General features: G+C 70.4%; 50 protein-coding genes, 1 tRNA gene and 1 riboswitch (2 of these 52 running past the window's edge). Of the genes, 22 read left to right on the forward strand and 29 right to left on the reverse strand.

The window, feature by feature from the left end; all coding sequences use genetic code 11:
• The 10 genes from BLT23_RS26610 to BLT23_RS26655 form a co-directional block, all read right to left on the reverse strand.
• On the reverse strand, window positions 1-396 hold the 5' portion of the coding sequence (locus BLT23_RS26610) for a peptide ABC transporter substrate-binding protein (protein WP_090053520.1). Its footprint begins 1,227 nt before the window's first position; the window shows 396 of its 1,623 coding nt (coding positions 1-396); the start codon lies at window positions 394-396; the stop codon falls past the left edge of the window.
• 178 nt (window positions 397-574) lie between these two features.
• On the reverse strand, window positions 575-1,516 hold the full coding sequence (locus BLT23_RS26615) for a Ppx/GppA phosphatase family protein (RefSeq protein ID WP_090053523.1): 942 nt from the start codon (window positions 1,514-1,516) through the stop codon (window positions 575-577).
• A gap of 84 nt (window positions 1,517-1,600) precedes the next feature.
• Window positions 1,601-2,449 carry a HEAT repeat domain-containing protein gene (locus BLT23_RS26620; RefSeq protein ID WP_090053526.1) on the reverse strand — a complete coding sequence of 283 codons (849 nt, stop codon included), beginning with the start codon at window positions 2,447-2,449 and terminating at the stop codon, window positions 1,601-1,603.
• Between the two features lie 56 nt (window positions 2,450-2,505).
• Window positions 2,506-2,775 (reverse strand): DUF397 domain-containing protein, encoded by a 270-nt coding sequence (locus BLT23_RS26625; RefSeq protein WP_090053859.1) that lies wholly within the window; start codon window positions 2,773-2,775, stop codon window positions 2,506-2,508.
• Between the two features lie 13 nt (window positions 2,776-2,788).
• Window positions 2,789-3,619 (reverse strand): helix-turn-helix domain-containing protein, encoded by an 831-nt coding sequence (locus tag BLT23_RS26630; RefSeq protein ID WP_090053529.1) that lies wholly within the window; start codon window positions 3,617-3,619, stop codon window positions 2,789-2,791.
• Window positions 3,620-3,722: 103 nt separating this feature from the next.
• Complete coding sequence (locus BLT23_RS26635) at window positions 3,723-5,078, reverse strand: lytic transglycosylase domain-containing protein (protein WP_090053532.1); 1,356 nt, start codon at window positions 5,076-5,078, stop codon at window positions 3,723-3,725.
• 152 nt (window positions 5,079-5,230) lie between these two features.
• On the reverse strand, window positions 5,231-5,743 hold the full coding sequence (locus BLT23_RS26640; RefSeq protein ID WP_090053536.1) for a DUF501 domain-containing protein: 513 nt from the start codon (window positions 5,741-5,743) through the stop codon (window positions 5,231-5,233).
• The gene (locus BLT23_RS26645; protein ID WP_245744184.1) at window positions 5,719-6,213 is read right to left on the reverse strand and encodes an FtsB family cell division protein; all 495 of its coding nucleotides are present in this window, start codon (window positions 6,211-6,213) and stop codon (window positions 5,719-5,721) included. The genes BLT23_RS26640 and BLT23_RS26645 overlap by 25 nt, the downstream gene beginning before the upstream one ends.
• 3 nt (window positions 6,214-6,216) lie before the next feature.
• The gene (eno, locus tag BLT23_RS26650) at window positions 6,217-7,503 is read right to left on the reverse strand and encodes a phosphopyruvate hydratase (RefSeq protein ID WP_090053542.1); all 1,287 of its coding nucleotides are present in this window, start codon (window positions 7,501-7,503) and stop codon (window positions 6,217-6,219) included.
• Window positions 7,504-7,677: 174 nt separating this feature from the next.
• Entirely contained in the window at window positions 7,678-8,898 is a 1,221-nt protein-coding gene (locus BLT23_RS26655; RefSeq protein ID WP_090053546.1) for a cytochrome P450, read from the reverse strand.
• Window positions 8,899-8,913: 15 nt separating this feature from the next.
• Here BLT23_RS26655 and BLT23_RS26660 point away from each other — a divergent pair, with 15 nt between their 5' ends.
• Window positions 8,914-9,615, forward strand: a complete 702-nt coding sequence (locus BLT23_RS26660; protein ID WP_090053551.1) for an alpha/beta fold hydrolase — start codon at window positions 8,914-8,916, stop codon at window positions 9,613-9,615.
• Here BLT23_RS26660 and BLT23_RS26665 read toward each other — a convergent pair.
• Complete coding sequence (locus BLT23_RS26665; RefSeq protein WP_090053861.1) at window positions 9,600-10,340, reverse strand: SDR family NAD(P)-dependent oxidoreductase; 741 nt, start codon at window positions 10,338-10,340, stop codon at window positions 9,600-9,602. The genes BLT23_RS26660 and BLT23_RS26665 overlap by 16 nt on opposite strands.
• Window positions 10,341-10,390: 50 nt before the next feature.
• Window positions 10,391-11,926 (reverse strand): AfsR/SARP family transcriptional regulator, encoded by a 1,536-nt coding sequence (locus BLT23_RS26670; protein ID WP_090053554.1) that lies wholly within the window; start codon window positions 11,924-11,926, stop codon window positions 10,391-10,393.
• Window positions 11,927-12,021: 95 nt separating this feature from the next.
• Between BLT23_RS26670 and BLT23_RS26675 the strand changes: the two genes are divergently transcribed.
• The 6 genes from BLT23_RS26675 to BLT23_RS26700 all read left to right on the forward strand — a co-directional run bounded on the left by BLT23_RS26675 (window position 12,022) and on the right by BLT23_RS26700 (window position 17,528).
• Entirely contained in the window at window positions 12,022-12,657 is a 636-nt protein-coding gene (locus BLT23_RS26675; protein ID WP_245744186.1) for a type IV toxin-antitoxin system AbiEi family antitoxin, read from the forward strand.
• Window positions 12,650-13,411, forward strand: coding sequence for a nucleotidyl transferase AbiEii/AbiGii toxin family protein (locus BLT23_RS26680; RefSeq protein WP_090053557.1), 762 nt, complete (start codon window positions 12,650-12,652; stop codon window positions 13,409-13,411). The genes BLT23_RS26675 and BLT23_RS26680 overlap by 8 nt, the downstream gene beginning before the upstream one ends.
• A gap of 118 nt (window positions 13,412-13,529) precedes the next feature.
• Window positions 13,530-13,910 carry a tetratricopeptide repeat protein gene (locus tag BLT23_RS26685; RefSeq protein WP_090053561.1) on the forward strand — a complete coding sequence of 127 codons (381 nt, stop codon included), beginning with the start codon at window positions 13,530-13,532 and terminating at the stop codon, window positions 13,908-13,910.
• Window positions 13,911-14,114: 204 nt separating this feature from the next.
• A complete protein-coding gene (locus tag BLT23_RS26690; RefSeq protein WP_090053563.1) occupies window positions 14,115-15,341 on the forward strand; it encodes a chymotrypsin family serine protease in 1,227 nt (408 codons plus the stop codon).
• Between the two features lie 82 nt (window positions 15,342-15,423).
• Window positions 15,424-16,635: a chymotrypsin family serine protease gene (locus BLT23_RS26695; protein ID WP_090053565.1), complete on the forward strand. Its 1,212-nt coding sequence runs from the start codon at window positions 15,424-15,426 to the stop codon at window positions 16,633-16,635.
• 74 nt (window positions 16,636-16,709) lie between these two features.
• Window positions 16,710-17,528 carry a lysozyme family protein gene (locus BLT23_RS26700; protein ID WP_090053568.1) on the forward strand — a complete coding sequence of 273 codons (819 nt, stop codon included), beginning with the start codon at window positions 16,710-16,712 and terminating at the stop codon, window positions 17,526-17,528.
• Between the two features lie 49 nt (window positions 17,529-17,577).
• Here the strand turns inward: BLT23_RS26700 and BLT23_RS26705 are convergent, their stop codons facing one another.
• The 5 genes from BLT23_RS26705 to BLT23_RS26725 form a co-directional block, all read right to left on the reverse strand.
• A complete protein-coding gene (locus tag BLT23_RS26705; RefSeq protein WP_218133897.1) occupies window positions 17,578-20,751 on the reverse strand; it encodes a S41 family peptidase in 3,174 nt (1,057 codons plus the stop codon).
• Between the two features lie 28 nt (window positions 20,752-20,779).
• A complete protein-coding gene (locus BLT23_RS26710) occupies window positions 20,780-21,697 on the reverse strand; it encodes a nucleoside triphosphate pyrophosphohydrolase (protein ID WP_090053865.1) in 918 nt (305 codons plus the stop codon).
• On the reverse strand, window positions 21,697-22,644 hold the full coding sequence (locus BLT23_RS26715; protein ID WP_143036052.1) for a SurA N-terminal domain-containing protein: 948 nt from the start codon (window positions 22,642-22,644) through the stop codon (window positions 21,697-21,699). The genes BLT23_RS26710 and BLT23_RS26715 overlap by 1 nt, the downstream gene beginning before the upstream one ends.
• A 14-nt stretch (window positions 22,645-22,658) precedes the next feature.
• Window positions 22,659-26,228 (reverse strand): transcription-repair coupling factor, encoded by a 3,570-nt coding sequence (mfd, locus tag BLT23_RS26720; protein WP_176946933.1) that lies wholly within the window; start codon window positions 26,226-26,228, stop codon window positions 22,659-22,661.
• Window positions 26,229-26,356: 128 nt separating this feature from the next.
• Entirely contained in the window at window positions 26,357-27,085 is a 729-nt protein-coding gene (locus tag BLT23_RS26725) for a maleylpyruvate isomerase family mycothiol-dependent enzyme (RefSeq protein WP_090053577.1), read from the reverse strand.
• Window positions 27,086-27,184: 99 nt separating this feature from the next.
• On the opposite strand from BLT23_RS26725, the gene BLT23_RS26730 reads away from it, so the two are divergent.
• Window positions 27,185-28,294 (forward strand): PQQ-dependent sugar dehydrogenase, encoded by a 1,110-nt coding sequence (locus BLT23_RS26730; protein WP_090053580.1) that lies wholly within the window; start codon window positions 27,185-27,187, stop codon window positions 28,292-28,294.
• Between the two features lie 94 nt (window positions 28,295-28,388).
• Here the strand turns inward: BLT23_RS26730 and BLT23_RS26735 are convergent, their stop codons facing one another.
• On the reverse strand, window positions 28,389-28,991 hold the full coding sequence (locus BLT23_RS26735; protein ID WP_090053582.1) for a TetR/AcrR family transcriptional regulator: 603 nt from the start codon (window positions 28,989-28,991) through the stop codon (window positions 28,389-28,391).
• Window positions 28,992-29,073: 82 nt separating this feature from the next.
• On the opposite strand from BLT23_RS26735, the gene BLT23_RS26740 reads away from it, so the two are divergent.
• The 8 genes from BLT23_RS26740 to pth all read left to right on the forward strand — a co-directional run bounded on the left by BLT23_RS26740 (window position 29,074) and on the right by pth (window position 36,720).
• Window positions 29,074-30,216 carry an alpha/beta fold hydrolase gene (locus tag BLT23_RS26740; protein WP_090053586.1) on the forward strand — a complete coding sequence of 381 codons (1,143 nt, stop codon included), beginning with the start codon at window positions 29,074-29,076 and terminating at the stop codon, window positions 30,214-30,216.
• A gap of 88 nt (window positions 30,217-30,304) precedes the next feature.
• Window positions 30,305-30,375 (forward strand) — tRNA-Gln (locus BLT23_RS26745).
• A 27-nt stretch (window positions 30,376-30,402) separates the two neighbouring features.
• Window positions 30,403-32,097: a GGDEF domain-containing protein gene (locus tag BLT23_RS26750; protein ID WP_245744187.1), complete on the forward strand. Its 1,695-nt coding sequence runs from the start codon at window positions 30,403-30,405 to the stop codon at window positions 32,095-32,097.
• A gap of 47 nt (window positions 32,098-32,144) precedes the next feature.
• Window positions 32,145-33,617, forward strand: coding sequence for a bifunctional UDP-N-acetylglucosamine diphosphorylase/glucosamine-1-phosphate N-acetyltransferase GlmU (gene glmU / locus BLT23_RS26755; protein WP_090053589.1), 1,473 nt, complete (start codon window positions 32,145-32,147; stop codon window positions 33,615-33,617).
• 14 nt (window positions 33,618-33,631) lie between these two features.
• Window positions 33,632-34,603, forward strand: coding sequence for a ribose-phosphate diphosphokinase (locus BLT23_RS26760; protein WP_176946943.1), 972 nt, complete (start codon window positions 33,632-33,634; stop codon window positions 34,601-34,603).
• Between the two features lie 389 nt (window positions 34,604-34,992).
• On the forward strand, window positions 34,993-35,598 hold the full coding sequence (locus tag BLT23_RS26765) for a 50S ribosomal protein L25/general stress protein Ctc (RefSeq protein WP_090053596.1): 606 nt from the start codon (window positions 34,993-34,995) through the stop codon (window positions 35,596-35,598).
• A 62-nt stretch (window positions 35,599-35,660) separates the two neighbouring features.
• A complete protein-coding gene (locus BLT23_RS26770) occupies window positions 35,661-36,167 on the forward strand; it encodes a DivIVA domain-containing protein (RefSeq protein ID WP_245744189.1) in 507 nt (168 codons plus the stop codon).
• Window positions 36,157-36,720 (forward strand): aminoacyl-tRNA hydrolase, encoded by a 564-nt coding sequence (gene pth, locus BLT23_RS26775; RefSeq protein WP_090053599.1) that lies wholly within the window; start codon window positions 36,157-36,159, stop codon window positions 36,718-36,720. The genes BLT23_RS26770 and pth overlap by 11 nt, the downstream gene beginning before the upstream one ends.
• A gap of 417 nt (window positions 36,721-37,137) precedes the next feature.
• Here the strand turns inward: pth and BLT23_RS26780 are convergent, their stop codons facing one another.
• Entirely contained in the window at window positions 37,138-38,751 is a 1,614-nt protein-coding gene (locus BLT23_RS26780) for a fatty acyl-AMP ligase (protein WP_090053602.1), read from the reverse strand.
• A 45-nt stretch (window positions 38,752-38,796) separates the two neighbouring features.
• On the opposite strand from BLT23_RS26780, the gene BLT23_RS42305 reads away from it, so the two are divergent.
• Window positions 38,797-40,152: a DivIVA domain-containing protein gene (locus tag BLT23_RS42305; protein WP_425434414.1), complete on the forward strand. Its 1,356-nt coding sequence runs from the start codon at window positions 38,797-38,799 to the stop codon at window positions 40,150-40,152.
• Window positions 40,153-40,242: 90 nt separating this feature from the next.
• On the opposite strand, the gene BLT23_RS26800 is transcribed toward BLT23_RS42305, so the two are convergent.
• The 9 genes from BLT23_RS26800 to metG form a co-directional block, all read right to left on the reverse strand.
• Window positions 40,243-42,009 (reverse strand): ABC-F family ATP-binding cassette domain-containing protein, encoded by a 1,767-nt coding sequence (locus BLT23_RS26800; RefSeq protein ID WP_090053605.1) that lies wholly within the window; start codon window positions 42,007-42,009, stop codon window positions 40,243-40,245.
• A gap of 127 nt (window positions 42,010-42,136) precedes the next feature.
• Window positions 42,137-43,099, reverse strand: a complete 963-nt coding sequence (locus tag BLT23_RS26805) for a 4-(cytidine 5'-diphospho)-2-C-methyl-D-erythritol kinase (protein WP_090053607.1) — start codon at window positions 43,097-43,099, stop codon at window positions 42,137-42,139.
• 55 nt (window positions 43,100-43,154) lie between these two features.
• Window positions 43,155-43,955, reverse strand: coding sequence for a MetQ/NlpA family ABC transporter substrate-binding protein (locus BLT23_RS26810; protein WP_090053610.1), 801 nt, complete (start codon window positions 43,953-43,955; stop codon window positions 43,155-43,157).
• Window positions 43,956-43,983: 28 nt separating this feature from the next.
• Window positions 43,984-44,640, reverse strand: coding sequence for a methionine ABC transporter permease (locus BLT23_RS26815; RefSeq protein WP_342713699.1), 657 nt, complete (start codon window positions 44,638-44,640; stop codon window positions 43,984-43,986).
• 23 nt (window positions 44,641-44,663) lie between these two features.
• On the reverse strand, window positions 44,664-45,662 hold the full coding sequence (locus BLT23_RS26820) for a methionine ABC transporter ATP-binding protein (RefSeq protein ID WP_090053615.1): 999 nt from the start codon (window positions 45,660-45,662) through the stop codon (window positions 44,664-44,666).
• Between the two features lie 224 nt (window positions 45,663-45,886).
• Window positions 45,887-45,980: riboswitch (SAM riboswitch) on the reverse strand.
• A gap of 88 nt (window positions 45,981-46,068) precedes the next feature.
• Complete coding sequence (gene rsmA, locus BLT23_RS26825; RefSeq protein ID WP_090053877.1) at window positions 46,069-46,890, reverse strand: 16S rRNA (adenine(1518)-N(6)/adenine(1519)-N(6))-dimethyltransferase RsmA; 822 nt, start codon at window positions 46,888-46,890, stop codon at window positions 46,069-46,071.
• Window positions 46,891-47,040: 150 nt separating this feature from the next.
• Window positions 47,041-48,453 carry a resuscitation-promoting factor gene (locus BLT23_RS26830; protein WP_090053617.1) on the reverse strand — a complete coding sequence of 471 codons (1,413 nt, stop codon included), beginning with the start codon at window positions 48,451-48,453 and terminating at the stop codon, window positions 47,041-47,043.
• Between the two features lie 300 nt (window positions 48,454-48,753).
• Complete coding sequence (locus BLT23_RS26835; protein ID WP_090053620.1) at window positions 48,754-49,575, reverse strand: TatD family hydrolase; 822 nt, start codon at window positions 49,573-49,575, stop codon at window positions 48,754-48,756.
• 16 nt (window positions 49,576-49,591) lie between these two features.
• Window positions 49,592-51,385 (reverse strand): methionine--tRNA ligase, encoded by a 1,794-nt coding sequence (gene metG / locus BLT23_RS26840; protein WP_090053622.1) that lies wholly within the window; start codon window positions 51,383-51,385, stop codon window positions 49,592-49,594.
• 20 nt (window positions 51,386-51,405) lie between these two features.
• On the opposite strand from metG, the gene BLT23_RS26845 reads away from it, so the two are divergent.
• The 3 genes from BLT23_RS26845 to BLT23_RS26855 are packed head-to-tail and all read left to right on the forward strand — an operon-like array spanning window position 51,406 to window position 53,684.
• Window positions 51,406-51,990 carry a PadR family transcriptional regulator gene (locus tag BLT23_RS26845; protein ID WP_342713700.1) on the forward strand — a complete coding sequence of 195 codons (585 nt, stop codon included), beginning with the start codon at window positions 51,406-51,408 and terminating at the stop codon, window positions 51,988-51,990.
• A gap of 58 nt (window positions 51,991-52,048) precedes the next feature.
• Entirely contained in the window at window positions 52,049-52,981 is a 933-nt protein-coding gene (locus BLT23_RS26850) for an ATP-binding cassette domain-containing protein (RefSeq protein WP_090053881.1), read from the forward strand.
• The gene (locus tag BLT23_RS26855; protein ID WP_090053625.1) at window positions 52,971-53,684 is read left to right on the forward strand and encodes an ABC transporter permease; all 714 of its coding nucleotides are present in this window, start codon (window positions 52,971-52,973) and stop codon (window positions 53,682-53,684) included. Before BLT23_RS26850 ends, BLT23_RS26855 begins: the two co-directional genes overlap by 11 nt.
• A gap of 59 nt (window positions 53,685-53,743) precedes the next feature.
• Here BLT23_RS26855 and rsmI read toward each other — a convergent pair whose 3' ends face one another.
• Complete coding sequence (rsmI, locus tag BLT23_RS26860) at window positions 53,744-54,589, reverse strand: 16S rRNA (cytidine(1402)-2'-O)-methyltransferase (RefSeq protein ID WP_090053884.1); 846 nt, start codon at window positions 54,587-54,589, stop codon at window positions 53,744-53,746.
• Window positions 54,590-54,613: 24 nt separating this feature from the next.
• Between rsmI and BLT23_RS26865 the strand changes: the two genes are divergently transcribed.
• Both BLT23_RS26865 and BLT23_RS26870 read left to right on the forward strand, forming a co-directional pair.
• Complete coding sequence (locus BLT23_RS26865) at window positions 54,614-56,155, forward strand: dolichyl-phosphate-mannose--protein mannosyltransferase (RefSeq protein WP_245744191.1); 1,542 nt, start codon at window positions 54,614-54,616, stop codon at window positions 56,153-56,155.
• Between the two features lie 81 nt (window positions 56,156-56,236).
• Window positions 56,237-57,671, forward strand: partial view of an acyltransferase family protein gene (locus tag BLT23_RS26870; protein ID WP_090053632.1) — the 5' portion only. Its footprint extends 695 nt past the window's final position; the window shows 1,435 of its 2,130 coding nt (coding positions 1-1,435); it begins with the start codon at window positions 56,237-56,239; the stop codon falls past the right edge of the window.

The raw sequence follows: 57,671 nt of genomic DNA on the forward strand, positions 1-57,671 counted from the left end.
CGGCGCGTACGCGGCGTAGTTCCAGGCGTCGACGAAGTTCTTCGCCTTGACCTCGGTGCCGTCGTGGAACTTCCAGCCCTGCTTGATCTTGATGTCGTAGACCTTGGCGTCACTCGACGTGATCGACTCGGCCATCAAGTTGTAGGGCGCGCCGTCTTCCGCCTTGTAGCCGACCAGACGCGAGAACAGGGCGTCGGTGACCTTGCCACCGCCCGCCTCGGTCGTGTTGGCCGGGAAGAGCGTGCTCTTCGGCTCGGTGCCGTAGATCGACACCGTGCCGTCCGGGTTCTCCTTGCCGTCGCCGTCGGAGGAGCTGCCTCCACCGCCGCCGCACGCGCTGAGCGTCATGGCCAGCGTGATGGGCAAAGCCACCCACGCAACCCGTGATCGCGACATCAGTCTCTCCCGCCTTTCCCCGGCGCCGCTCGCAGGATATTGCGAGCGCACACCTCCCCGGGAGGTCTCGTCCACCTCCCAAAACGTGAGAGGACGTTAACCGGGGTGTCCAGGAGTACGCGCATCGAAAGCGGTCACAAAAGAGTCACGATCAGCTCAAGTGGACCTTAATTGGCACTCAGACCAGCGAAAACGCGATGCCGTCGAGGATGTCGTGCTCACTGCACACGAGCGTGCGAATACCCGCGCGATTCTCGAGCTCCTCGGCAATCGCACGCAGTACCACCACTCCACCGCAGATCACGTCCACTCGGCCGGGGTGCATGGGCCCCAACGAGGCACGATCATCATGCGTCATGGAAAGGATACTGTCGGTGATGTGACGAACATTGTCAAGTGTGATGCGGCTGAGGTGAATATCGTCGCTGTTGTACACCTCCAGCCCCTGGACCAGGGCTGACAATGTCGTGACCGTTCCGGCGACCCCGATCCACGTCTTTGCCTTCTCCACCGGAACGGTGGTGAAAGCCTCTTTGACCGCTTGTCGCGCAAACGCTTCCGCGTGTTCGATCTCATCCCTTTTCGGGGGGTCGGAGTGCAGGAACCGCTCCGTCAACCGGACGCAGCCGATGTCCACCGACCGTCCCGCCTCGACCTCCGTGCCGGTGCCGAGGACGAACTCCGTCGAACCACCACCCAGATCGGTGACGAGGAAGGGTCCCTCGTCCGGGTCAAGATCGGAGACGGCGCCGAGGTAGGACAGCCGCGCCTCCTCGTCCCCCGAGATGACCTCCGCGGGCGCCCCGAGGATCTCCTCGGTCATGCCGAAGAAGTCGTCCCGGTTGCTCGCGTCCCGCGTGGCGCTGGTGGCCACCATCCGTGCCCGCTCGACGCCCTTGCGTTGCATCGTGCGCGCGTAGTCGAGGAGGGCCTGGCGCGTGCGCTCGATCGCGTCGGGATGCAGCCGACCCGTCGCGTCGACCCCCTGACCGAGCCGGACGATCTGCATCTCGCGGTGAACGTCCCGCAACCAGACGGTGCCGTCGTCACGCTGGGTGACGTCGGCGACCAGCAGCCGGATCGAGTTGGTCCCGCAGTCGATGGCCGCAACGCGCGACATGAGGTGCTCCTCGGTGGTTCCGATGTTCTCCGGCAAGCATCGCGCACCCGGAGAACTCGGCGGACGCACCCCTGACCGCTCGGATCAGGACGCCTGCCGCACCTCTTCGGGGATGACCGTGCCCCTGGCGCGACGTTCCTCGAGGTCATCCGCGATGTGCACGGTCGCCGCGTCCGACGTCGAGCGAACGACCGCGAGTCCCTCCTGCCAGGCGCTTGTGTCCCCGGCGAGCCGCAACAGGTGCACCAGGGCACGTCGGCGGACAGATCGGCTCGGGTCCCGCAACGCCGCCAGGTACACCCCCACCACCGGGAGGTCCAGCTCCCCCATCAGCTGGACGGCTTGGAAGCGGACACCCGGACACGGATCGCGCAGCGCGGCCTGCTCGACCAGCTCCACGGTCCCAGCCGCGACGTCCGGAAGGGCACCCAGCTCGTGCACGGCACGAGCTCGTTCGGCACCGTCCGGCGACCCGAGCACGACGTCGACGAGGACGTGTTCCGGTCGTGGTGGAGTGACCCGCAGACTGACGCCTTCCGCCATCAACCAGTTCAGATACCACTCGGTGAAGTCCCGTTCCTGCCTGACCTCCGTCCGGACCTCCCCCACCAAGTCCACGAGCCGGCCCGTGAACGAACCGGTCAGCAGCAGGACCGTCACGTCCGCGCCGCCGTGGTACGCGACCCGCAGCCCCGGGAACGTCCCCTCCGGCAGCTCGATGCTCATCACATTCCCCGGCAGTTCCACCGTCCGCCAGGTGCTGAGCTCGCACAACCCGTGGCCGGGTCCGAGACCCCCATCACCCACCAGGAGGAGGAAGTCCCTGTACCCGTCCGGCAGGCTGACCCCGTTGGCTCGTTCGAACACCTCGATCCGAGCCGCCGAGAGGGGCTTGCCCAGGCGACGACCACGCAACGTGCGGCTGTGCGCCACGATGTGGAGGAGAGGCTCGGGGAAGCGTTCGGCCAGAGTCCTGCCGACTTCCTCGATCAGCCGGGAAGCGATGACTTGACCTGCTGGAGAAGGGCGGACCAGGCCGCCTCCGACACCGGCAGGTGGGTGGCGGGAGCCTTGCTGTCACGGATGCCGACGCTGCGTCCGACTTCGACACACTCGCTGCCCGACGCGCTGTGACTGCTCTTCTGCCAGCCCACCTCAACGCAGTCACTGGCGGAAGGGCTGTGGCTGCTCTTTCGCCAGCTCACCTCGACACAGTCACTCGCCTCAGGGCTGTAGCTGCTCTTGCGCCAGGTCGACATCCAGAACTCCCCCTCAGGCAAGCATGGCCGTGATCAGCCTCCTGGATTCTTCCGCACCCAACGCATCTCGATCCAACCACTTCAGCACTTCGGCGTAACTGGCAAGAGAGTCTTTGTCCTCCAAGAAGAGACCGGCGGTCTGACTCTCGACGAACACGACCGGTTCGTACTGGTTGAAGGTGAGCCGCGTGAACGAGCCAGACATGCCCGCGTGCGCGCCGATGGCGGTCGGCACCACCCGGAGGGTGATGTAGTTGCGTGTCGACATCTGGTGGAGGTGGGTCAGCTGCGCCCGCATGACCTCCGGCCCGCCGACCGGCAGCCGCAGTGCCTGCTCGTGCACGAAGAACACGAACTCGCGGCCGGGCTGGAAGCTCGCCTGGCGGTCGAGCTTCGCGCGCACCAGCGCGTCGATGTCGGCGGGCTTGATCTTGGCGGACTTCTCGGCGGCGGCGCGGATGTAGCCCGCGATCTGGAGGTGGCCGGGGACGAGGTTCATCGACCACACCGTGATCTTGCTGGCGAGCCGTTCCTGGCTGATCAGGGAGTGCACCTGGTCGGGTACGCCGTCCTCGGGGAACAGCAGCCAGCCCTTCTCCCTCGACTCGCGGTACAGGGTCAGCAGGTGCTCGACGTCGGTGTGCGGGGCGCGGCAGTAGGACAGCAGGCGCACGACGTCGAGCTCGCTGACGCCGCCCTTGCCCTGCACCACGTCCGAGACCTTGGCCTCCTGCCAGTCCAGCACTTGGGCGAGTCTGCGCTGGGTCATGCCGCTCTGCTCGATGGCGTCACGCACGCCATTGCCGAACTCCCGGCCCACCACGCTTGAGTTGCGCTTCGGCATGGAAGCGAACGCTAGGAGACGAACTCCCCATCACCCCAACGTTTTGGGCCGAATAGGCCCGAACGAAGTACGGGTTGGAGCCGCTCCAACGCGACACGCCGGGCTAGCTGGGCGTGGTCGTTACCAGGCTCTGGGAAGTCTGCGGGGCGCTGCTCTCCTCGCGGACGCTGCTCGCGGCGCTCGACGACTGGGCCGATGACTGGGCCGGAGCGGACGACTGGGCCGGGGCGGAGGACTGCGACGACGTCAGGGAGGTCGTCTCGGAGCGGGGCGTGGTCGAGGGCTCGGTCTGCGGCGGCACCGACGAAGTGGTCGTCGTGGTCGTGGACGACGAAGGCGGCGTGGTGGTCGTCGGGCACTCGGACGACGGGGTGGTCGACGACGGCGGCGTCGAGGACGTGGAGGTCGTCGTCGACGTGGTGGTGGAAGTGGTGGTGGTCGTCGTCGGCGTCGGGCAGTTCGGCGTGGACGGCGTCGTCGTGGTGGTGGTCGTCGAGGACGGGTTCGACGTGGTCGACGGGGTGCCGGGGTCGGGGTTGCCGGGCTGGGTGCCGGGGTTGCCCGGGGTGGGGTTCTGCTGGTTGTTGCCGTTGTCCGGGAGCAGCGGGAGTAATGGCAGCGCGTTGACGTTGTCCGTGTACTGCCGGGCCCAGTTCAGGACCGTCTGGACGTACGACGTCGAACGGTTGTAGCGGAAGACGGCCGCGGCGCGGTCGTTCTGCTTGGTCAGGTCGCCGCCGCCCGCGCACAGGTAGCGGCCCGCGCCCAGGGCGGCGTCGTAGACGTTGTTCGGGTTGACGGCGCCGTCCTCGTTGCCGTCGGCGCCGAAGCTCGCCCAGGTGCCCGGGATGAACTGCATCGGGCCGACCGCGCGGTCCCAGGCGGTGTCGCCGTCGAGGCGGCCTCCGTCGGTGTCGCGGATGGCGGCCATGCCGGGGGCGCCGTTGAGGACCGGGCCGAGGATCTTGGGGGTGGCGTCGCCGACGGCGTTCACGCGGCCGTTGTTCGCGTGGTTCGACTCGACCTTGCCGATGCCCGCGAGCAGGGCCCAGTCGAGGTTGCAGCCGGGGACGAGCTCGGCCATCTTGTCCTCGGCGCGCAGGTACGCCTCCAGCACGACGCCGGGGATGCCGTAGTCGCCGGGGAAGTCGTCGATCACGCCGGGTTCGGTGTCGAGGTCGAGGTCGCCGTCCTCGAGGTCGGCGAGCAGGGCCGCGCTCAGCTCCTCCGACAGCGGCAGGCGGCCGGCCGCACCGAGCTCCGCCGGGTCTCTGACCAGGGCGCCGAAGACGTCGGCGGGGCCGAGTGTGACAGCGATGTCGTTGTGCTTCGAGAGGTTGACCCAGTCGACCAGCTTCGTGCCGACGACCAGCGACGGCGCGAGCATCGCAGCCAGCGCGGCGACGGCGAACCCCTTTTTCTTCGGGGACATCACCGCGGGGCCGCGCAGTTTGGCCATAGCCACGAATTCTCACCTCTCGTGCGTCATCGCGGCGCGCCGTCTCGCGTTACGGCGGACACCCCACGTGCCGACCCGTTCCACCCTGCCCCACTACAGGGGACCAGGTGTACCCAAGACGGGGTGAAGCGTGCGTTCGGTTGCTTTGACCGTTAACCGGCCGCCGTCTCGGCGCAGTCGCCTGCGGGCCACAACTCCTGCGCCTTCAAGAGTGCCAGGGCTTCGTCTCCCATGGGGTTGACCCCGGGGCCCTTCGCGAGGGCATGGGCGACGTGCACGTGGAGGCACTTGACCCTGCCCGGCATGCCGCCCGCGGTGACCTGAGTGCCGAGAGACTCGATGGCGTCGCGTTCGGCGAGGTAGGACTCGTGGGCGCGCAGGTAGGCGGCGGCCAGCTCCTCGTCAGTGGCCAGGCGCTCGGTCTGCTCCTTCATCAGCCCGCCGCTCTCCAGCGTGCTGACCAGCGAGTTCAGCTTCGGGCAGGTCAGGTAGTACAGCGTCGGGAACGGCGTCCCGTCGGGCAGCCGCGGGTCCGTCTGCACGACGTTCGGGTGCCCGCTGGGGCACCGCGAGGCGATCGCACGGGTCCCGCGCGGCGTGCGGCCGAGCTGCTGCGTGACCGTTTCCAGGTCCTCAGCACTTACTTGTGCGTCACCGATTCCCACAGTTCCTCGTACCACGATCCCTGGGCCGCGGGCTTGCCGGACGGCCTCTCCGATTCGGTGTTGCGAGCCTCGTCGCCCGGCAGCTGCACGATGTAGGGCGTCTCGCCGGGCCGCACCCAGTGCAGCCGCTTGCGCGCCTCGATCTCCACGTAGCCGGGGTCCTGCAGCTGCGCCTTGCGCTGTTCCAGCGCGGCGACGGTCTCGCGCAGCTTCTGCTGCTCGGCTCCCACGTCGCGCAGCTCGTCGCGTTGTGAGAGGTAGGTCCGCAGCGGGACCGCGATGCTCAGCGCCAGTGCGCACAGCACCATCGCGAACATCGCGGCCCGCCGCGTCCCGGTCATGCCGAACGCGCCACCCGTGCCGTCGCCCTTGCGGGACGGCGCCTTGGGACGCGGTGGCTTGCGAGCGCGCGCGGGCCGCGCCTCCCGTTCGGTACGGGGGCGGCGAGGACGACGCGCGCGCTCGGCCACGACTCAGCCCTCCGGCGTGTAGCGCGGGAACGCGAGCTCACCCGCGTAGCGCGCCGCGTCACCGAGGCTCTCCTCGATGCGCAGGAGCTGGTTGTACTTCGCGGTGCGCTCGCCGCGGGCGGGGGCACCGGTCTTGATCTGGCCGGCGCCGGTCGCGACGGCCAGGTCGGCGATGGTCGTGTCCTCGGTCTCGCCCGAGCGGTGCGACATCATCGACTTGTAGCCGTAGGAGGTGGCCAGCGAGACCGCGTCGAGCGTCTCGGACAGCGTGCCGATCTGGTTGACCTTCACCAGCAGCGCGTTGGCGGCGCGGCGGGAGATGCCCTCCTCCAGGCGCTCCGGGTTGGTGACGAACAGGTCGTCGCCGACGATCTGGACCTTCTCGCCCAGCTCGGCGGTCATCTGCACCCAGCCGTCCCAGTCGTCCTCGGACAGCGGGTCCTCGATGGACACGAGCGGGTAGTCGCGGACCAGCTCGGCGTAGTAGCCGATCATCTGCTCGGCGGACCGCTTCGACTTCTCGAACGTGTAGGCGCCGTCGCCGAAGAACTCGGTCGCGGCCACGTCGAGCGCGAGCGCGACGTCACGGCCGGGGCGGTAGCCCGCCTTCTCGATGGCCTCCAGGATGAGGTCGAGCGCGTCGCGGTTGCTCGACAGCGACGGCGCGAACCCGCCCTCGTCGCCCAGGCCGGTCGCGAGGCCCTTGCTCTTCAGCACGGACTTGAGCGAGTGGTAGACCTCGGTGCCCCAGCGCAGGCCCTCGCGGAAGGTCTCGGCGCCGATCGGCGCGACCATGAACTCCTGGATGTCCACGTCGGTGTCGGCGTGCGCGCCACCGTTGAGGATGTTCAGCATCGGCACGGGCAGCACGTGCGCGTTCGGGCCGCCGACGTACCGGAAGAGCTCCAGGCCCGAGCTGGTCGCCGCGGCCTTCGCCACCGCGAGGCTGACGCCGAGGATGGCGTTCGCGCCCAGGCGGCCCTTGTCGGGGGTGCCGTCGAGGTCGACGAGCTTCTGGTCGACGACGCGCTGCTCGACGGCCTCGATGCCGACCAGCTCCGGGCCGATCTCGTCCAGCACCGCGGTGACCGCGCGCTCGACGCCCTTGCCCAGGTACCGCTTGGCGTCGCCGTCGCGCAGCTCCACCGCCTCGTGCTCACCGGTGGACGCACCCGACGGAACGGCCGCGCGCTCCAGCGTGCCGTCGTCCAGCGCCACCTCGACCTCGACGGTGGGGTTGCCGCGAGAGTCAAGGATCTCGCGTGCTCCGACCTGCTCGATGACCGCCACTTGCGCTCCCTGTTTCTGCTGCGTCTCGTCGTCGTGACGAGCCTACTTGTCCCAGGTGACCGGGCGGGCTCGACACCTCCGGATCGGTTGCGGATCACGGTGGAGCACCGGTGCCGGTCGTCTGAATCGTGCCAGACGACCCGGCCGCTGCCCAGGCCCCTCCTCGACGCGGGCTCAGGCGAGGCGGACCGGCAGGTGCTTCACGCCGTTCTGGAAGTTCGACCGCAGGCGCACGACCTCGCCGTCCGGTTCCAGCACCCCCGGCAGGTCGAGCACGGCCTCGAAGACCGCCCTCAGCTGCGTGCGGGCCAGGTGCGCGCCGAGGCAGAAGTGCGGCCCGTGCCCGAAGCTCAGGTGGTCGGCCTCCCTGCGGCCGACGTCGAACCGGTGCGGGTCGGTGTAGACGCGCTCGTCGCGGTTGGCCGACGAGAACCACACGACGACCTTCTCCCCCGCCGCGATCGGGACGCCGGACAACGTCGTGTCCTGCACGGCCGTGCGGCGGAAGTGCATGACGGGCGTCCACCACCGCAGCATCTCCTCGACGGCGGTGGGCAGCAGCGACCGGTCCGCGCGCAGCCGCGCGTACTGGTCGGGGTGCTCCAGCAGCGCGATCATGCCGCCGGGGATGCCGTTGCGCAGCGTCTCGTTGCCCGCCACCGAGAACAGCCAGAACAGGTTCTCGAACTCCTCCAGCGAGATGTCCTCCCGCATGAGGTTGCTCAGCACGTCGTCCGACGGGTGCTCGCGCTTGTACGAGCCCAACGCGTGCGCGTAGGCGTAGAGGTCGGGCATTCCGTCCCGTGCGCGCGGGTCGCGGCCGTCGTCGGGACGCAGCTCCAGCGCTTCGAGGGCCATGTCGGTCATGCCGTCCGTCGAACTGGACGACAGCGCGTACTCCGCGTCCTCGAAGCCGATCACGCGGTTGCTCCAGTCGTAGAGCAGCGCACGGTCCTGCCTCGGCACGCCGAAGACGTCGGCCAGCGTGAGCAACGGCAGGTCGGCCACGTCGGCGGCGAAGTCGCCGGACAGGTTCGCGACGATCCGGCGGGCGTTGGCGGGGATGCCGTCCTCCAGCCTCGCCACGGCTCGCGGCGTGAACGCCTGCGTCAACATGCGGCGCAACCGGGTGTGCTCGGGCGGGTCCTGGTTGAGCATCATGCGCTGCACGTAGGCGAGGTCCACCGGCTGCGGGTCGCGGATCTGGGTGGCGCCCCGGTGGGACGAGAAGACGCCGGGTGAGCGCAGCACCGTCCGCACCTCGGCGTGCCGGAAGACCGCCCAGAAGTCACCGATGCGCACGACGTCGTTTTCGCGCAGCCGGGTGAGTGCGTCGTGCGGGACGTGCGATGTATACGTGTCCGGGTCGACGATCAGCTCGGCATCGGTCCTCATGGAACGGATTCTGGCGTGCTTCATGTCGAACGGGGCGGGAACGGGCCGTTGCTGGTGCTGCTGCACGGGCTGGGCGCGACCGGCGAGGTGTGGGAGGACGTCGTCCGCGACTGGCACGGGAGCTGGCTCGTGCCGGATCTGCCCGGTCACGGGCGCAGCGGCCGGATCGACCGCTACTCGTTCGGCTCGCTCGCGGCGGCCGTGGCGGAGGTCGTCCCGCGTGAGCCGGTCACGGTCGTGGGGCACTCGCTCGGCGGGGTCGTCGCGCTGACGCTCGCCAGCGGGTGGTTCGGCGTGGACGTGACGCGGTGCGTCGGTGTCGGGATCAAGGTGCGGTGGACCGACGAGGAGCTGGCGAAGGCCGCCTCGCTCGCGGCCCGTCCCGCGAAGGTCCTCGCCACCGAGGAGGAGGCCGCCGAGCGGGCGTCCAGGATGGCGGGCGTGCCGGTGCGGCACGGCGTGTCCGAGGTGGACGGCGGCTGGGCGCCGTCGCTGGACGTGCGGGCGTTCGGCGTCGGGCGGCCCGACCTGCCGGGCCTGGTCATGGCGGCGAAGGCGGAGGTCGTGCTGGCCGCGGGCGAGAACGACCCGATGTGCCCGCGCGAGCACCTGGAGGAGCTGGTGCCCGAGCCGGTGGTGTTCCCCGGCGTCGGGCACAACGCGCACGTCGAGTCGCCGTCGTCGGTCGGCCTGCTGCTGGGTCAGCCCGCGAGGTAGCCGCCGTCGGCCGCGAGCACGACGCCGTTGACGTAGCTCGACCGGCCGGACGCCAGGAACAGCACGACGTCCGCGATCTCCTCCGGCTCGCCCACGCGGTTCAGCGGGACGGTCTCGCTGATCTTCTCGAACACCTCGCCCGCCTGCGTGACGGCGGTCTCGGTGCGGATCGGGCCGGGCGCGACGGAGTTGACGCGCACACCCCGTGCGCCGAACTCCACGGCCCACGACCGGGTCAGGGCGTCGAGCGCGGCCTTGGAGGCGCTGTAGACGCTGGTGGTCGGGTTGCCGACGTCCGCGCCGATCGACGAGACGTTGACGATCGCGCCTCTGCCCCTGGCGAGCATCCCCGGGACGAGCGCGGCCGTGAGGAAGTAGGCGCCCCGCACGTTGACGTCGAAGACCTGCCGGTAGGTCTCCTCGGACTGCTCGGGGGTCGGCGAGAACGGGAAGATGCCCGCGTTGTTGACGAGGACGTCGACCTCGCCGACCTCCTCGGCCAGCGCGCGGACGTCGCCTAGGTCGCCGATGTCCGCGACGGTGAAGTGGCCGGTGCCTCCCGCCTGTTCGATGAGCCGGACCGTCTCCTTGCCGAGGTCGGCGCGGCGGCCGGTGACGTGCACGGTGGCGCCCTCCTCGGCGAGCCTGACCGCGATGGCGCGGCCGATGCCCGAGGTGGCTCCTGTGACGAGTGCCTTCTGGTTCGCGAGAGTGCTGGTCGACATGCCGTCCACGCTGCCGCCGCCGCGTGGTCGGCCCGTGAAATCCGGATGAATCAGCTGGTGGGAGCCAGTGTGCGCAGCCCGTAGAACAGCTGCACGTACCGCGGGATCCGGTACCGGCCCAGCTCCAGCGGCTCGATCAGGTGGACGTCCGCGAGCGACTCCAGCAGCACCTCGACCGTCCCGATCTCGCCACCGGACAGCTCCACGGCCTCGCACAGGTCGATCACGTCGGCGCCCTTGCGGGCGAAGCACGCGAGCAGGTGCCGTTCGTCCTCGGTGAGCCGGGCGTCGGCCTTGATCATCGGCGCCAGCACCGCCTTGCAGTCGGACGGGATCGCCTCGCCCAGGACGCTCTCCCGGTGCATCTGCCGCAGCAGCATCGAGGCGGTCCACCGCGGCCGGGCGGCGAGCTTGCCGCCGAGGACGCGGACCGGCACGGGCAGGTGCGAGACCCGCGCGAGGACGTGCGCCACCGCCTCCTCGTCGTCAGGACCGACCGGGACGATCCCGCGGAACAGCGCGCCGGCCTCGGCGGGAGCGAGCCCCGCGATCGTCGACCAGGTCACGCCGGGCAGCTCGTTCCACCTGCGCACGCTCGTGATGATCATGGCGGGGCCCGGCACGTGCAGGTCCCTGATCGAAGCCGGGTCGCGCAGGTCGTCGACGATGACCAGGATGCGCTTGCCGCGCGCCTTCTGCCGCCACAGCGCGGCCTTGTCCCCCACCGGGTTCTCGACGCCGACCGCCCGCAGCAGCTCGTGCGCGACGTCGTTCCCGCGCACGAAGACCTGCCCGTCCGGGAACCGGTCCTTCACGAGGTGCCCGATCCGGACGGCCAGGGCGGTCTTGCCGCTGCCGTGCATCCCGGCGATGCCGACCGTGCCCGGCAGCACCGCGAGCGCCCGCGCGATCTCCTGCGCACGCCCGGTGAAGTCGGCGACGTCCGGCGGGAGCTGCTCCGGCCTGCGCGGCAGGTCGAGGTCACCCCGGAGGATCCGCGCGTGCACCTCGCGCAGCTCGGGCCCTGGTTCGAGCCCCAGCTCCTCGTTCAGCAGGGCACGTGCCCGGTGGAAGTGGTCCAGCGCCTCCGCCTGCCTGCCGTCCCGGTACAGAGCCGACATCAGCAACGCCCGCGGCCGTTCCCGCAACGGATGCGCCGCGACGTGCTTCTGCAGCTCCAGGACGTCCAGCTCCCGTTCGAGCCACTCCTCCCGCACCCGCAGCCGCTGCTCGGCGAGCCGGACCCGGTGCGCCTCGAAGTAGGCCCCTTGGAGCCCCTCCAAGGGCTCGCCGCAGCAGTCGTCGACCAGCTCGGCTCCGCGCACCGTGTAACCGCCGTCCCTGGACCGGAGATCCAGCTCCGGCAGCACCTTGCGGATCTTGTACATGTACGTCCGCAACGCCGTCACCGCCCCCGGCGCCGGGACGTCCCACACCATGCCGGCCAGCTGCTCGTTGCTCAGCCGGACACCGTTGTTCAGCAGCAACGCCGCCAGCACGGCCCGCTGCCGGCGCGGCCCCAGGTCGATCTCGTCGTCGTCGCGCCAGGCTCGTACCGGACCCATCAGCGAGAAGCGCAGGCTCATGCATCAGGACAACGCCCGCGCCGATGCCCGGCTTCCCGGGCACTCCACCTCGAAACGAGTATTATGAACGTAGGCTCAGAGCCTACGGAGGTCATATGAGTGACCGGGTCACGATCCCCACCGAGCTCGCCAGGAGACAGAACAAGGTGCTCCGCCCCAGGGACGCGGCGGACGTGTACGCCCATCCCCGCGCAGAGTTCGGGCGACTTCTCGACCAAGCGGTGCTCAGCCGCCTCCGCCCCGGCTACTACGCGCTCGCCCCGCTGGAACGACTCGGCGACTCGCGATGGCGACCCGATCTCGCGGCGGCCGCCCTCGGCATCGCCCAGGCCGACTACGGCCGGGACGCGGTGGCTCTCATGAGCGTCAGCGCCGCACGCAGACTCGGCGCCCTCCCCCGCGCCATCGGCACCGCGGTCGTGGCGGTGCCGAGACAACGGCCGGTCCTGGACACCGCTGTCGGCCAGGTCGTTTTCGTGAAGCGCGACGTGCGGCGCCTGGATCTCGAAAGCGTCGAAACGGAGCTCACGACGGGGTGGATGACCACTGCGGAACAGACGGCTCTCGACGTGGCGGCACGGCCCGAACTCGGCGGCATCGGACCGTCCGATGCCGAATCCGTCCTCAGAGCCCTGGCACGCAAGATCCAGTGGACGGTCGTCGAGGAACTCGCCCGCGACCAGCACAGGCCAGGTGCACTGGCACGACTGAAGAAGGCCGCGGATGCTTGACCAAGACGAACTCATGGCGGTCGCCGACTCGTTCGGCGTCGCGGAAGACCAGGTCCGGCGAGACCACCTGATCAGCCACGTCCTGGCGCACCTCGCCGAGACCACGCCGGACGTGCTCTTCGTCGGCGGGACCGCGCTGGCGAGAACACACCTCGCGGACCCGGCGGACGGAGGTCGCTTGTCGGAGGACATCGACCTGTGGACAGCCGGCCGTCTCGCGGTCGCCACCACGCTCGACGCGAGGCTTCCACGACTGCTCCGACGCGAGTTCCCGGGAACCTCTTGGGACCCTTCCCTGCTGGTCACGCGGTCCGTGGTCGAACCCGGCGTGCTCGTCACCGGGACAGGTCTCATGGTCCGGATGCAACTGCTGGACCACGAAGACTGGGCCCGGTGGCCGTACGAGGTCGCGAAAATCGAGATGAGGTACTCGGACCTGCCGTCAGAGGTCGAGCTCAGGGTCCCGACGCTGTGCGCGTTCGCCGCCATGAAGACCCTCGCGTGGTCCGACAGACATGCCGCCAGGGATCTCTACGACCTCGCACGGCTGGCTCGGCTCGGCGCGCTGACCGAAGACGCCGCGGACCTGGTCCACGACGCGACAGGCGTGTCGGTCCAGCGGTACGAGTTCACCTCGTTGCCCACGAGCTTGAACTGGCAGTCGCAGCTGTCACACCAGACCCGCGATCTTCCCGACCCGCAGTGGTGCCTGGACGTGGTGCGGGACTCGTACGCCGCGGTTCTCGGCTGGTGATCCGCCGTACGGCCCGCGTCCGAACAGGACTCCGGTTCGCCGCTTTCGTCCACTCCTTCGAGTTCTGTCGCCCGGACGGCAGTCGAAGAACCCCGGACCGGTGGGTACCGTTGATCCAATGACGGACGGCACCTTCGAGGCGTTCAGGAAGGCGGAGGCGTTGCTCGCCCAGCGCCGCCCCCTCGACGCCCTGCGCGAGCTGAGGCCGGTGCTGGACGAGGCGGGGGACGCACCCTCCGTGCAGCTGCTCGCCGGCCGGGCGTACCTCGGGTCCGCGCAGCTGAACCGGGCTGAGCAGGCGTTCCGGAAGGTGCTCGACCTCGACCCGAGCGACCACTACGCGCGGTTCGCGCTCGGCAGGACGCTGCAGCGGCTCGCCCGGCTGCCGGAGGCGCTGGCCCAGCTGCGGATGGCCGTCGCGATGAACCCGTCGCCGGAGTACCAGGAGGCCCTCGGCGAGGTCCGCGCCCGCATGGCCGTCGAGCGGGACCGCCACTGAGGTCCACTGTGGACTGTCCGCACGTTGACCCGAATGGACGCCTGTTCAACGGTGCGTGAGCGACTAAGTTCTCTGTGAGGCCACCGGGGGGACGCGACGAGCGTTCTGACGGGCGCCGGATCTGGGGGGATCCAACCGTGAAGCGCGGCGTGAGCTGCCCTCGTTTCGGTGTGCCTTCACCGCCGCGACAGAGGGGTTCCCGCAGTGAAGAAGATCAGGCTTTCGGTCCTGGCGGCCATCACCGCCACGACGGCGTCGCTGGTGATGGCCTCGCCGGCGCTCGCACAGGCCGACTCCGGTCCGTCCGCCCTCACGCCTGAGGTCAAGGCGCTGATGGCGACCCAGGACAAGCTCCACAAGATCGCCCAACGGGTGGAGAGAGACAACGGCTTCAGCGGTTTCTACGTGGACGCGGGCAGCAAGACGCTCAACGTCTACTGGAAGGGCAAGGCTCCGGCCAAGCTCAACGCCGCCGCGGCCGTCGCCAAGGCGCAGGGCCTCACCGTGAAGGTCCACTCCGCCAAGTACTCCGAGGCCGAGCTGAAGGCCGAGGCCGCGCGCCTGGTCAAGTCCGGTTCGGTGCACAGCGTCGCCGCCAAGTACGACGGCAGCGGCCTCGCCGTCAAGCAGTCCGGCACGGAGGTCGCGGCGAGGGCCGCGGTGCAGAGCTCCGTCGCCGTCGAGGTGCAGGCGGGCGGCTTCGAGCTCGCCGCGACCCGCCTCTTCGACGCCGCCCCGTACAAGGGCGGCGGGTACATCGAGAACTACGCCAACGGCATCGTGCAGGGCGCCTGCACCTCCGGTTTCGCCGTGACCGACAACGCCACGGGCGCCGACAAGCTCCTCACCGCGGCGCACTGCGGCAACGTCGGCAGCTACTTCACGACCGGCTCCGGCAGCATCATCGGCGCGGTCCAGAGCCGCTCGATCTCCTCGGACAGCGAGGTCCTCCCCGCCAGCGGCCAGCCGCGCCTGTGGATCGGCGAGTCGATCCAGAGCGAGATCACCCAGCCGTCGGCCTTCCAGTACGGCCTCGACGTGATCGGCTCGTCCGCGACCTACGCCGGTGACTGGCTGTGCGACTCGGGTTCGTACTCCGGCACGATCTGCGAGATCCGCGCCGTGCAGACCGGCCTGTCCGTCTGCCTGTCCGGGTTCGGCTGCGTGGAGAACTCCGTCGAGGCCGTGCACCAGGGCGGCTACAGCGCGGGCGGCAACGGCGACAGCGGCGGCCCGGTCTTCTCCGCCCACCCCGGCGACAAGCTGGTGGCCCGCGGCACCCTGACCGCCATCTCGACCCACCCCGAAGACCTGCGCCAGTGCAGCGGCGTGCCGGCGCAGAACGGCCGCCAGTGCTCACGACGCATCGTGTTCCCGGACATCATGCGCCAGCTGGCCGACCACAACGTCCACGTCAAGATCGTTTCCTGACACCACGACGACGGGCGGGCCCGAGTCCACAGAGGACCCGGGCCCGCGAGACCCCGCACACCAACGGACTCCTGGGGGAACCGTGAAGAAGAGACTCACCGCGCTGGCCACCGTCACGGCGGCACTGTTAGTGCCCGCGACACCAGCGCTCGCACAGCAGAACAACCCGATCCCGGCCGGCGTCATCGCCCTGATGGAAACGCAGAACGACCTCCACCGAATCGCCGACAAGATCGAGAAGTCCGGCGGCTTCAGCGGCTTCCACGTCGACGCTGGCACCAAGACCCTCAACGTCCACTGGAAGGGCAAGGCCCCCGCCACCGTGGACGCGGCCGCCACCGCCGCCAAGGCACAGGGCCTGACCGTCAAGGTCCACCAGGCGAAGTACTCGAAAGCAGAGCTGGACGCCGAGGCCACCCGCCTGGTCAAGACCGGCGCGTTCCAAGCAGTAGCCGCGAAGCACGACGGCAGCGGCCTCACCGTCACCGGCAAGAGCGGGGCAGCGAGGACCACCGCACAAAGCACCGTCGCCGTGCAGACGCAGTCCGGCGGCTGGGAACTGGCCGCGTCCCGCCTGTCCGACACCGCCCCGTTCAAGGGCGGCGCCTACGTCGAGAACTACGTGACCGGCCAGCCCCAGGGCGCCTGCACGACCGGCTTCGCCATGATCAGCAACGCCACCAACGCCCCCAAGCTCCTGACCGCGGCCCACTGCGGCGACCTCGGCAGCGGCTACAGCACCGGCAGCGAAGACCCCGTCGGCTACGTCGAAAGCCGTTCGGTCCCGTCTGACAGCGCCATCATCCACGTCACCGGCGCCCAGCCGAAGGTGTGGATCGGCGACTCCGTCCAGACCGAGCTGACCCAGCCCACGGCCAACCAGTACGGCCTGGACGTCATCGGCGCCACCACCACCCTCCCCGGCGACTGGCTGTGCACCTCCGGCGCCTTCTCCGGCACGATCTGCGAGATCCAGGCCGTCACCACGGGCATGACCGTCTGCTTCACCCCCACCGAGTGCGTCTACAACCTGGTGGAGGCACTCCACCGAGGCGGCTACAGCGCGGGCGGCAACGGCGACAGCGGCGGCCCGGTCTTCTCAGCGCACCCCGGCGACCAACTGATGGCCCGCGGCACCCTGACCGCCATCTCGACGAACCCGGCCGACGTCCGCCAGTGCAGCGGCGTCCCGGCGGGCAACGGCCGCCAGTGCTCCCAGCGCATCGTCTTCCCGGACATCACCACCCAGACCGCCCAGCACGGCGTCCGCGTCATGACGACGCAGGCCCAGTAACGCCAAACCGCCCCTGACCGGCACTTTCACCCGAACCACCCGTCCACTTGGAGCAAGCACGTAGCCTGGGTCCCGTGGTACCGCCGCCCTCGACCAGACCCACAGCGCCCCGCGCCCGCCTCGGCAACGTCTTCGGCCGCATCGTCCTGGTGCTGCTGCTGATCGTCGTGGTGGCCGCGGGAGCCTGGGGCCTGGGCGCCCTGAACCGCAGGGAAGCGGCTCCCCTGGGCCCACCCCCGTTCCTGGTGCCGCTGCAGGACGTCACCCCGGGCGAAGCGGCCCCGGGCAACGCCTCCTCGCCAGGCGCGGGCCAGGACCAGAACCCCCTGGCGGAGTGGGCGACCAGGGTCGCCGAAAAGACCGACATCCCGGCCAGGGCCCTCCGCGCCTACGCGAACGCGGACCTGGTGATGCAACAAGAAGCCCCGGCGTGCCGAATCTCCTGGGCGACCCTGGCGGGCATCGGCCGCATCGAGTCGCACCACGGCAACATCAACGGCGCGAAACTCCAGGAAAACGGCCTCCCCTCGCGTCCGATCATCGGCATCCCCCTCGACGGCGGCCCTGGCGTGAGGGCGATCCCGGACACCGACGGCGGTCGCCTGGACGGCGACACGACCTGGGACCGGGCCGTGGGCCCCATGCAGTTCATCCCGGTCACCTGGGCCCGCTGGGCGAAACGGGCGTCAGGCGACGGCCAGCCGGCGGACCCGCAGAACATCGACGACGCGGCCCTGACCGCCGCCAACTACCTCTGCGGAGCCGGAACCCGGGACCTGGGCACAGGCCAAGGCTGGTGGGCAGCGGTGCTCGACTACAACAACTCGGTCGAGTACGGCCAGAACGTCTTCAGCGGCGCCGACGCCTACGCGAGAGCCAGCGCCGCCCAGTAACGACCACGTGCGGCCATCCACCCGCCCGCGGCGCCGGCCCGGTCCTTGATCAGCCCCCCAACGGCGGCAGCTCAGGCCACCGAGCGGCCGGCGTGACCTCCAACGCCTCCAAAGCCATCCCAACAGCCTTCTCCAACTGAGGATCCCGCCCGGCGACCCGATCCGCAGGAGTCACGACAACCTCGACATCCGGATCAACGCCGTAGTTCTCGACATCCCACCCGTGCCCGGCAAACCAGGACGCATATCGCGGCTGAGTGACCATGGTCCCGTCCACCAACGAATAAAGCATGTCGATCCCGATAACCCCGCCCCAGGTCCGAACCCCGACCACAGGCCCGATTCCCAGTTCCTTGATGGCGACATTCACAATGTCCCCGTCAGACCCCGCGTACTCATCCGCAACAGCGACAACAGGACCACGAGGCGCATCCTGCGGATAAGACTCAGGAGCGGTGTACCCCCTGGCAACGGACCACCCGATCACCTTCCGGGCCAGCTTCTCGATGACCAGCTGAGAAGTGTGCCCCCCACCGTTCTCCCGAACGTCCAGAACCAAAGCCTCACGAGCAAGCTCCACCCGAAGATCCCGGTGCAGCTGAGCCCACCCGGCGCCCATCATGTCCGGCACGTGCAAATACCCGACCCGTCCACCGGACAGGGAATGTGTAAAGGCACGTCGTGAAGCAACCCAGTCGTGGTAGCGCAACGGCTCCTCATCGGCCAACGGCACAACGACGACCCGCCGAAGCTCGCCACCCCCACCAGGCCGCACGGTCAGCTCGACGGGCTTCCCGGCCGTCCCCACCAACAACGGCCCAGGACCGGCAGGACCAACAGCCCGCCCATCCACGGCGACAAGAGCGTCCCCAGCCCGAACGGCCACGCCGGGCGCACACAGCGGCGACCGAGCGTGCGGGTCAGACGTCTCACCGGGGATCACCCGCTCCACGACCCAGTCCGAACCGGAGCGGACCAGATCCGCCCCCAGCAACCCCTGCCGGCGAGAAGCGGGAACGCCAGGCGCAGACCCCCACACGTAGGCGTGCGACGTCCCCAGCTCGCCCTGCACCTCCCACAGCAGGTCGACGAGGTCGTCGTGGCTGCCCACCTCGGCCACCAGCGGCCGGTAGCGGTCGAGCTCGCCCTGCCAGTCGACGCCGCCCATGTCGGTGCGCCAGAAGTGGTCGCGCATGAGCCGCCCGTTCTCGGCGTACATCTGCGCCCACTCCGCGGCCGGGTCGACGACGACCCGCACCCGTGCCAGGTCGATCTCCACGTAGTCGGCGGAGTCCTCGTCGGCCTTGCTGTCGGTCGGCACCACGCGCAGGTCGCCGCGGTCCTCCACGACCATCCGCTTGCCGTCGCCGGACACCGCGAACGCGTCCGCGCTGTCGGCCAGGCACTCGGTCTTCTGCTTGGTGAAGTCGAACCGTTCCAGCGCCGTGCGCGGCGGGCGGGCGTCCGGTGACGCGAGGTTGTCGCCCAGCACGCCGAGCAGCGGCCTGCGCAGCCACAGCAGCCCGCCCTTGGCGGCCTTGAGCGCCACGTAGTCGGCGGCGGCGACGGGCACCGGCACGACGCGGTCGGCGAGGCCCTCCAGGTCGACCTTGGTGACGGGCGTCTTCTCGTCGTCGTCCTCGGAGTCCTTGTCCTCGTCGCCGACGGGACGTCCGCCGTGCATCGGCGCGAACGGCGACGGGGTCGTCGCGGCCAGCGGCACGAGGTACGGGCGGCAGCCGGTCGGGAACGACAGGTCGAACACGTGCGCGTCGTAGACCGGGTCGAACGTCCTGACCGACAGGAACGCCAGGTACTTGCCGTCCTCGGTGAACGTCGGCGCGAAGTCGGAGAACCGCAGCGGCGTGACGTCGACGGTGGACAGGTCCGTCGCGTTCACCATCCTGATGTGCCGCAACGGCAACGGGCCGGGGTGCGACCACGCGAGCCACGCCGAGTCGGGCGAGAACGCGAGGTTCGTGATGTGCGCGTTCGCCCCGCGGACGACCTCGCGCACCTCGCCGGAGGACACGTCCACGAGCAGCAGCCTGCCGTCGTGGGTGGCGACGCCGACGCGCGAGCCGTCCGGCGCCGCCGCCAGCGACATGACCCTGCCGAGCTGCCCGGACGCGACGCGGCGGGCCGTGTTGCCCGGTTCCACGCCGCCCACCGGCGCGATCTCCAGGGCTTCCTCGCCCTCGACGTCGGTCACCCACACCGCGGTGCCGGTCTCGCCGAGCACCTTCGGCAGCCGGGCGCGGACGTCGGACCGGTCGGCCAGCGCGCGGACGGGGCCGTCGCGGTGGGTCACCCAGTGCACGGTGCCGCGGACCTCGACGGCGGAGGCACGACCGGTGTGGTCGACGCTGAACGACTCGACGTTGCCGGACGCCTTGACGTGGTGCGGCTGGCGGCCGGTGCGCGGCCCGCCGAGCTTGATGTCGAGCTTGCGCGGGTTCTCCAGGCCGTCGAGCAGCCACAGCTCACCGGCCTGGTGGAAGACGACCCGCGAGCCGTCGCTGGAGGCGTTGCGGGCGTAGAACTGCCCGGACGTGTGGCGGCGCAGGTCGGTGCCGTCGGGCAGCACCGAGTACACGCTGCCGACGCCCTCGTGGTCGGACAGGAACGCGATGCGCCCGTCGACCCACATCGGGTTCGACAGCGTCGACTTGAGGTCCGCGAGGATGCGGGTGAAGTCGCCGCTGCCGTCGAGGTCGACCCACAGCTTCCCGGCCGTGCCGCCGCGGTAGCGCTTCCAGGCCGCCGGTTCCTGCATGTAGCTGGACGACGTGACGACCTGGCCGTCCGGGCCGAAGGAGACGTCGTGAACCCAGCCGAACGGCAGCACCTCGGACGGGCCGCCGTCGAGCGGGACCGCGTGCGCCTGCTTGCGGTTCCTCGACATCTGGCCGGTCGAGGACACCGCGAGCACCCGCCCGTCCGGCGTCCAGCCCGACACCGACGTCCTGATGACGCCCCAGTGCGTCAACCGGCGTGCGGGGCCGCCTTCCACCGGCGCCACCCTCACCTCCGGCGCGCCGTCGATCGTGCTGGCCCAGGCCAGATGCGTACCGTCGGGGGAGAACCGCGGCGAGCGGACCGGTACCTGGTCGGCGGACGCGCGCCAGGCCCTTCCCCCGTCGACCGGCGCGAGCCACACGTCGTCCTCGGCCACGAACGTCACCAAGTCACCGCGAAGATGCGGATACCGCAGGTAAGTCACGTGACGACGTTAGTGCACGGTCAGCCGTTCAGGAGGGCCAAAAACGACGCCAGTCCTCAGCCGAAAGAGAATCCACACCTTCGGCCCTCGCCTTGGCCTCCGCCTCGCGGACGTGCGCGGCGAACCGGCGGCAGACCTGGCGCAGCTCGGTCTCCGGGTCCTCACCGGCGAGCTTCGCGAGCGCGGTCACGGCGAACAGCGCGGTGCCCGTGTCGTCGCCGTCCGGCAGCAGGTCGACGGGGAACCCGGCGCGTCTGGTGCGCTGCACCAGCTTCGCCGCCAGCGCCACCGCGGGCTGGCCGAGCGCGACACCGTCCACACTGGACTCGCGGCGCTTCTCGACCTGCTTGAGCTCCTCCCACCGGTGCTCCTGCGACGTCGCGTCGAACACCGCCGGGTCGTTGCCCGCGAACACGTGCGGGTGCCGGCTGACGAGCTTCGCGACCAGTTCGGCCGCCACGGCGTCGATGTCGAACGGGTCGTCGGCGTCCTCGGCGGCTACGCGCGAGTGGAACAGCACCTGGAGGAGCACGTCGCCCAGCTCCTCGCGCATGGCCGCGCGGTCGCCGTCCTCGATCGCCTCCAGCAGCTCGAAGGTCTCCTCGACCAGGTACTGGCGCAGCGAATCGTGGTCCTGCTCGGCGTCCCAGGGGCAGCCGCCCGGCGACCGCAGCCGGTGCATCACGGCGGCGGCGTCGAGCAGGGCGGCGCCCATGGGCTCCGGGGTCGTGACGACGACGGCGTCCGGGTACGGCTCGGCGGACGTCGCGACCACCACCGCCCCGTCCTCCACGACCGCGGGCGCGGGCCCGTCGATGCCGAAGGACGCCCAGGACTCCGGCGGTACGCCCTCGCCCGCGTAGACGGCCTTGGCCGTGCGCAACGCGGGCAGGGCGGCAGCGGGCAGCACGTCACCGAGCCGCTCGCTGAGGACGACGACGGTGATCAAGACTTCTTCCTGGCAGCGGGCACCCCGACGAACCCGGCGCGCTCACCGGCGGAACCGACGACCGTGGCGTCGGTCGGGTCCCACACGCCGTAGCGGGGGTTGACCTCGATGTCGAGGTCGGCCGCCAGGTACTGGGCGATGCGCAGGCCGAACGCCGCGAGCAGGCGCGGGTCGATGCGCTCGCCGAGGTCCTCCTCGCCGGGAGAGGCGGAGACCTTGTTGCGCTCCTTGACCAGCGCGACCATCCAGCTGGCCTGCTGCTCGTCGGCGGGGAAGGCGACGACGGTGCCGGGCTCCACGCCCCACAGCATCGTGTGCACCAGCGACGGGTTCTCGGTGACGCGCACCCGCTGGCCGGTGGCCGACGCCTGCTGGCCGGACGCGGTGCGCGGGGCCTCCTGGATGAACCGCGCCATCTTCGACGGGTCCGCGGTGACCTCCGCGGCCTTCTCCTTGGCCTCCTTGGGGTCCCTCACCTGGAAGAAGTCGATCACGACCTCCAAGGTGGTGAGGTTGCGGCGGGCCAGCTCGCCCATCACCAGCACGTCGCGCTGGCGGCGGTGGATCGTGGTGGCGTCCTGCTCGCTCTGCTTGGACGCCTCCTCCGGCCCGCCCTTCTCCTGCACGGCGTCGTACACCTCGGTCTCGTCGACCGTGATGCCCTCGCGCTGTGCCGCGTGGTCGGCGATCCGGTGGGTGATCTCGTCCGCCAGCACCAGCCGCGAGACCTGGTCGAGCTTGCCCTGGTCCTGCATCTGCTGGGCGGCGGGTTCCTTCTTGAGCACCGTCACGGTGCGGTCCTGGACGGTCTCCAGGTCGATCGTCTGGCCGCCGACGATCGCGGCCGAACCGGCCTTCGCGGGCTCGGAGCCGCATCCGACAACCGTCACTGCGAGCAGCGCGGCGACACCGACCAGCGACAAACGCTTCAGAACAGTGCTCACGAGGACCTACCTTCTCACGCCGTGGTGACCGGGGTCACGGGAGTCCCCGCGAGTGAGTCGAGAAACGCACCACACCAGTCCAGCAGTTCCTGGTCTCGCAGCTGCGGTGCGCCCATCCGGCCGCCCGCCGCTCCCTCCGTCGGCCTAGGGACGGTGACGGTCCCCATCGCATGCTTGTAGACGGCCTTCGGGAACAGGCGCCGCAACCGCACCAGCTGCGAGTCGCGCAGCTCCAGCTTCGCGAACCGCAGGTTCTGGCCCATCGCGATGACCTCGGTGACGCCGTGGCGGCGGCAGGCGTGCCGCAGGCGGGCCACGCCGAGCAGTCGCTCGACGGGCTCCGGCGGCGTGCCGTAGCGGTCCTTGAGCTCGTCCCAGACGGCCTGCAACGACGCCTCGTCCGCGGCCGCCGCGATCTTGCGGTACGCCTCCAGCCGCAGCCGCTCCCCCGGCACGTACTCGTGCGGGATGTGCGCGTCGACCGGGAGGTCCACCCGCACCTCGGCGAGCTCCTCCTCGACCTCGCCGCCGTCGGCGCCCGCGTGCCGGCGGAACGCCTCGACGGCCTCGCCGACCAGCCGCACGTAGAGGTCGAAGCCGACGCCCGCGATGTGACCGGACTGCTCGGCGCCCAGGATGTTGCCGGCGCCGCGGATCTCCAGGTCCTTCATCGCGACGGCCATGCCCGCGCCCAGCTCGGTGTTCTGCGCGATCGTCGCGAGCCGGTCGTGCGCGGTCTCCGTCAGCGGCGTCTCGGACGGGTACAGGAAGTACGCGTACCCGCGCTCGCGGCCACGGCCGACGCGGCCGCGCAGCTGGTGCAGCTGCGCGAGGCCGAGCAGGTCGCCGCGTTCGACGATCAGCGTGTTCGCGTTGGAGATGTCGAGACCCGTCTCGACGATCGTGGTGCAGACGAGGACGTCGAACTCGCGCTCCCAGAAGCCCTGGATGATCTTCTCCAGGCGGTCCTCGTTCATCTGGCCGTGCGCGGTGACGACGCGCGCCTCCGGCACCAGCTCGCGGATGCGGCGCGCGGCCTTCTCGATCGACGAGACCCTGTTGTGCACGAAGAAGACCTGGCCGTCGCGCAGCAGCTCGCGGCGGATGGCCGCGGCCACCTGCTTGTCGTCGTACGCGCCGACGTAGGTGAGGATCGGGTGCCGTTCCTCCGGCGGGGTCAGGATCGTGGACATCTCGCGGATGCCCGCGAGCGACATCTCCAGCGTGCGCGGGATCGGTGTCGCGGACATGGTCAGCACGTCGACGTGCGTGCGCAGCGCCTTGATGTGCTCCTTGTGCTCCACGCCGAACCGCTGTTCCTCGTCGACGATCACGAGGCCGAGATCCTTGTACCGCACCGTCTTCTGCAACAGCCGGTGCGTGCCGATGACGATGTCGACCTCGCCGTCGGCGAGTCCAGCGATGGTCTGCTCGGACTCGGCGGCGTCGGTGAACCTGCTGAGCCCCTTGATGTTCACCGGGAACTGGCGCATGCGTTCGGCGAACGTGTTGAGGTGCTGCTGGGCCAGCAGCGTCGTCGGCACCAGCACGGCGACCTGCTTGCCGTCCTGCACGGCCTTGAACGCCGCGCGCACCGCGATCTCCGTCTTGCCGTAGCCGACGTCGCCACAGATGACGCGGTCCATCGGGACGCCGCGCTCCATGTCGGCCTTGACCTCGTCGATCGCGGCCATCTGGTCCTGCGTCTCGGTGAAGACGAAGGCGTCCTCCAGCTCGCGCTGCCACGGCGTGTCCGGCCCGAACGCGTGGCCGGGGGCGCTCTGCCGGGCCGCGTAGAGCTGCACCAGCTCGGCGGCGATCTGCTTGACCGCCTTGCGCGCCTTGGACTTCGTGTTCTTCCAGTCGCTGCCGCCGAGCTTGTTGAGCGTGGGCAGCTCACCGCCGACGTACCGGCTCACCTCGTCGAGCTGGTCGGTCGGCACGAACAGCCGGTCGCCGGGCTGGCCGCGCTTGGACGACGCGTACTCCAGCACGAGGTACTCGCGGGTGGCCGAAGCGCCCGCGGTGTCTTTGGTCGTGCGCTGCACCATCTCCACGTACTTGCCGATGCCGTGCTGCTCGTGCACCACGAAGTCGCCCGCCTTGAGCGCCAACGGGTCCACGGCGTTGCGCCGCTTCGACGGCATCTTGCGCATGTCCTTGGTGGACGTGCCGCCACGGCCGCCGGTCAGGTCGGTCTCCGTCAGCACCACCAGCGCGAGGTCCGGCAGCACGAAGCCGTCCTCCAGGCAGCCGCGCACCACCGTCACCGAGCCCGCCTGCGGCGCCTCGTCGAGCGAGTCGAGGCAGACGGCGGAGACCTCGGCCTCCCGCAGCCGTTCACAGGCGCGCTGCGCGGTACCGGCGCCCGGCACGACCAGCACGGCCGCGCCGCCGGTCGCGGTGTGCGCCTTGAGGTCCGCGAACGCCCGCTCGACGTCGCCCTGGTACGCCTCGACGGGCTTGACGTCGAGGTGCACGACGTCCGGCGTGTCAGTGGTCAGCTGGCTGAGCGTCCACCACGGACGGTCGTTCGCCCTGGCCTGGTCGGCGACCTCGCCGATCCCCTGGTACGCGCTGCGCCCGAGGTCGATCGGCGCCTTGCCGCCCGCCGCGGCGGCCATCCACGACGCCTCCAGGAACTCCTGGCCGGTGCGCACCAGGTCGGCGGCGCGGGCGCGGATCTTCTCCGGGTCGTGCAGCAGGACGTGCGTGCCCGCCGGGACGACCTCGGTGAGCAGCTGCAGCTCGCCGGGGCACAGCGCCGGGATCAACGCCTCCATGCCCTCGACCGCGATGCCGCCCGAGATCTTCTCCAGCATCTCCGCGAGGTGCGCGTCGGAGCGGTGCTCCTCGGCGAGACCGGCGGCGCGCTCCTTCACCTCCTCGGTGAGCAGCACCTCACGGCACGGCGGCGCCACGAAGTCGGTGATCTCCTCGGGCAGCGACCGCTGGTCCTGCACGGAGAACGGCCGGATCTCGCTGACCTCGTCGCCCCAGAACTCGACGCGGTACGGGTGCTCCGCGGTCGGCGGGAAGATGTCGAGGATGCCGCCGCGGGTCGCGTACTCGCCGCGCTTCTCGACCATGTCGACGCGCGTGTACGCGTTCTCCGCCAGCCGCGTGACGAGCTCGGCGAAGTCCTGCTCCTCGCCGACCTTCAGGTGCACGGGCACCAAGTCGCCCAGGTCCGGCGCCATCGGCTGGATGAGGCTGCGGACCGTGGTGACCAGCACCTTGATCGGGTTGCCCTCGGGGTGCTTGAGCCGCCGCAGCACCTGAAGCCGCGCGCCGACCGTGTCCGCGCGCGGGCTCAGCCGCTCGTGCGGCAGCGTCTCCCAGCTCGGGAAGAACGCCACCGCGTCCGGGCCGATCAGGTCCCTGACGACGTTCGTGAGCTCCTCGGCCTCCCTGCCGGTCGCCGTGACGGCCAGGACGGGCCGGACCGTGGACAGCGCCGCGGTGACGAGCGGGCGGGCGGCCAGCGGGCCGTCCAGCGCCAACTCGGGGACACCGGCGGAGTCGATCAACGTGCGGAGGGCTTTGTCGGGCAGGACACCATCGAGCAGGCCGAGCAGCGGCATGAGAGAAACCCCGGTCAAAGTGCTGTTGCGACGCCGGACAGACCCCTGCCTGGGACGAGGGGCCTCGCTCCCCACCTTAGCCCGTCCGGCGAACCCGCATCGGGTGGTTGCGGCGCCGCTCAGGCGGGCTACCAGGCGGCCAGCCGTTCCAGCACACCCCGGTCGCCGCGGACCTCCAGCACGTCCAGGCCGAGCCGTCCGTACAGCACGAGCATCAGGTCGTGGGCAGTCCCGACGGCCTCGACGGAGGCGTCCCGCCGCGGGACGAGCCGCGCCCCCTCCCCGTCCAGCCGCAGCCACCACGACCGGCCTGCCGCCTCGAAACGGATGGTCTCGGGCTCGTGCGGCCACGGGTCGGTCGTCGTGTTGAACATGCGCAGGAACTCGTCCACGCCGTCCACCGCGATCTCGGCGGGCACGGGCTGCGGAGCACCGATGGTGACCTGGGCGTCGTAGGTGTGGGCGGCGACCTCGTGCAGCTGGCGGCGGGCCACGACCCCGGCGGTGCGCGGCGCGGTGGTCCAGAAACCCCAGCACTCGCGGTCCGGTCCTGCCGCCTCCAGCGCGTCGAGGAGCTCCCGCGTCGCGTCCTCCAGCCAGCCGAGCAGGTCGTCGCGCCCCTCGGGCATCGGCACCGGCTCGGGGGCCGCTTTGGCGTCCGCCGGACCCGCGGCGACGGTGGCGGCCCAGGTCCTGCGGCCGTCGCCGATGTGCCGCACGAGGTCGGCGAGGGTCCAGTCCGGACAGGTGGGGACCTGCGCGCCCAGGTCGGGGGCGGCGGCGACCGCGGCGCGGAAGGCGGCCGACCGTTCGTCGATCAGGCGGAGGAGGTCGGAGAAGCCCGGCGTGGTGTGCACTGCGGGTGTCTAGCACCGGGGCCGGGCGAGCGGACAGCGAATATCGATGGTCCAAGCGGCCTTACGCGACCACCACGACACAAAACGCATAGTTGGGACATGCGCGCACTGGTTGCAGCTGTCTCGGTCCTGGCCCTCGCGGCCTGCTCCACGCCGGAACCAGGCGGCAACGCGCCGTCGAAGGCTCCCGCGCCGCAGGGCTTGCGGGTCGAGGAGGTCGCGGGCGGGTTCCAGCACGGCTGGGACCTCGGGTTCCTGGAGGACGGCTCCGTCCTCGTCACCGAACGTCCCGGCACCCTCAAGCTCGTCAGGAACGGCCAGGTCACGCCTGTCGACATCGACCTGACGGACGTGCAGGCGCGGGGCGAGGGCGGTCTGATGGGCCTCGTCGTCCACCCCGGCGGCGAGCGCTTCACCCTCTGCTACAACACCGTCCGCGACGTGCGGCTGGTGACGTTCCGGCTCGACGGCACCACGGCCACGAAGGTGAAGGACCTGCTCACCGGCATGCCGTCGAACTCCAGCGGGCGGCACTCCGGGTGCCGGCCCACGCTCGCGCCGGACGGCACGATGTACGTCGCCACCGGTGACATCGCGCAGGGCCGCAACCCGCAGGACCGCACCAGCCTCGGCGGGAAGGTGCTGCGGATCGACGCCGAGACCGGCGAGGGGGCGGCGGGCAACCCGTTCATCGGCTCTGCCGACGCCAACGAGCGGCGGATCTTCACCTACGGCCACCGCAACGTGCAGGGCGTCGTCTTCCGGCCGGACTCCGACCAGGTGTTCTCCAGCGAGCACGGGCCCAGCACGGACGACGAGGTCAACCTGCTCAAGGCCGGTGGCAACTACGGCTGGGACCCGTCGCGGGGCGGCACGAAGGGCGGGTACGACGAGAGCGTGCCGATGACCGACCTGGAGCGGTTCCCCGACGCGGTGCCCGCGGTGTGGTCGTCCGGGTCGCCCACCGAGGCGATCTGCCAGGCGGCGTTCTGGAACGGCAAGCTCGCGGTCACCGCGCTGAAGGGCTCGAAGCTGCTGCTGTTCAGCCTCGACGAGGCCGGGAAGGTGCAGAACGTGAGCATCCCCGACGAGCTGAACGACAGGTACGGGCGGCTGCGCGCCGCGAGGACCGCGCCGGACGGGTCGCTCTACCTCACGACCTCGAACGGCACGGACGACAAGCTGCTGCGGCTCACCGGCGACGTGTAAGGCTGCCGGGCCGCCCGACCCCTCGACGAACGGCTCGACAGCGTCATGCTCCGAGTACATCGCGTGAGGGGTGGGTGCCCGTTATCACCGCTGCTCAAGAACGGGGAAAACGCAGCGCCGGCTTGTGGTCCATCGCCGCGAGGCCGTTCCACGCCAGGTTGACCAGGTGGGCCGCGACCTCGTCCTTCTTCGGCTTGCGGGCCTCCAGCCACCACTGGCCGGTCAGCGCGACCATGCCGACCAGGGCCTGCGCGTACAGGGCGGCCAGCTTGCGGTCGTAGCCCTGGCGGGCGAAGTGCACGCCGAGGATGTGCTCGACCTGCGAGGCGATGTCGTTCAGCAGCGAGGAGAACGTGCCGGAGGTCGAGGCGACCGGCGAGTCGCGCACCAGGATGCGGAACCCGTCCGTCGACCCCTCGATGTAGTCGAGCAGCGCGCAGGCGGCCCGTTCGAGCAGCTCACGGGGGTGCGCCCCGCCGTCGAGCGCCTCGACGATCTGGTCCATCAGGCGCCGCATCTCGCGGTCGACGACCACCGCGTAGACGCCTTCCTTGCCGCCGAAGTGCTCGTACACGACCGGTTTCGACACGCCCGCGCGTGAGGCGATCTCCTCGACGGAGGTCGCCTCGAAGCCCTTCTCGCCGAACAGGGCGCGGGAGACGTCCAGGAGCTGTTCCCGCCGTTCTTTGCCCGTCATCCTGACCCTGGCCACCGCGCCAGCCTACGCAGGCCCGAGCGAACGGGACCGCGGCGAGACCGGGACCGGGCATCATCGGCACATGGCCAGACGCAAGATCATCCGCATCGCCGCGGTCACGTCGCTCGTCCTGCTCGTGCTGGTCACGGGCGCGCTGGGCGGCGTCGGGTGGTACTACAGCAACGAGCTGCTCAAGCCCGCCGAGGCACGGCCGCAGCGCTACCCGGAGACGTCGCTCGGCACCGCCGCCGGGAACGTGGTGCTCGCCGAGTCGAAGCTGACGACGCTGCGCGGCACGTACGGCATCGTCTGGCCCGGTGGCGCCGCGAAGATCGGCGACGTCGTCTCGAACGCGGACGGGCGCGTCGAACGGCCGTTGCTCGGCGGCACCGCGCCGCCGGAGGGCACGAAGGTGCGCGTCGAGACCGACCTTTACGACGGCGACCCGAAGAAGGCGCTGGGCATGGTCTACAGCGAGGTCAGGGTGCCGTCGGAGCTGGGAGAGCTCCCCGCGTGGCTCGTCCCCGCCGCGAACCAGGACACGTGGGTCATCACGGTGCACGGGCGGGGCGCGTCCCGCGAGGAGGCGCTGCGCGTCGTTCCGCAGTTGCACAAAGCCGGGCTGCCCGTCCTGCTGATCACCTACCGCAACGACCCCGACGCGCCCCCGTCGCCCGACGGGCTCTACCACCTCGGCGACACCGAGTGGCGCGACGTCGAGGCGTCGATCCGGTACGCCCGGTCGCGGGGCGCGCGCAACGTCGTCCTCTACGGCTGGTCGATGGGTGGCGCCCTCGTCGGCCAGCTGCTTTCCCGCTCCGAGCTCGCACCGGCCGTCAGCGGGGTGGTGCTCGACTCCCCCGTCACGAACTGGACGCAGACGCTGAACCTCCAGGCCCGCAACCGCGGCGTGCCGACCTGGCTCACACCGGTCGCCGAGGTCGTCTCCGGCTGGCGCGCCGACCTCGACTTCGACCGGTTCGACCTGGTCCGCAACCCGCCCGCGCACAAGCCTCCGACGCTGGTCCTGCACGGTTCCGCCGACGGCACCGTGCCCGCGCAGTCCTCTCGCGACCTCGCCGCCGCGGCGGACGGACTGGGCTGGCCGCTGCGCTACGTCGAGATCCCGGACGCCGACCACACCTCCGGCTGGAATGTGGCGACGGACACGTACGCCGGGGCGCTCGGCGACTTCTTGACCAGGTCGGTCGGCGTGCGAACGTGATCATGGTCTGAGCCGGACGAGTGGTGGTTGGACAAGGGCGGGAGGTCTCGTGACAACATGTGCGCAGGACGGGTGCGAGCCCGCCCGGTCCGCCATGGTGTAAAGGCAGCACCTCGGATTTTGGTTCCGATGGTCCAGGTTCGAATCCTGGTGGCGGAGCAGGGGCCTTGAGCGCGCAGGGTCAAGGTGTCTTTGGGAGGTGCGGCGCTGCCCGAGGAATCGGTCGACGAGCAGGGCAACGTGGGCCACCGCCACCACGAGATGTCCGACGCGTGGCTGGTGGGCCGCGCGAGCGAGCTTGTCGCCGTCGCCCAGAGCAGCCATCTCGCCGCCCAGCTGGACGCGACCTCCGAGATCGACAACATCCTGGCCGAGGCGCAGGGCCGCGGCGAACCGCGCATCGTCGCGCAGCTGCTCAGGGCCGCGGCCGTGGTCCGGCTCGTCACGCCGGGCCTCGTCGACATGTCCGACCCGCAGCTCGACGAGATGCTCGCCCACTGCCGCCGGCACGGCCTGATCGTGCTGGAGGCGGACGCGCGGGCGTTGCGCGGACGCCGGTTCCTGCTCGGCAACGCCGAGGACAAGGCGCTCACCGAGATCGCGGCGGCGCTCGCGATGATGCTCGACGAGCAGCCGGAGGTCGACCCGGTCATCGACAAGCGCATCTGGGACCAGCTGCTCGCGACGACGTTGCAGGACATCGCCCTGGTGCTGACCCAGCTCGGCGTCTACGAGATGGCCGACGACGTGCTGGCGGGCGCGAACCACGCGCTGCGCGAGAGCGGCCAGCCGCACCAGATCTACGTGCACCTGGTCAACAGGGCCCGGCTGCGGATCGGCTGGGGCCTGCGGCTCGAACGGGTGGACCTGCGCGAGGCCGCGGACGAGCAGTTCCGGGTGGCCGCCGGGCTCGCCGAGGCAGCGGAGGTGCCGTTCCGGCAGTCCCTGCACCCCGGCAGGCGCGACCTCGCCGCCGCCGAGCAGGTGCCGATCCTGGGCGCCGCCCACGCGCTCACCGACCCCGGCGAGGAGCACCTCGACCGGCTGTGGTCGTTGCGCGGCCTGTCGATGTACGCGCGGGAGCTGATCATCGTCGCCATCGCGCTGGCCCGCTGCCTGGTCGAGGCGGGCCGCGTGGACGACGCGCTGAAGGTCCTCGACGACACGCGCACGCAGATGGAGCACGACACGTCCGAGCCGTCGCTCGTGCTGTCACTCGAACGGGAGTACGCCCACCTGTGCGGCCCGCACACCACGTCCGCGCTGCACGCCTACAACGCGGCGTTGGAGCAGGAGCTGTGGCAGATGCGGGAGTCCCGTGTGGCCACTCTGCAGACCCGCCGCGAACACGAACGGCTGACCCGCGCCCACGGCGCCATCGCGCAGCAGGCGTTGCAGGACCCGTTGACCGGCCTGCCGAACCGCCGCGCGCTCGACGACAAGATGAGCGAGCTCATCGCGAGCCAGATCGACCCGTTTTCGATCGCACTGGTCGATTTGGACGGGTTCAAGGGCGTCAACGACCGTCACTCGCACGCCGAGGGTGATGATGTCCTCCGGGTGATTGCCAGCACACTCCGGCAGGCCCTGCGGGGTGACGACATGGTGGCGCGCTACGGCGGCGACGAGTTCGTGGTGCTGCTGCCCGGCGCACCCCTGCACGCCGCGGAGGCGGCACTGGGCAGGGCCGTGGATGCGGTGGCAGGACTGCCAAAGGACCTCTCCCGCGGCGTGACGCTGTCCGTCGGCGTCATCTCGTTGCGCCCGCGGGAAACCGCCACCAGGGCCCTGTCGAGGGCCGACTCGGCGATGTACGTGGCGAAGCGCCAGGGCGGCTGCCAGGTCGCGGCGGTGGCGGGGGAGCCCTCCCAGGAGGCTTAGGCTGGTCCGCGGACTTCGAACCACCCAGCCTGTTAGGGAGAGCATTGATGCTCGAGGGCCCTGTCAGCACGGTCGTGCTCGCCGCCGGGGAAGGCACCCGCATGCGGTCGTCCACGCCCAAGGTGCTGCACCGGATCGCCGGACGCTCACTCGTCGAACACGCGGTCCGCGCCGCGGCCGGCACAGACCCCGACCACCTGGCCGTCGTCGTCGGCCACGGCCGCGAAGCAGTCACCGAGCATCTGGAAGCACTCGCGGGCGCGCTCGGCCGCAAGGTCACCGTCGCGGTGCAGGCCGAGCAGAAGGGCACCGGCCACGCGGTCGGCTGCGGCCTCGCCGAGCTGCCCGGCGACCTGGGCGGCACCGTGATCGTGAGCTACGGCGACGTGCCGCTGCTCGACACCGAGACCTTCCGGGCGCTGCTCGCCGAGCACTCCTCCGCGGGCAACGCCGTCACCGTCCTGACCGCAGAGGTGGAGAACCCCACCGGGTACGGCCGGATCGTCCGCGACGCCGACGGCACCGTCCTGCGGATCGTGGAGCAGAAGGACGCCTCCCCCGAGGAACAGCGCATCACCGAGATCAACTCGGGCGTCTACGCGTTCGACGCGGCGGTGCTGCGCTCCGGCCTGTCGCGACTGTCCACCGACAACGCGCAGGGCGAGCTCTACCTGACCGACGTCCTGGGCATCGCCCGCGGCGACGGCCTGCGCGTCGGCGCGCTGGTCGCGTCCGACCGCTGGCTCGTCGAGGGCATCAACGACCGCGTCCAGCTCGCGGCCGTCGGCGCCGAGATGAACCGCCGCCTCGTCGAGTCCCTGATGCGCTCCGGCGTCACCGTCGTCGACCCGGCCACCGTCTGGGTCGACGCGGACGTGACGGTCGGCCAGGACGCCCTGATCGAGCCGAACGTGCAGCTCCGCGCGGGCACCTCCGTCGGAGCGGGCGCCGTCGTCGGCCCGGACACCACCCTGTCCGGGGTGACGGTGGGCGCGGGCGCGACCGTCGTGCGCACCCACGGCAGCGACTCGGTGATCGGCGACAACGCGACCGTCGGCCCGTTCGCCTACCTGCGCCCCGGCACTTCTCTAGGCGTGAAGGGCAAGATCGGCACGTTCGTCGAGACCAAGAACTCGACGATCGGCGAAGGTTCGAAGGTCCCCCACCTCTCCTACATCGGCGACGCCACGATCGGCGACCACAGCAACATCGGCGCCGCCTCCGTGACCGTCAACTACGACGGCGTGAACAAACACCGCACGATCGTCGGTTCCCACTGCCGCACCGGCTCGGACAACATGTTCGTGGCACCGGTCACGGTGGGCGACGGCGCGTACACGGGCGCGGGCACGGTCCTGCGCCGCGACGTCCCACCCGGCGCCCTGGCGGTGTCCGGCGGCCCACAGCGCAACCTCGAAGGCTGGGTCCTCAGCCGTCGTGAGGGCACCGCCGCGGCTCAGGCGGCGGCAGCAGCCCTCGCGAAGCAGAATGCGGACGAGAAGACACAGGAGGGTCGCTGACCGTGAACCCGCAGATGCCCGGCACACCGAAGAAGAACCTGATGCTCTTCGGCGGGCGTGCCTACCCGGAGCTGACGGAGGAGGTGGCGAAGCACCTCAACGTCACGGTGACCCCGCAGCAGGCGTACGACTTCGCGAACGGCGAGATCTTCGTCCGCTTCGAGGAGTCCGTCCGAGGCTGTGACGCCTTCGTCATCCAGTCGCACACCGCCCCCATCAACCAGTGGCTGATGGAACAGCTGATCATGGTCGACGCCCTGAAGCGCGCCAGCGCCAAGCGCATCACCGTGATCATGCCGTTCTACCCGTACAGCCGCCAGGACAAGAAGCACCGGGGCCGCGAACCGATCTCCGCCCGCCTGGTGGCGGACCTGTTCAAGACGGCAGGCGCCGACCGCCTGGTCTCCGTGGACCTCCACACGGCCCAGATCCAGGGCTTCTTCGACGGCCCGGTGGACCACCTGTGGGCCATGCCCCTCCTGGCGGACCACATCAGGGGCAAGTACGCGGGCCACGACCTGACCGTCGTCTCCCCCGACGCGGGCCGCACCAAGCTGGCCGAGAAGTGGGCGGACACCCTCGGCGGCGCTCCCATCGCCTTCATCCACAAGACCCGAGACCCCCTCCGCCCGAACGAGGTCGTCTCGAACCGGGTGGTCGGCAACGTCAAGGACCGCCTCTGCATCGTGATCGACGACATGGTCGACACCGGCGGCACTATCGCGGGCGCGGTCAAGCAGCTCCTCAACGAGGGCGCCTCCGACGTGGTCATCGCGGCCACGCACGGCATCCTCTCCGGCCCGGCAACCCAACGCCTCCAGGACTCGGGCGTCCGCGAGGTCGTCTTCACCGACACCCTGCCGATCCCGGCCGAGAAGCGCTTCCCGAACATGACCGTGCTCTCCATCGCCCCCCTCCTGGCCCGCGTGATCCAGGAAGTCTTCGAGGACGGCTCGGTCACCTCCCTGTTCGACGGCAACGCCTGACGCACGACACACGGGCCTCCCTGCCGCGACGTGGCAGGGAGGCCCCGCTTTTGCGAGCCGGGTGCGGTGGGGCCCCCGATCAGATTGCCGGGGGTCCGAGGCCGAACCCCGGGTGGAGCACCCCCCGCACGCAGGCCGCCGATCGCACACCCACCCACCCCCCGGTTGGCCTCCCCGATCCCCCCTCACCTACACTGGTCGGGTTGCCTCGGCGAGGGCGAGCTCCTCAAGCTCGGCGTGATCGACGCGGTGGCTTGATGCCGCGCGTGTTGACGTATCCCGCGCTGCTCGCCGCCGCAGGCCGCCACAAAGCCTCAACCGCTGAAAACCGCTGAAGACTTGTGCACCGCCCCGACGTACAAGGCCAGACTTGTAAGGAGTACCCCACCGTGTCCGAGGTCCGTCTCGCCGCTGAGCAGCGCACTGAATTCGGCAAGGGCGCAGCCCGCCGTACCCGTCGCGCCGGCAAGATCCCCGCGGTGCTCTACGGCCACGGTTCCGACCCGAAGCACCTGGCCCTGCCGGCGCTCGAGTTCGCCCGTGTCGTCCGCGAGCACGGTCAGAACGCCGTCCTCACCCTCGCCATCGAAGGCGGGAGCGAGCTGGCGCTCACCAAGACCGTGACCACGCATCCCATCAAGAACTACATCGAGCACGTCGACCTGCTGCTCGTCCAGCGCGGCGAGAAGGTCACGGTCGACATCCCCGTCGTCATCACCGGTGAGCCCGCCTCGGGCACGCTCGTGACGCAGGACGCCACCACCATCAGCGTGGAGGCGGACGCCCTGAACATCCCCGAGCAGGTCGAGCTCTCGATCGAGGGCAAGGAGGCCGGCACCCAGATCCACGCCGGTGACCTGGAGCTGCCCGCGGGTTCCACCCTGGCCACCGACGCCGAGGCCCTGATCGTCGCCGTGAACGAGGCGCCGTCCGCGTCTCAGCTCGAGGGTGACGAGGCCGCCGCCGAGGCGCCCGAGGCCACCGACGAGAGCTGAGCCCCATCACGTCGGGCCGCACTGACGGCGCGCCACCTCCTCACGAGGGGGGCGGCGCGCCGTTGCCGTACCTGAGCCCCGCCGACATCAGGTCGAAGACGTTCCGGCGCAAGCGCCAGGGCTACGACCCGGGCCAGGTCAACGAGTTCCTGCTGATCATCGCGGACGCGCTGGCCGGGCGGCTGCGGCTGAACCCCGACCACATCCGCACCGTCCGGTTCGCCGCGGTGCCGAACGGCTACGACCCGTTGAGCGTCGACGGGGTCCTGCACCTGCTGGAGTTCCAGGTCCGCAACGGCATCGTGCCGCCGACGGGCCTGAACTCCGGCGAGGACCTCCGAGCGCGCAAGCTGCCGAGGTCCGGCACCGGCTACGATCGCGCCGAAGTCGACGCCTTCATCGCGCGCGCCGCGGCCAACCTGGACGGCCGGGGCTCCATGACCTCCACCGAGGTCCGCAACACCCGGTTCAGCACCACGTCCGGCCTGCTGGGCAAGGGCTACCAGGTGCAGGCCGTCGACACGTTGCTGGACGACCTCGAGCAGGAGTTGCGGTTCCGTGGACGCTGACCTCGCCCTCATCGTCGGCCTGGGCAACCCCGGCCCCCGGTACGAGGGCAACCGCCACAACATCGGCTTCCTGGTCCTCGACGAGCTGGCGGCGCGCGTGGGCGGCAAGTTCAAGGCCCACAAGTCCGGCGCCGAGATCGTCGAGGGGCGCCTGTCCGGGCACCGGGTCGTGCTGGCCAAGCCGCGCAGCTTCATGAACCTGTCCGGCGGGCCCGTGTCGAGCGCCGTGAAGTTCTTCAAGCCGACCACGATCGTCGTGATCCACGACGAGCTGGACCTGCCGTTCGCCGCCATCCGGATGAAGCTCGGCGGCGGCGACAACGGCCACAACGGACTCCGCTCCATCACGAAGTCGTTGGGCACCAAGGACTACCACCGGGTCCGCTTCGGCGTCGACCGCCCACCGGGCCGCCAGGACCCCGCTGACTACGTGCTGAAGGACTTCTCCACCGTCGAGCGCAAGCAGCTCGCGCTGGAGATCGACCGCGCGGCCGACGCGACGGAGGCCCTGGTCACCAAGGGCTTGGAAGCCGCCCAAAACGCCTTCCACTGACCCGGCGACACCGACACCCCCACTCCACCCTCCCGACTCCGGCTCACGCCCCTGGCTCCCGGCCACGGCCCACGGCCCACGGCCCACGGCCCACGGCTCACTGTCCGTGATGCCTCGCCGCACACCCGAACCCTTTTCGGGTTTCCCTTGCCGTACGCGGGGACCCCGCGTGTCCGCCATTGGTACGCGGGGTCCCCGCGTACCGCACGGGGCGTCACGCGGGGCACGCTGGGTGGTCGGAGTCACCCTGGTGGGGTACCCGCTGTGGGGAGGGCGGTGAGCCGGTCCCCACAGCGGGTCGGCGGTGAGCCGGTCCCCACAGCGGGTCGGCGGTGAGCCGGTCCCCACAGCGGGTCGGCGGTGAGCCGGTCCCGCAGTTGGTCGGCGGTGAGCCGGTTGAGGCTTCTGGCAGAGCGCCTAGACCAGGGTGGCCGCCGCGGACCGCCGGAGCTTGCCCGACGGCGTCTTCGGCAACGTCCCCGGCGGCTGCACGACCACCGAGAACGGCCGCAGCCCGACCGCGTCCATCACGCGAGCGGTCACCTGCTTGACGAGGTCCTTCTCGGCGGCCTCGTCCCCGGCCAGCTTCGACTCCAGCACCACGGCGAACCGTTCGCGCTGGGTGCCCGCGTCGAGCCGCACGGCGACGGCGTTGCCCGCCCGCACCCCGTCCACGGAGCAGGCGGCACGCTCCACATCGGTCGGGTAGATGTTCCGGCCGCCCATGATGATGACGTCCTTGCGGCGCCCGCAGACGACCACCTGGCCGTCCTCCACCAGGTACCCGAGGTCCCCGGTGGACAGCCAGCCCTCGGCGTCCTGAGTGGCCAGTGGGCCGTCGACGGTCAGGTAGCCGGGTGTCACGGCCTCGCCGCGGATCTGGAGCTCGCCGACGTCGCGCACGCCGAGCACCTCGCCGGAGTCGGACACCACCCGCAGCTCCAGTCCCGGCAGCGGCGGCCCGAGCAACGGGAACGCGCGGCCGGACTCCGAGGGCACGGCGCGGCGGTCGGCCTCGACGGCGTCGGCGTCCACGACGTCCACGGACAGGCCGGTGAACAGCGGCGCGAAGGCCACGCCCAGCGTCGTCTCCGCCATGCCGTAGGCGGCGAGGATCGACTGCGGCCGCAACCCGAACCGGGCACCGGCCTGCACGAACGACTCGACGGCCGCGGGGTCGATCGGTTCGGCGCCGTTCAGCGCCAGCCGCATCGACGACAGGTCGAACGAGTCGGACGAGGACGCGAGGCGGCGGGCCACGATGGCGTAGGCGAAGTTCGGCGCGGCGGTGATCGTGCCGCGGTAGCGGGTGATCAGGTCGGCCCACAGCGTGGGGCGCGACAGGAAGTCGACGGGCGTGACCTTCACCAGTTCCAAGCCGAAGAGCATGGGCACGGTCAGGAACCCGACCATCCCCATGTCGTGGAACAACGGCAGCCACGACACCATCACGTCGGTCTCGGGGTCGAGCGCCGCCGCGATCCGCATGCCCTCGGCGTTGGCCATCAGGTTCCGGTGTGTGATGCGCACCGCTTTCGGGTCAGCGGTCGACCCACTCGTCAACTGCAGCAGGGCCGTGGCATCCTCGGGGGTGGGAACAGGAGCGGCGATCGGTTCCGCGTCCAGCTCGGACAGCTTGCGGTAGGGAATCCCGTGCTGGTCGAGCACGGGTGCCAGGGCGTCGAACGGGCTGCCGAGCAGGACGAGACGCGAGTCGATCATGGCGAGCACCCGCAGCGTGTCCTCGGCCCACTCGGCCAGGTCGGTGCGTGGTGTGGGTTGATGCAACATCGTGACGCTGCCGCCGCACAGCCACGCGGCCTGCACGGCGGGGGCGATCACAGCTGGTTCGGCGGCGAGCACGGCGATCGCGGTGCCCGGCGCCACGTCGAGCGCACCGGCCATCCGCCGGGCGCGTTCGTGCACCTCGGCCCAGGTCTTGCGGACGGGTGCGGCGGGTTCCCCCGTCGTCATGCCCCTGTCCCTGCCGCTGGAGGCCGTCGCCAGCATCACATCCACGAACTGACTCATGTGGCGATCGTAGTGGCGCCGTTTGGTCCATCAGGACGAAACGTTATGCCATGCGAAACGCGATACTCCCCAGTACAGGTACGCAGGAGGAGGTCATTGGTGGATCGGGGCGGCCCCGGAGCGCAGCATCGTCTACCCGCGCATCCGGCACCTCTGCTCTCCGCACAGGACGTGGCGCTGGTCGCGTTCCACCGGCCCCCCAGGGGTCAGCGGGGGTACGACGCGGCCGAGGTGGACTCGTTCCTCGATCGCGTCGAGGCCACGATGCGCAGCAGGGACATCCTGACGCGCGAAGACGTGCTGAACGTCAAGTTCAGCACAGCGACCCGTGATCCCGGGTACGACGTCAACGAGGTCAACGTCTTCATGGAGCTCGTGGCCGACACGTTGCGGTCCACTCCGCAACGCCAGCAGGCCACCGCACCGGCGCAGGGCGCGCACGCCACCTCGCAGGCGATGAGACCCGCGGTGCGGCTGTCCCCGGACGACGTCGCCGCGGTGCGCTTCCACAAGCCCAGACCGGGGACCCGCGGGTACCACGAAGGTCAGATCGACGCGTTCCTCGACCGCATCGAGGCCACCCTGCGGGGCAGGGACAACCTGACCGCGCAGGAGGTCCAGGACGCGGTGTTCGGCGAGTCGGCGCCGGGAACGTTCGGGTACGACCAGGAGGACGTCGACACGTTCCTGGACCTGGTGGTCCTGATGTTCGAGACGGCGCCACCGCCCAAGGCGCCTCCCGCGCCGGCCCAGCTGCCGCGGCAGCAACAGCGACCCCAGCAGCAGCGCCCACAACCGCCGCAACGGCCCCAGCAGAGGCCCCAGCAGCAGCCGCCCGCGCAACGCCCCGCCGTGGCGGCCTCCGTCGACTCACCGGAGCTCACCGCCGCGGACGTCCGCAACGTCGCGTTCCACCGCCCGCCCCGCGGCCGCCGCGGGTACCAGGAGTCCCAGGTGGACGCGTTCCTCGACCGCATCGAGGCGACGCTGCGCGGCCAGGACAACCTGACCGGCAAGGACGTCCGCGACGTCCGGTTCTCCCGTCCGCTCATCGGACGGCGCGGCTACGACGAGACCGAGGTGGACGCGTTCCTCGGCCAGGTCGAGAAGCAGCTGTCGGGGCCGATGCCGAGCATGCCGCAGATCAAGTCGTGGAAGGACCTGCGCCAGCTGCGCATCCCGCAGGCACCGGCCGGGCAGCGCGGCTACCGCACCGCGCAGGTCGACCGGATGCTGGAGGAGATCGGCGTGGCGCTCGACGGCATGCTGGGGGCGACCTCCGAGGAGGTCATGAAGGCGCGCTTCAGCTACGCGCTGCTGTCCGGCCAGGGCTACGACACGTCGTTCATCGACGAGCTGCTGCCCCAGCTGGCGGAGGAGCTGCGCCGCAAGGGCAAGTAGGCCGTTCCGGCCGGGGTGGACTCGCGGCGGAGGGCATCAGCCCTCCGCATTCCCCGTGACAGCGCCGGAAACTCCTCCCGCGCGGGAGCGTCAGCCCTCCACGACCTCCGCCGCGGCCATCCAGGCGGCCTCCACGTCCGACTGCTCCGCCAGTACGGTGCGCAGCTCGGCGTCGAGCTTCAGCAGCCGGTCGGGCTCGGTCGCGGCCTCGGCCAGCGCGGCGTGCAGCTCGGCCTCCTTCTTGTGCAGCACCTCCAGCCGCCGTTCCAGCCTGGCCAGCTCCTTGCGGGCGGCACGCTGGTCGGCGGCGTTGGACGGCGCCTTGGCCGCGGCGGCAGCGGCGCTTTCCCTGTCCCGCACCGAGTCGCGGCGTTTGAGGTACTCCTCGATGCCGCCGGGCAGGTCGGTGAGCTTGCCGTCGCCGAAGAGACCCACGACCTTGTCGCAGACGCGCTCGACGAGGTAGCGGTCGTGCGAGATCACGACGAGCGTGCCCGCCCACGAGTCGAGCAGGTCTTCCAGCTGCTGCAACGTGTCGATGTCCAGGTCGTTCGTCGGCTCGTCGAGCAGCAGCACGTTCGGCTCCGCCATGAGCAGCCGGCACAGCTGCAACCGCCGCCGCTCACCACCGGACAGGTCCGACACGGGCGTCCACTGCTTCTGCGACGAGAACCCGAACCGCTCGCCCAGCTGCGAGGCCGACATCTCGTACTTGCCGAGCACGACGCGGCGCGCGACCTGCTCGATCGCCTCCAGCACGCGCATCGACCCGTCGAGGTCGAGCAGCTCCTGCGAGAGGTGCGCGATCTTCACGGTCTGGCCCTGGATGCGCTTGCCCGTCTCGGGTGCGCGCTCTCCCGCCAGCAGCCGCAGCAGCGTCGTCTTGCCCGACCCGTTGACGCCGACCAGACCGATCCGCTCGCCGGGACCGATGCGCCACGTCAGGTCGCGCACCAGGACGCGGTCCGGAATGGACAGTGTGACGTCCTCGAGCTCGATCACCGTGCGCCCCAGGCGCTTCTTGGCGAACGCGAGCAGCTCGACGTTGTCGCGCAACGGAGGCACGTCGGCGATCAGCGCCTCCGCCGCCTCGATCCGGTAGCGCGGCTTCGAGGTCCGCGCGGGCGCGCCGCGGCGCAGCCACGCGAGCTCCTTGCGGGCCAGGTTCTGCCGCTTCTCCTCGGCCGCGTCGGCGAGCCGCTGCCGTTCGGCGCGGGCGAAGATCCAGTCGGCGTAGCCGCCCTCGTACTGCTCGACCTTGCCCTTCACCACTTCCCACGTGCGGTTGCAGACCGTGTCGAGGAACCACCGGTCGTGGGTGACGACGACGAGCGCGCACTTGCGGGCCAGCAGGTGCTCGGCGAGCCACCGGACGCCCTCGACGTCGAGGTGGTTCGTGGGCTCGTCCAGCACGAGCAGCTCGAGGTCCTGGATGAGCGCGGCGGCCAGCGCGACGCGGCGGCGTTCGCCACCGGACATCGTGGAGACCACCGAGTCGAGGCCCAGCGCCGTGATGCCGAGTCCGTCCAGAATGGACCGCACGCGGGCGTCGGCCGCCCACTCGTGCTCCGCGTCGAACCCGAGCGGGTCGATCACGGCGTTGCGCACGGTCGAGCCGTGCGGCAGCTCGGTGCGCTGCGTCACGACGGCCATCCGCAGGTCGCGCGAGCGCGACACCCGGCCGTCGTCGGCGGGCTCGACCCCGGCCAGCACCTCGAGCAGCGTCGTCTTGCCGCCGCCGTTCAAGCCGACGACACCGATCCGGTCGCCCTCGTTGACGCCGAGGGACACGGCGTCGAGCAGCGGACCGACGCCGAACGACTTCGAGACGGACTCCAGGTTGACCAGGTTGGCCATCAAAACCTCACGACTAGGGAAGATGTACCGCCGAAGGCTACCCAGCCCCGCAACGCCACTGCTGCCGCTCAACCGCACGCGGGGCCCTTTCGTACTGTCACACAGTACGAAAGGGCCCCGCGTGCGGTCAGGCGTGCACCTCGGGCGGGGTGGGTTTGGGCTCGTCGGTTGCGATCACGCGGGCACCGGGGACGGGGCCGTGCGCGACGCGGACCGTGCGGCACACACCGGCTCCGGCGAGCTCCGCGGCGACGCGCACCGCCGTGTCGCCGTCCTCGCACAGGAACGCCGTGGTGGGGCCGGAACCGGAGACGATCCCGGCCAGCGCGCCCGCGTCGACACCGGCGCGCAGGGTGCGGCGGAGGTTGGGCCGCAGCGAGACGGCGGCAGCCTGGAGGTCGTTGCCCAGCAGGAGCGCGAGCTGGCGCGGGTCGCCGGAGGACAGGCCCTCCAGCACGGCCTCGACCGGGCCGACGCGCGGCGGGTCGCCCTCGGCGCGCAGGCGGTCGAGCTCGTCGAAGACGTCCGGAGTGGACAGTCCGCGGCGGTCGAAGGCGAGGACCCAGTGGAACTGGTGGCGGCCGAGGACCGGGACGATCCGCTCACCGCGGCCCGTTCCCAGCGCGGTGGCGCCGTAGAGGGCGAACGGGACGTCGGCCCCGAGCTTGCCGGCCAGCTCGGCCAGCTCGTCGCGGCTGATGTCGAGCCGCCACAACGACGACAGGCCCACGAGGGCGGCCGCCGCGTCCGCGCTGCCGCCCGCCATGCCGCCGGCGACCGGGATCGCCTTGCGGATGACGACGCGGACCTTCGGGTCGTCGGCGTCGCGCCCCACGTGGGCCGCGAGCAGCTGGACGGCGCGCCAGGCGAGGTTCGAGGCTCCGGTGGGCACCTGGTCGGCGCCCTCGCCGTGCACCTCGACGCCCGGCTCGTCGGCCACCGCGACGGTGACCTCGTCGACCAGCGAGAGGGCCTGGAAGATCGTCACCAGGTCGTGGTATCCGTCCGGGCGCACGTCACCGACGGCCAGGTGCAGGTTGACCTTGGCCGGGACGCGAACCGTGACCGGGGGTGGAACGACTGCGAGCACGATGTCAGCCTACGGGCGTTCTCGGGTCCCGGACTCCTCCCCCGGCCACGTCACGTCAGACCGGGATGACCGAGCCGTCGAAGGTCTGCTTGATGTAGTCCTTGACCTGCTGCGATCCGAGCAGCTCCGCGAGGTCGCGGATGCGCTTGTCGTCCTTGAGCTCGGTGCGGGTGACGAGACCGTTCGCGTTCGGGTTGCCCTCGGCCTTCTCCAGCGCGAGCGAGTCGGAGGCGGGCTTCAGGCCGGCGTCGATGGCGTAGTTGCCGTTGATGACCGACGCGTCGGTGTCGTCGAGCGACCGGGGCAGCTGGGCGGCCTCCAGCGGCACGAACTGCAGTTTCTTCGGGTTCTCCGCGAGGTCGCGCACGGACGGCTGGTCGACGTCCTTGAGCTTGATGAGGCCGTTCGCCTCCAGCAGCCGCAGGCCGCGGGCCTCGTTGGTGGCGTCGTTGGCGACGGCGATCTTGGCGCCGTCGGCCAGCTCGTCGAGCTTCTTCACCTTCTTGGAGTACAGGCCGAGCGGCTCGACGTGGACGGGCTGGACCCACTCGACCGGCGCGCCGCTGTCCTTGGTGAACGTCTCCAGGTACGGGACGGTCTGGAAGTAGTTGGCGTCGAGCGAGCCGTCGACCAGCGCCGTGTTGGGCTGCACGTAGTCGGTGAACTCGACGACCTCGATCTTCAGACCCTTCTCGGCGGCCAGGTTGTCGGCCACGTACTTGAGGATCTGGGCGTGCGGGACGGGCGACACGCCGACCTTCAGCGTGTCGGACGAGCTGGCGCCACCCGACGAGCAAGCGGACAGAGCAGTCAAACCGGTCAAAGCGACTGCGATGAGGGCAGCACGAATGCGCATGATGTTCCTTCGAAGAATTACTTCTGGTTCAGACGGAGGCGTGCCGGCGCCGGTCGGCGGCGCGGGCGGCACGGGTGAAACCGAGCTGGATCACGGTGGTGAGCACGGCGAGCCACGCCACGGTGCTCCACAGGACCCGGTCGTTGAAGCGCTGGTAGCCCTCGCGGATGGCGAGGTCGCCGAGACCACCGCCGCCGATCACGCCGGCCATCGCCGAGTACCCGATGAGGGCGATCACGGTGACGCCGATGGCGTTGATCAGCGCGGGCAGCGACTCGCGGATCAGCACGCTGCGCACGATCTTGAGCGTCGAGGCGCCCGTGGTGATCGCGGCCTCGACCACGGTCACGTGCACCTCGGACAGGATGTTCTGCACGAGCCGCCCGACGAACGGGATGGCGCCCACGGCCAGCGGCACGATGACCGCCGTGCTGCCGATGGAGCCGCCGACGATCAGGCGGGTGACCGACGTGAGCGCGACGAGCAGCACGATGAACGGCATCGAGCGGCCCAGGTCGGTGACGAAGCCGAGGACCCTGTGCACCGCGGTGTTCGGCCGCAGCCCGCCCTTGGCGGTGAGCTGCAGCCAGACCCCGACGGGAACTCCGAGAACGGTGGCGATGACGGTGGAGACGCCGACCATGTACAGCGTCTCCCCGGTGGCCTCGACGAGATACGAGATCACGTCGGACCAGGGTGTTGCAGACCTCACGCAGCTACTCCCTGCGGCCCCTTCAGGGACCTCTGCACCGCACCGCCCGCTTCGCCGATCCACTCGAGGGCGGAGTCGGAGCGCTCGCCGTTCAGGCCGAGGCGGAAGCGCGCGACCGGGGTCTCACCCAGGCGCGTCAGGCCACCGCCGACGATGTTCAGCTCGACGCCGAACCGGTGCGCGGCCTCGGGCAGCAGCGCGCCGACGGCGGCGAAGCCGACGAGCACCACGTCGGCGACGCGGTCGTAGGCGGACTCGTTGATCGGGTTCAGGTCGACGGCGGGCAGCAGCGCGGAGCTCGTGCGGCTCCCGGCGTTGCCGACCAGGTCGAGGACCTTGCCGTGCTCGACGACGCGGCCCTGCTCCAGCACGGCGACGTCGTCGCAGATCTTGCGGACCACGCCCATGTCGTGCGTGACGACGAGGACGGTCACGCCCAGCTCGGCGCGCGCACGGTCGAGCACGGTCAGCACGGACCCGGTGGTCTCCGGGTCGAGCGCGGACGTGGGCTCGTCGGCGAGCAGCACGGACGGGTTGGCGGCGAGCGCCCGCGCCACGGCGATGCGCTGGCGCTGCCCGCCGGACAGCTGGTCGGGGTAGGCGGTGGCCTTGTCGGTCAGGCCGACGAGGTCGAGCAGCTCGCCCACACGGGTGCGGCGCTGCGGTCCCGGCACGCCGGCGCTCTCCAGCGGCAGCGCGACGTTGCCGGCCGCGGTGCGCTGACGCAGCAGCGAGTCCCCTTGCGGCACAACGCCGATCTGGCGGCGGGCGGCCCGCAGCGCGGACCCGTCGAGGCTCGTGATGTCGGTGCCGTCGACGCGGATCGCACCGGAGTCGGGGCGCTCCAGCAGCGCGACGCAGCGGGCGAGCGTCGACTTGCCGGCGCCGCTCGGGCCGACGACGCCGAGGACGGTGCCCGACTCGACGTCCAGCGTCACGCCGTTCAGTGCGTTGACACCCTGGAAGGACTTGGTGAGGTTCTCGACAGTGATCACTTCTGCTCCACGGCTGCGCGCGACCGCACACGGCCCGTCCCAGGTCAGGAGGGGGTGCGTTGTCGGGGTTTGCTGCTCTGGTGTGCGCCACTCGTTGGCTGAGCGCGCGTCAAAGGACTCTGGGAAGGCGCCTTAGACGAGGTGGCGACGACATGCAGAAGCGGTGCGACGGCACTGGTCGACGACTCGACGGCGCGTCAGCATTCGCGAGGTGCACATGTGATCCTCCATCGGTCCTGGCGTTAGCACCTGCCCGCATCCAGCGGGTGGTTGCTGCGACGTCGTAGAGCCAGGTCTCTCAGTCGCTCCGGATGGCAAGTAGCAGTCAACCGGACGGACGTTCGGTTGCGCAAGCCAGATCCGGATTCGTTCGACAGATCACACTGTTGGCCGAAGGATCCCCGGCCTAGACCTCTGCGATCCGGATGAAGTCGATCACGCTGAGCTGCTCGCCCCTCGACTGCGGGTCGACGCCCGCCTTCCGAAGCAGTTCGTCGACGTTCTCGACGGCACCCTTGAGGGCCGCTCGCAACGTCTTGCGCCGCTGCGCGAAGGCCGCGTCCACGATCTTGAACAGCCTCTTCTTGTCCACTGTGGACAACGGCTTTTCGTGGCGCTGGAAGGCAACCAGGCCCGAGTCGACGTTGGGCGCGGGCCAGAAGACGTTCTTGCCGATCGAGCCCGCCTTGCGGGCCTGCGCGTACCAGGCGAGCTTCACGCTGGGGACGCCGTAGATCTTGCTGCCGGGCCCCGCGGCCATCCGGTCCGCGACCTCCGCCTGCACCATGACAAGACCCGTTCGGAGCGTCGGCAGCTCGTCCAGGAGGTGGAGCACCACCGGCACCGCGACGTTGTACGGGAGGTTGGCGACGATCGCTGTGGGTTGCACGGGCAGGTCCGCCCGGGTGACCTTCATGGCGTCCATCCGGACGACGTGGAGCTTGTCCGCGTTCTCCGGGTCGTACTCGGCGACGGTGCGCGGCAGCCGCTCGGCGAGCGGCGGGTCGATCTCGACGGCCACCACCTGCTTCGCCTCGGGCAGCAGGGCGAGGGTCAGCGAGCCGAGGCCGGGACCGACCTCCAGCACCACGTCGTCGTCACCCAGCTGCGCCGCCGAGACGATCTTGCGGACCGTGTTGGGGTCGTGCACGAAGTTCTGGCCCAGCTTCTTGGTCGGGCGGACGCCCAGCTCTTCGGCTAGACGGCGGACTTCGGCGGGTCCCAGCAGGCTCACCGGGGCATTCTCGCAGGCTCGCGGACGCGGGGAGACGGGACGGTGCCCGCACGCGCGCCTGGAGGCCCCTCCGGCACGACGAAGGCCGCCCGTGGCGAACCACGAGCGGCCTTCGCGAGTACTGCGGGGGTTTGCAGCGCGGGTTTACGGCAGGCCCAGCTTGGCCCGGCAGCCCGGCCACGCCGCGTACGTGCCGCCACGGCCGTCGCGCAGCTTGGTCGCGATGGCGATCTGCTGCTCACGGGTGGCCTGGTGCGGGTAGGCCGCGTACGCGCCGCCGCCGTAGGCGTCCCAGGTGCCCTTGTTGAACTGGAGGCCGCCGTAGTAGCCGTTGCCGGTGTTGATGGCCCAGTTGCCGCCGGCCTCGCACTGCGCCAGCCGGTCCCAGACCGCGCCGTCGGGCAGCGGCTTGGTGCCGACGACGATCTTCTTGGGCGTCGGCTCCTTGGTGACCTGGGAACCGATCTTCTCCCGGTTGATCTCCTTGCCGTCCTTGACGGTCACGCGGTACTGGGAGACCTGCTCACCGGGGGTGCCGGGGTCGAGGACCTTCTGCTCGCCCGCGTTCATGTTCGGGTCGTTGGTCTTCTCGACCGGCGGGGCGACCGGCTCGGTCACGTTGATGACCGTGACGCCCGTGCGGGTGATGTAGACCTCGGCGCCCGTGGCCAGGCGGACGTCGGTACCGGACGCGATGGCGTCGTCGGGGCCGAGCGTCAGGTTCTCGTTCTTCAGCAGCTCCTCGACCGTGACCGCGTTGGTCTGGATCTCGCGGACCGCGTTGCCGCCGTCGAAGAGCTTGATGCTCTTGCGGGTCTTCACCTCGAGGTTCATGCCCTCGAGCGGGATGTCCTGGCTCGCCGGGGCGGAGAACCACGTGCCCTCGGTCGGCACGCCCAGCTGGCGGGCGGCCTCCTCGACGGTGATCGAGCGGACCCAGTCCTCGCGGGCCTGGCCGTCGACGCTCGTCTTGAGCAGGCGGCCCCGGTCGAGGCTGATCTTGCCGCCGTCGGAGATCGGGGCGTTCAGCGACGGGGACAGGGCGTCGTGCTCACCGACGACGATGCCCTCCTCCGCGAGGACGTCGCCGACCGTGCCCTTGTACGAGTGGACGTTCTGCACGGCGCCGTCGATCTCGACGGTCAGCGACTTGTCCATCGCCATGGCGGTCACGCCGCCACCGGAGATCGAGACGAGCACCGCGGCGACGGCGCCCTTGAGGAAGCGGCGCTTCCAGGACGTGACGGCCGAGACGAGCAGCTGCGGGTCGCTCTTCTCCTCTTCCTCCGACGGGAGGACGAGGGGCGGCATGATCGTCGTCTCGGCGTTGATGAGCCGGATCAGCTCGTCGACGTCGACGTTCGCCGTGGCGAGCAGGTCGTCCGCGTCCGGGCCGAGGACCTCGAGCACGTCCGCGGGCGTGATGGTCAGCGCACCGGCGGGAAAGCTCGGGTGGGGGTCGACGAGGCCGACGGCCGTCTCGGTCCTGACCGGCGTGAACCAGTCCGTGTCCTCGTCGAAGTCGTACGGAGCGGCAGTTCTGTCGCTTCCAGACACTGGATCGGTACCTCCATTGCGGAAGCTCGAGGCCACCGCACAGTTGGCGTTGACAAGATCATTCGAGTTGGAACTCGAAACTCCCGGCAACTCCTCCTACGTGGTCTCGCTTCTTCGCACTCCTGGCTACGGTCCCGCCCCGACTGCGGGCGTGCTCCCAACCGACAGGGTCGGCACGGGTGGCACGGTCACGGGACAGTAACGGGGTCGCGGACGTTGCGCAAACACCCCTGACGATGTTGTGACCTCAGTCACTCACGAGGGGAGGAAGGCGCTACTCCGTTCGCTCCCTGTCGCATCTCAGTAGCCGAGCCCGAACACCCGTTGGGCAGTACGGGTGACGGCGGAGCAGAGTTCAGAAAGATCTTCGCCACGCAGCGTGGCCAGATCCCGGACTGTGTAATTCACACAATAAGGTTCGTTCGGCCGCCCCCGGAACGGGTGCGGCGTCAGGAACGGCGCGTCCGTCTCCACCAGGAGCTGGTCCTGCGGCACCAGCACGGCCGCCTCCCGCAGCGCGCGGGAGTTCTTGAACGTCACCGGCCCCGCGAACGACAGCACGTACCCCGCGTCGACGCACCGCCGGGCGAAGTCCGCGTCGCCGGAGAAGCAGTGGAAGACCACAGTGGACGGTGCGCCCTCGGCGTCGAGGATCTTGAGAACGTCCTCGTGCGCGTCCCGGTCGTGGATCATCAACGGCTTCCCGACGCGCTTGGAAAGGTCGATGTGCCAACGGAAAGCCTCGTGCTGCGCGGCCGGCGGCGAGTAGTCCCAGTAGTAGTCGAGACCGGTCTCGCCGATCGCGACCACCCGGTCGTAGGCGGCCAGGCGCTCCAGCTCGGCCTTCTCCGCGTCGCCGAACGCGGCCGTGCGCGTCGGGTGCACGGCCACCGCCGCGTACACGCGCGAGTCCCAGGTGGACGCCTCCGCGGCCCAGCGCGCGGCCTCCAGGTCGTCCGCCACGGTGATCACGTGCGAGACACCGGCCGCGTTGGCCCGGTCCAGCAGCACGGCCACGTCCGCGGCGTCGGCCGCGCCACAGGCGTCGAGGTGGGTGTGGGCGTCGACCACCGGCACCGGAAGGGCTTCCGGCACCGGCGGTCGTTCCCGCTTGTCGGTCAACTGTCCTCGTCCGCGACTAGTCGGTGACGATCGGAGCCCACTCGGGCCCGGTCTCGCCCAGCTTCGGGTCGAGCTTCGCGAAGAGCGGCGAGGGCTTCTGCAGCGGCCTGCCGACCTCGATCGGCGACGACTCCCAGCGCGCCTGCTCGCCCGCGTAGTCGCCGGTCAGCACCGGGTACGAGCGGTCGGGCACGTCGAGGTCGGTGACCTCGTCCATCGACGGCTGCGCCGCCCACACGCCCGTGCCACCCAGCGCCTCGTGCACCTTCTGCGCCGAGTGCGGCAGGAACGGCGTCATCAGCGTGTTCGCGTCCTGCACGACCTGCAACGCGGTGTGCAGCACCGAGTCGCGGCGCTCCGGGTCGTCCTTGAGCTTCCACGGCTCCTGGTCGGACAGGTACTTGTTCGCCGCCGAGATCACCCGCATGGCCTCGCCGGACGCCTGCTTGAACCGCGAGCGGCGCAGGTGCGCGCCGACCGTGTCGAACGCGGCCCTGGACTGCCGCAGCAGCTCGTGGTCCGCGTCCGTCAGCGCCGTGGCCTTCGGGATGGCGCCGACGTTCTTGTGCGCCATCGAGATCGAGCGGTTGACCAGGTTGCCCCACTCGTTGGCCAGCTCGAAGTTCGTCCTGCGGACGAACTCCTCCCAGGTGAAGTCGGTGTCCTGGTTCTCGGGGCCCGCGACGGAGATGAAGTACCGCAGCGCGTCCGGCCCGAACTCCTTCAGGAAGTCGCCGACGTAGATCACGGTGCCGCGCGAGGTGGAGAACTTCGAGCCGCTCATCGTCAGGTACTCCGACGACACGACCTCGGTCGGCAGGTTCAGCGTGCCGAACCGGCCGGGCTCGCCTCCCTTGTCGCCAGCGCCGTTCTGCCCGAGCAGCAGCGACGGCCAGATCAGCGAGTGGAAGACGATGTTGTCCTTGCCCATGAAGTAGTAGCCCTGGGCGTCACCGGTCCAGAACTCCTTCCAGGCGTCGTCGTCGCCGGTGCGGCGGGCCCACTCGACGGACGCGCTCAGGTACCCGATCACGGCGTCGAACCACACGTAGAACCGCTTCATCGGCTGGTCGCTCCACCCGTCGAGCGGGATGGGGACGCCCCAGTCGAGGTCGCGGGTGATCGCGCGCGGCCGCAGGTCGGAGATCAGGTTCTGCGAGAACTTGAGCACGTTCGGGCGCCACTCGGTGCGCGTGGACATCCACGAGCCGAGCGACTCGATGAACGACGGCAGGTCGAGGAACAGGTGCTCGGTCTCGACGAACTTCGGCACCTCGCCGTTGATCCGCGAGCGCGGGTTCTTCAGGTCGGCGGGGTCGAGCTGGTTGCCGCAGTTGTCGCACTGGTCGCCGCGCGCGCCGTCGTAGCCGCAGATCGGGCAGGTGCCCTCGATGTAGCGGTCGGGCAGCGTGCGGCCGGTGGACGGGCTGATGGCGCCCATCTCGGTCTTGGGGACGACGTAGCCGTTCTTCCACAGCGCGGAGAACAGGTCCTGCACGACCTGGTAGTGGTTGCCGGTGGTCGTGCGGGTGAAGAGGTCGTAGGACAGGCCGAGGCCCTGGAGGTCGGAGGCGATGACGCGGTTGTACTTGTCGGCGAGCTCGCGGGCGGTGAGCCCTTCCTTCTCGGCCTGCACCTGGATGGGCGTGCCGTGCTCGTCCGTGCCGCTGACCATGAGCACCCGGTGTCCGGACATTCGCATGTAGCGGGAGAAGACGTCGGACGGGACACCGAAACCGGAGACGTGACCGATGTGCCTGGGGCCGTTGGCGTAAGGCCAGGCCACCGCGGTCAGTACGGAGGCACTCATGCACATAGCCTACGGAGGCGGTGCCAGCCGCTTTCCACGGCATGGGAGGTCCGTTGTCCGCGACCAGGATGCTGGTGCTCGGCGTGGTGAAGCTCGTCGGCGAGGCGCACGGCTACGTGGTGCGCCGCGAGCTGAAGTCGTGGTCGGCGGACGCCTGGGCGAACGTGCAGCCGGGGTCGATCTACCACGCGCTGAAGTCGCTGGCCAGGGACGGCCTGCTGGAGCCGGTGGGCACCGAGTCCGCGGAGGGACCGGCCAGGACCACCTACAAGATCACCGAGTCGGGTGAACGCGAGCTGCGCGACCGGCTCGCCCACGCGCTCGCCGACGCCACCGCCGGCAACGACGAGGTCTCCGCGGCCGTGGCGATGCTCAACCTCGTCCCCCGCTCGCAGGCGGTCGTGCTGCTGAAGAACCGCCTGGCGGGCCTCGAAGGACAGCTGGCGCCGACGCGGCACGGCATCACGTCCATGCCGGAGATGGGCAAGCCCGCCCACGTCGGCGAGCTCTTTCGACTGTGGCTCGTCCACCTCGAAGGCCAGGTGCGCTGGACTCGGGAGCTGATCGGCCGACTCGAGGCGGGCGAGTACGACCTCCGCGACTAGTCAAACTTGATTAGTTCGGGCTAGCCTCTGGTCAAACTTGACTAGAGGGGGTTTGACGATGATCAAGGCACGCGGTCTCGCGCGCCGGTTCGCGACGAAGACCGGTCCGGTGGACGCCGTGCGGGGAGTGGACATCGACGTCGCCGAGGGCGAGCTCGTCGGGTTCCTCGGCCCCAACGGCGCGGGCAAGTCGACGACGCTGCGGATGCTCACCACGCTGCTGGCACCGACGGCGGGCGAAGCGCTCGTCGCGGGCCACGACCTGCTGACCGACCCGGCGGGCGTGCGCCGCAACATCGGGTACGTCGGCCAGAAGACCGGCGCGAGCCTCGACCAGCGCGTCGCGGACGAGCTGGAGTTCCAGGCCCGCTTCCACGGCCTGGGCAAGCACGACGCCCGCCGCAGGGTCGCCGGCCTGCTCGACCGGTTCGAGCTGCGCGGCATGGAGAAGCGGACCGTCGCCACGCTGTCGGGCGGCCAGCAGCGCCGCCTCGACATCGCCATGGGCCTGCTGCACGAGCCGCGGCTGCTGTTCCTCGACGAACCGTCCACCGCGCTCGACCCGCAGAGCCGCCGCAACCTGTGGGAGCACGTCCGACAGCTCGGGGACGACGGCGTGACGGTCTTCCTGACCACCCACTACCTCGACGAGGCCGACTTCCTCAGCGACCGGCTGCTGGTGATCGACAACGGCACCATCGTCGGCGAGGGCTCACCCGACGAGCTGAAGAACCGCGTCAACGGCGACCTGGTCGTGCTCGGCACCCCGCAGGCGGCACTGGTGGCGACCAGGTTCGCGGACGCCGCCGTCGACGGCGAGAAGGTCAGCTTCCGCATCCCGAACGGCGACCGCGCACTGCCCGGCCTGCTGCGCGATCTTGGCGACATCGGCGTGGAGCTGCACTCCGTGCAGGTGCACCGGCCCACGCTCGACGACGTGTTCCTGACCATGACCGGCCGTTCCCTGCGGGAGGAAGCGAATGTTGCGTGACACCTGGCTCGTGTTCTGCCGCGTGATGCTGCCGGTCCTGCGCAACCCGGTCGTCGTGGTGTTCGGGCTCGCCCAGCCGCTGCTCTACCTCGGCCTGTTCGGCCCGCTGCTCGGCGCCGGCGGCTGGCAGTGGTTCGTGCCGGGCCTGCTGGCGCAGATGGCCCTGTTCGGCACCGCCTACGCGGGCTTCTCCCTGCTGCCCGAGGTGCGCACCGGCGTGATGGAACGCCTGCGGGTCACCCCCGTCAGCCGGGTCGCCCTGCTGCTCGGCCGCGTCGGCAAGGACGTCGTGCTGCTGGTCGTGCAGAGCCTGCTGATCGTGCTCGCCGCGACGCTCTTCGGGTTCCGGGCGTCGGTGGGCGAGGTCCTGCTCGGGCTCGGACTGGTGGCTCTGCTGGGCGTCGCGATCGGCGCCCTGTCCTACGCGGTCGCGTTGAAGGTGAAGCTGGAGTACGTCTTCGCGTCGGTGCTCTCGGCGACGATCGTGCCGGTGATGCTGCTGTCCGGGGTTCTGCTGCCCATGTCGAACGGGCCCCAGTGGCTCTACTGGCTGTCCAGGGTCAACCCGCTCGCCCACGTCGTCGATGCCGAACGGTCGCTCTTCAACACCGGCCCGGTGCTGTTCGGCCTGCTCTCCGTCGCCCTGCTGGTCCTGGCCGGCGTCTTCTACGGCGTCCGCACCTTCCACCGCGAGTCGTCCTGACGGGGAACGCTGGGGCCCTACGTTTCCTCCCGGGGAACGCGGGGCCCCCGCGTTCCCCGTCAGCTTGACTTGACCGCGGCGTCGTAGAGGGTCTTCTTGCTGATCCCCGCTGCTTCGGCGACCTCGGCGGCGGCGGACTTCATGCGTTCGCCGTCGGCCACGCGTTGGCGGACCTCGGCCACCAGGGTCGCGAGGTCCGGTTTGTCCTCGGCGGGGGCCGGGCCCAGGACGACGGTGATCTCGCCGCGGGCGCCCTCGACGGCCCACTCGGCCAGTTCGGAGAGGGTGCCTCGGACGACTTCCTCGTAGGTCTTGGTCAGTTCGCGGCAGACGGCGGCTCGGCGGTCCGGGCCGAGGACTTCGACCGCGTCGGCGAGGGTTGCCGCCAGGCGGTGGGGTGCCTCGAAGAAGACGACCGTGCGTTGTTCGGTGGCGAGGGGGGTGAACCAGCGCTTTCGTTCGCCGGACTTGCGCGGGGGGAAGCCGTCGAAGGCGAAGCGGTCGCTCGGCAGGCCCGAGAGGGCCAGCGCTGTCGTCACGGCGGAGGGACCTGGGAGGCAGGTGACCTTCAGGTCCTGTTCCACGCACGCGGCCACCAGGCGGTAGCCGGGATCGGAGACCGAGGGCATCCCGGCGTCTGTCACCAGCAGGACTGTCTCGCCCGCGCGCAGGGACTCCAGGAGGGCCGGGAGGCGGGCGGTCTCGACCTGGTCGTAGAAGCTGACGACCCGGCCCGTGGGTTTGACCTGCAGTGCGGTGGCCAGGGAGTGGAGGCGGCGGGTGTCCTCCGCGGCGATCACGTCGGCGGTCCGCAACGCCTCCACCAGGCGGGCGGAGGCGTCTCGGATGTCGCCGAGTGGAGTAGCTGCCAGAACCAGACGGCCTGAACCGGATACAGGACTCACGGGGTTCACCCTACGATCGGCGACGTGACAGTCCTCGTGCAGCCAGGTGAGGCGCCCGTCGTCGTCGAGGAACCGCGTACGGACCGTGCGGCGACACTCGACCCGCCGCCGAGCGGCGACCGCCTGCGCGGGTGGCTCGTCACGCTCGCCGTGACGCTGGTCGGTGCCGTCGTCCGGTTCTGGAACCTCGGCTACCCCACCGACAAGGGCACACCGATCTTCGACGAGAAGCACTACGTGCCTCAGTCGGCTCAGGTGCTGCGCAACGGCGGCTACGAGGACAACCCGGGCTACCAGCTGATCGTCCACCCGCCGCTCGCCAAGCAGCTGATGGCGATCGGGCAGGACCTGTTCGGCTACGACGGGGTCGGCTGGCGGTTCGCCTCGGCGGTCGCGGGCACGATCACGATCCTGCTGGTCGTGCGGATCGCCCGCCGGCTCACCCGGTCCGACCTGCTCGGTGCGCTGGCCGGTGTGCTGCTCATCGCGGACGGCGTCTCGCACGTGCAGTCGCGGATGGGGATGCTCGACATCTTCCTGGCGTTGTTCGCCGTGGCCGCGTTCGGCTGTCTGGTCGTCGACCGCGAACAGGTGCGCGCACGGCTGGCGGTGGCCGTGCGCGAGGGGTTCGTCACCAACTCGGCGTTCGGTCCGTGGCTGGGCTTCCGGTGGTGGCGCTTCGGCGCGGGCGTGATGCTCGGCATGGCGTGCGGCATCAAGTGGTCGGGCATCTGGTACGTCGCCGCGTTCGGCCTGCTCACGGTCATCTGGAGCGCCCTGGCGCGGCGGGCGGCCGGGGTCGAGGCGCCGTGGCTCGGCGCGCTCGCGAAGGACGTGCTGCCGTCGCTCGGCGGCCTGGTCGCGGTCCCGCTGCTGGTCTACCTCGCGACCTGGTTCCCGTGGATGGCCAGCGAGACCGGCATCGACCGGCACGTGGTCAGCGGCGGCAAGGTCCAGGACATCGCGTGGATCCCGGACATCCTGCAGTCGCTCTGGTACAACGCGAAGAACGTCTACAAGTTCCACGTCGAGCTGGTGACGCCGGAGACCAACCGGCACCCGTGGGAGTCGAAGCCGTGGACGTGGCCGATGGGCCTGCGTCCGATGCTCTACTACTACGACAACGCCGTCACGGGCTGCGGCGCGGCGTCGTGCCTGGGCGCGATCATGCTGATCGGCACGCCCGCGATGTGGTGGCTCGCGTTCCCGGTGATCGGCTGGGCGATCTACCGCACCATCGGGCAGATGGACTGGCGCTACGCCGGTGTCCTCATCGGCTACGCCGCCGGCCTGCTGCCGTGGTTCCTGAACCTCGACCGGCAGATGTACTTCTTCTACGTCACGCCGATGGCGCCGTTCCTGGTGCTGCTGATCGTGCTGGCGCTGGGCGAGATCCTCGGCCGCAAGACGGCGGGTCCCGAACGCCGGGGCACCGGGCTACTGGTCGTGGCGCTCTACACGGGCATCGTCGTCGCGAACTTCGTGTGGCTGTGGCCGATCCTCAACGGCAACCCGATCACACCCGAGCTGTGGCAGCAGCAGCTCTGGCTGCCCAGCTGGCGGTGACCCTCACCTCACCTCTTCCGGCCAACTCGGGTTCTCGCTGAGTTACGATCCCACCGGGGCTGACAGGGGGATCGGCGAAGCATGAGCACCACCGTACAAACACGTGTCGCGCAGGCCAGGAAGCTGCTCGGCACGGGCAACCGAACGCCGAAGGCACCGGGCTTCCGCGCCGACGTCCAGGCCCTGCGCGCGATCGCGGTGCTGGCAGTGGTGGTGAACCACTTCTGGCCCGGCGTGCTCACCGGTGGCTACGTCGGCGTCGACGTCTTCTTCGTCATCTCCGGCTTCCTGATCACCTCGCACCTGGGCCGCGAGATCGCGCGCACCGGGCGCGTCCGGTTCGGCACGTTCTACGCGCGCCGCATCCGCCGGTTGATGCCCGCGGCGCTGTTGGTGCTCGCCGTGAGCGTCGTGCTGGCGGGCGTGCTGCTGCCGTACCCGCGGTGGTCGGCGACGGCGTGGGAGACGTTCGCGTCCGCCTTCTACTGGGAGAACTGGCTCCTCGCGGCGAAGTCGGTGAACTACTCGGCGCAGAACGCCTCGGCGAGCGTCGTCCAGCACTTCTGGTCGCTGTCGGTGGAGGAGCAGTTCTACCTGTTCTGGCCGCTGCTGCTGGTCGGCCTCGTCTCGCTCGGTCGCAACCTGCGCTGGCTCGTGCCCGGCGTCGCCGCCGTCGGCGTGCTGTCGCTGGTGGTCAGCGTCGTGCACACGGCCCTGTCCCCCAACCCGGCCTACTTCAACACCTTCGCGCGGGTGTGGGAGTTCGCGCTCGGGGCGTTCGTCGCGCTGCTGGCGTCGAAGCTGGTGCTGCCGCGCGTCCTCGCGGAGGTCGCGGCGGGCGTCGGTTTCGTGCTGATCCTCGTCCCCGCGTTCGTCTACGACCACACCACGCCGTTCCCCGGCTCGCTCGCGCTGGTCCCGACGATCGGCACCGCGCTGGTGATCGTCTCCGGGCTGCGGCCGGGACCGCAGTGGCACACCCCGGTGACGGCGTCGGCGCCCGTGCAGTTCATCGGCAACATCAGCTACTCGCTGTACCTGTGGCACTGGCCGGTCGTGGTCCTCGCGCCGTTCGTCCTCGGCGGCTCGCTCGACGGAGGCAAGCTGACCACGGCCTGGCTGCTGTGGCTGCTGGCGCTGTCGGTCGTGCTGGCGTGGCTCACGAAGATGCTGGTGGAGGACCGCGCCCGCACGTTCGCACCGCTGGTGCGCAACACGAAGACGACCTTCGCGGCGATGTTCGCCGGCCTGCTCGTGGTCGAGGTCCTCGCGGGCGGGCTCCAGGCGGGCTACCACCAGCGGGTCGCCGCCGCCGGGCGGGAGGTCCCCCAGGAGATCAAGATCACCGGGTGCCACGGCGCCGCCGCGATGATCGCGGAGAACAACTGCGCCGACCCGTTCGGCCCTGCCCGTGTCACGGAGATGGGCCCGGCCAACGAGTACTGGCACCCCGCCCCGGAGTGTGAGGTCACCGACCGCTTCAAGGTCGGTGACAAGCGGACGATGTCGGTGTGCG

The organism is Lentzea fradiae (genome assembly GCF_900100955.1).
Lineage (GTDB): Bacteria > Actinomycetota > Actinomycetes > Mycobacteriales > Pseudonocardiaceae > Lentzea > Lentzea fradiae.

Excerpts from the sequence above, each read along its gene's own strand:
- BLT23_RS26730 (WP_090053580.1), top strand. The coding sequence starts at position 27,185 with ATGCGCGCACTGGTTGCAGCTGTCTCGGTCCTGGCCCTCGCGGCCTGC.
- BLT23_RS42305 (WP_425434414.1), top strand. The coding sequence starts at position 38,797 with ATGCCATGCGAAACGCGATACTCCCCAGTACAGGTACGCAGGAGGAGG.
- BLT23_RS26685 (WP_090053561.1), top strand. The coding sequence starts at position 13,530 with ATGACGGACGGCACCTTCGAGGCGTTCAGGAAGGCGGAGGCGTTGCTC.
- BLT23_RS26800 (WP_090053605.1), bottom strand. The coding sequence starts at position 42,009 with ATGGCCAACCTGGTCAACCTGGAGTCCGTCTCGAAGTCGTTCGGCGTC.
- BLT23_RS26760 (WP_176946943.1), top strand. The coding sequence starts at position 33,632 with ATGCCCGGCACACCGAAGAAGAACCTGATGCTCTTCGGCGGGCGTGCC.
- BLT23_RS26635 (WP_090053532.1), bottom strand. The coding sequence starts at position 5,078 with ATGGCCAAACTGCGCGGCCCCGCGGTGATGTCCCCGAAGAAAAAGGGG.
- BLT23_RS26780 (WP_090053602.1), bottom strand. The coding sequence starts at position 38,751 with ATGAGTCAGTTCGTGGATGTGATGCTGGCGACGGCCTCCAGCGGCAGG.
- BLT23_RS26680 (WP_090053557.1), top strand. The coding sequence starts at position 12,650 with ATGCTTGACCAAGACGAACTCATGGCGGTCGCCGACTCGTTCGGCGTC.
- BLT23_RS26665 (WP_090053861.1), bottom strand. The coding sequence starts at position 10,340 with ATGTCGACCAGCACTCTCGCGAACCAGAAGGCACTCGTCACAGGAGCC.
- BLT23_RS26670 (WP_090053554.1), bottom strand. The coding sequence starts at position 11,926 with ATGAGCCTGCGCTTCTCGCTGATGGGTCCGGTACGAGCCTGGCGCGAC.
- glmU (WP_090053589.1), top strand. The coding sequence starts at position 32,145 with ATGCTCGAGGGCCCTGTCAGCACGGTCGTGCTCGCCGCCGGGGAAGGC.
- BLT23_RS26615 (WP_090053523.1), bottom strand. The coding sequence starts at position 1,516 with ATGTCGCGCGTTGCGGCCATCGACTGCGGGACCAACTCGATCCGGCTG.
- BLT23_RS26625 (WP_090053859.1), bottom strand. The coding sequence starts at position 2,775 with ATGTCGACCTGGCGCAAGAGCAGCTACAGCCCTGAGGCGAGTGACTGT.
- BLT23_RS26655 (WP_090053546.1), bottom strand. The coding sequence starts at position 8,898 with ATGAGGACCGATGCCGAGCTGATCGTCGACCCGGACACGTATACATCG.
- BLT23_RS26855 (WP_090053625.1), top strand. The coding sequence starts at position 52,971 with ATGTTGCGTGACACCTGGCTCGTGTTCTGCCGCGTGATGCTGCCGGTC.
- BLT23_RS26810 (WP_090053610.1), bottom strand. The coding sequence starts at position 43,955 with ATGCGCATTCGTGCTGCCCTCATCGCAGTCGCTTTGACCGGTTTGACT.
- BLT23_RS26675 (WP_245744186.1), top strand. The coding sequence starts at position 12,022 with ATGAGTGACCGGGTCACGATCCCCACCGAGCTCGCCAGGAGACAGAAC.
- metG (WP_090053622.1), bottom strand. The coding sequence starts at position 51,385 with ATGAGTGCCTCCGTACTGACCGCGGTGGCCTGGCCTTACGCCAACGGC.
- BLT23_RS26850 (WP_090053881.1), top strand. The coding sequence starts at position 52,049 with ATGATCAAGGCACGCGGTCTCGCGCGCCGGTTCGCGACGAAGACCGGT.
- BLT23_RS26735 (WP_090053582.1), bottom strand. The coding sequence starts at position 28,991 with ATGACGGGCAAAGAACGGCGGGAACAGCTCCTGGACGTCTCCCGCGCC.
- BLT23_RS26630 (WP_090053529.1), bottom strand. The coding sequence starts at position 3,619 with ATGCCGAAGCGCAACTCAAGCGTGGTGGGCCGGGAGTTCGGCAATGGC.
- BLT23_RS26740 (WP_090053586.1), top strand. The coding sequence starts at position 29,074 with ATGGCCAGACGCAAGATCATCCGCATCGCCGCGGTCACGTCGCTCGTC.
- mfd (WP_176946933.1), bottom strand. The coding sequence starts at position 26,228 with ATGCCGCTGCTCGGCCTGCTCGATGGTGTCCTGCCCGACAAAGCCCTC.